Source organism: Phenylobacterium sp. LjRoot219, assembly GCF_964252995.1.
Lineage (GTDB): Bacteria > Pseudomonadota > Alphaproteobacteria > Caulobacterales > Caulobacteraceae > Phenylobacterium.
Genome location: NZ_CAXUQI020000001.1, coordinates 3091233 through 3148903, shown reverse-complemented (window position 1 = coordinate 3148903; position 57671 = coordinate 3091233). Strand labels below are relative to the sequence as shown.

Genomic DNA, 57671 nt, shown 5'->3' with positions numbered 1-57671 from the left:
GACCGCGACGTCGGCCTCGGGCCGCACCCGCTGCATGATCGCCTCGATCTCGTCGCCGGTGCCGACCGGCACCGTCGACTTGGTGACCACGACGGTGAAGCCCTCGATCAGGCCGGCGATCTCTTCGGCCGCGGCGTAGACGTACGACAGGTCGGCGTGGCCATCGCCGCGCCGCGACGGGGTGCCGACGGCGATGAACACCGCGTCGGCCTTCTTCACGGCTTCCGCCGCTTCCGTCGTGAAGAATAGCCGGCCGGCCTTGACGTTGTCGGCGACCAGCTTGTCGAGCCCCGGCTCATAAATCGGAATGCCGCCGGCCTGCAGCCGCGCGATCTTGCCGGCGTCCTTGTCGATGCAGGTCACCACGTGGCCGAAGTCGGCGAAACAGGCGCCGCTCACCAGGCCGACGTAGCCAGTGCCGATCATCGCGACGTGCATGGATCAAGGTCCTTCAAGAAAAGCTCGAAATTGTACTGCCGCGCCGGTCCCGGCGTCAGTCGCAAGCGGCGGTGGAAAGGGCTTTCGCTCAGATGCCGGCGGGGGCTGAAGCCCGCGCCATCTTCTGAGCGGATGGCCGGTCAGATTTCTTGATTGTAGGCGCCGACTTCCGGATGGGCGGCGAGGCGGGGCTTCACTTCCTCGCGGAACAGGGCGCGCATGTCGGCGTCGGACTGCGAGCTTTCCACCACCACGACGATCTCGGGCTTGTTGGACGAGGCGCGCACCAGCACCCAGGAGCCGTCCTCCAGCGCCACGCGCACGCCGTTGACGGTGATCAGGTCGATGATCTTGCGGCCGAGGATCGAGCCGCCTGCCTCGAACAGCTTGCGGTATTCGGCGATGACGTCGTCGACCACCCGGTACTTCACCTCGTCGGCGCAGTGCGGGCTCATGGTCAGCGAGGTGTAGGCGACCGGCAGGGCCTTCTTCAGGTCCGAGAGCTTCTTGCCCGGGTTGCGGTCGAGCATGGAGAGGATGGCGGCGGCCGCCACCAGCCCGTCGTCGTAGCCGCGGCCGAGTGGGGTGTTGAAGAAGAAGTGGCCGCTCTTCTCGAAGCCGGCGAGCGCGCCGAGCTCGGCGGTCTTGCGCTTGATGTAGGAGTGGCCGGTCTTCCAGTAGACGGTCTTGGCGCCGTTGGCCTTCAGCACCTCGTCGGTGGCGAACAGGCCGGTCGACTTCACGTCGACGATGAAGGTGGCGTCCTTGTGCAGGGCCGAGAGGTCGCGCGCCAGCATCAGGCCGATCTTGTCGGCGAAGATCTCCTCGCCCTCGTCGTCGACCACGCCGCAGCGGTCGCCGTCGCCGTCGAAGCCCAGCGCCACGTCGGCGCCGTGCTTCCGCACCTGCTCGGCCATGGCGTGCAGCATCACGCTGTCTTCCGGGTTCGGATTGTATTTCGGGAAGTTGTAGTCGAGCTCGCAATCCATCTCGATCAGCTCGACCACGCCCATCGCCTTCAGCGCCTTCACCGCGAAGGCCCCGGCGGTGCCGTTGCCGCAGGCGGCGATGACCTTCAGCGGCCGGGTCAGCCGGGCGCGCGAGGCGGCGTCGGCGATGTAGCGCTCGGCGACGCCGCCGATCATGGCGACCGAGCCGCCGGGGCGCTGCTTCCACTCGCCCTTCAGCACGATCTCCTTCAGCCGGCCCATCTCGTCGGGGCCGAAGGTCAGCGGCTTCTGCGCGCCCATCTTCACCCCGGTCCAGCCGTTCTCGTTGTGGCTGGCGGTGACCATGGCGACGCACGGCGCGTCGAGGTCGAACTGGGCGAAGTAGGCCATCGGCGAAACCGCCAGGCCGATGTCCAGCACTTCGCAGCCGGCGGCGACCAGGCCGATGGTCAGGGCCTGTTTGATCGACAGCGAATAGGAGCGGTAGTCGTGGCCGACGACGATCCGGCTTTGGCCGAGCTCATGGATTTGGGTGCCCAGGCCCAGGCCCAGGGCCTGAATGCCGAGCAGATTGATCTCCGGACCGAACAGCCAGCGCGCGTCGTACTCGCGGAAGCCGGTCGCCTTCACCAGGGGTAGGATCTCGTAGTCGAAGGTGTTCGGGACCAGGTCCGCGCGAGGTGCAGGCAGCATCGGAACTCCGGATAATGCGGGTACGTCGCTATTCTAGAGGAAGGGCGCGCTTGTGGAACGTTTGAGTTAGTTCAGCTTCCTTGGCGCAAGCTGAATGGCTCGCCTCTGTGTCAGCTGTGTTGCGGCTGTCCGAGGTGTGGCTGCTCGCCGCCGGGATTGCTCGAAAGCGGTGCAACGCCCGGGTCGCGACGCGGCGTGGAGCTCCGCCCCTCGCCGATCAGCCTTGCAGTGCTTCCGAGACGACCCCGCGAGCCTCGTCCTGCACCTGCCGCAGATGATCTTCGCCGAGGAAGGACTCGGCGTAGATCTTGTAGACGTCCTCGGTGCCGGAGGGCCTGGCCGCGAACCAGGCGTTCTGGGTCACGACCTTCAACCCGCCGATCGGCTCGTCGTTGCCCGGCGCGCGGGTCAGAACCTGAGTGATCGGCTCGCCGGCCAGGACGTCGGCGGCGACGTCCTTGGGACTGAGCGCGCCCAGGCGCGCCTTTTGCTCGCGGGTCGCCGGCGCGTCGAGACGCGCGTAAGCGGGGGCGCCGTGCTTGGCGGCGAGGGCGGCGTAGTGCTCGCTGGGGCTCTTGCCCGAGGTCCCCATGATCTCCGCCGCGAGAAGGGCCAGAAGAATGCCGTCCTTGTCGGTGGTCCACACCGAGCCGTCTTCCCGCAGGAAACTGGCCCCGGCGGATTCCTCGCCCCCGAAGCCGATACTGCCGTCCAGCAGGCCAGGGACGAAGTACTTGAAGCCGACCGGCGTCTCGAGCAGCCCCCGCCCGAGGTCGGCGGCCACCCGGTCGATCATCGAAGAGGAGACGAGGGTCTTGCCCACCGCGACCTTCGCGCCCCACTGCTCGCGACGACGGAACAGATAGTCCACCGCGACCGCGAGATAGTGATTGGGGTTCATCAGGCCGCTGTCGGCGGTGACGATGCCATGGCGGTCCGCGTCGGCGTCATTGCCGGTGGCGATGTCGTACGTCGCCGGTCCTCGCATGATCTCGATCAGGTTGGCCATCGCCGCCGGCGATGAGCAGTCCATCCGGATCTTGCCGTCGGTGTCCAACGGCATGAAGGCCCAGCGCGGATCCACCGTGGTGTTGACGACCGTCAGGTCGAGGCCGTGACGGTCGGCGATCTCGCCCCAGTAGCCGACGCTGGCGCCGCCGAGCGGATCCGCGCCGATCTTCACCTTGCCACGGCGCACCGCGTCCAGATCGAGGATGCTCGGGAGGTCGTCGACGTACTCGCCCAGGAAATCGTAACGCCCTGCCGCGGCGACCGCGCGCTCGAATGGGATGCGCCGGACGCCGCTCAGGCCGTTGGCGAGCAACTCGTTGGCGCGCTTCGCGATCGCGCTTGTGGCGTCGGAGCCCGCGGGCCCGCCCGAGGGTGGGTTGTACTTGAAGCCCCCGTCCCGCGGCGGGTTGTGAGATGGCGTGATGACGATGCCGTCCGTTCGGCCAGGCGCCTGGCGATTCAGCTTCAGAATGGCGTGCGAGACGGCGGGCGTCGGCGTGAAGGCGTCGCGCGAGTCGACCAGGGCGTCGACGCCGTTGCCGGCGAGCACCTCGAGGGTGGTGCGCCAGGCCGGCTCGGAGAGCGCATGGGTGTCCCGGCCGATCAGGATCGCGCCCGTGACGCCCTGGGTCGCGCGGTATTCGACGATCGCCTGGGTGATGGCGGCGATATGATCCTCGTTGAAGGCGCCGTCGAAGCTCGATCCACGATGCCCCGAGGTGCCGAAACTGACCCTCTGGGCCGGATCAGCCGGATCGGGCCGTCGCTCGCTGTAGCTGCGGATGAGGGCGTCCACGTCGACGAGATCTTCGGGACGGGCGCGCTGGCCAGCTCGGGGATGCATACAAAAGTCGTACCGTCCGCCAGCGGCCGCGGCAACCTCAGGCCGCGCTTGCGCAGTTGGTCAACGGCGGGAGGGCGTGCGGACGCACCAGAGCGGCGCGCGGCGCTGCTGGCTCACATCACGCCGGCGCGCAGGATGTCGTGCACGTGGAGGATGCCGACCGGCCGCTCGTTCTCGACGACGAACAGCACGGTGACGGCCGGGGCAGGGTCGCTCATGCGGGAGAGGGCTTCGGAGGCCAGCATGTGCGGCGGCACGGTCTTCTTCGGGCCCGGCGTCATAACCTCGCCGGCGGCGTGGTCGAGCAGGCCGTCGATGTGCCGGCGCAGGTCGCCGTCGGAGATCGCCCCGACCAGCCGCCCATCGGCGTCGGTGACGCCGACGATGCCCCAGCGCTTCTCGCTCATCACCAGCAGCGCCTGGCGCATCGGCGTGGCCTGATCGACCAGCGGCAGCTCGCTCTGGCCATGCATCAGGTCGCGCACCGTGCGCAGCATGGCGCCCAGCTTGCCGCCCGGGTGGAACAGGTGGAAGTCCTGCGGCTGGAAGCCCCGCTGCTCGAGCAGCGCCACCGCCAGCGCGTCGCCGAGCGCGATCTGCAGGGTGGTCGAGGTGGTCGGCGCGTTGACCGCCGCCGTCGCCTCGCGCGCCTCGGCGAGCTGCAGCACCACGTCGCCGGCGCGGCCGAGCGCGCTGCCGGGATCGGCGGTGATGGCGATCAGCGGTATGGCGAAGCGCTTGGCGTAGGCCAGCACGTCGGCCAGCTCGCGCGCCTCGCCGGACTTCGACAGCGCCAGGATCACGTCGTCGCCGGTGATCATGCCGAGGTCGCCGTGGCTGGCCTCGGCCGGGTGGACGAAGAAGGCCGAGGCGCCGGTCGAGGCGAAGGTGGCGGCGATCTTGCGCGCCACGTGGCCGGACTTGCCCATGCCGGTGCAGATGATCCGGCCCTTGGCGGCGGCCAGCAGATCGACCGCGCGGCCGAAGGTCTCGTCCAGCGCCGTGACCTGGCTGGCCAGGGCCTCGGCTTCTGCGGTCAGCACCCGGCGGCCGACGGCGATCGCGTCGAAGCTGCTCATTGGCCGGGCGCGATCGCTTGGGTCTGCGCCGCGCGCACCGCGTCGCGGGCGTCGTTCAGCCGCTTCTGCGAGGCCTCGGTCTCCAGGCGCATCGCCTCCTGCACTTCGGGGCGCTGTTGCACCGGCAGGTGGCCGAACGGCGCGGGCGAGCGCGCGCCCAGGCCCTGCGGCCAGACCAGCGCCAGCGCGATCGTGGCGAGGGTGAGCACGCCCAGGAGCGGCAGGAAGAGACGGTCGAGCATCGGCCGCTCTATAGCCGGTCGGCGAGGCGGCTCCTAGATGCTCCCCCTCAGGGGGAGCTCCGCCGAAGGCGGTGAGGGGGTTTCCGCTCAGATGGTTGGTGCTGGCGTCATCAGTGTTTGAGTGGAAACCCCCTCCGGCCCTTCGGGCCACCTCCCCCTGAGGGGAGGACCTTTGTGGGTTGACGCCGGCGGGCCTCAGGCCCTAGCGCCTCCTGCGAACAAGAAATCTCCCAGAAAGGTCACGCCCTTGCCGACGCTCATCCTGCTGCGCCATGGCCAAAGCCAGTGGAACCTCGACGACCGGTTCACCGGCTGGGTCGACGTCGACCTGACCGCCGAGGGCGAGGCCCAGGCGAAGAAGGGCGGCGAGCTGATCAAGCAGACCGGCATCGCCATCGACCGCTGCTACACCTCGGTGCTGACCCGGGCGATCCGCACCTCCTGGCTGGCGCTGGCCGCGGCCGACCAGGCCTATGTGCCGGAGGTCAAGGACTGGCGGCTGAACGAGCGCCACTACGGCGGCCTGACCGGCCTCAACAAGACCGAGACCGCCGCCAAGCACGGCGCCGACCAGGTGAAGGTGTGGCGCCGCTCCTACGACGTCCCGCCGCCGCCGCTGGCCGCCGGCGGCGAGTTCGACTTCTCCAAGGACCGCCGCTACGCCGGCGTGGCGCTGCCCGACACCGAGAGCCTGAAGTCGACGCTCGACCGGGTGCAGCCCTACTGGGAGAGCGACATCGTGCCGCACCTGAAGGCCGGCGAGACGCTGCTGGTGGCGGCGCACGGCAACTCGCTGCGGGCGATCGTCAAGCTGCTGTTCAACCTGTCCGACGCGGCGATCATCGACGTCGAGGTGCCGACCGGCAATCCGCTGCTGATCGAACTGAACAGCGACCTGCAGCCGACCGCGGCGCGCTACCTCGACGCGGCGCGCGCGACGGCGCTGCCGGCGTTGGCGTAAGTTCTCGGCTCGTCCCGGCGAAAGCCGGGACCCAGCCCCGCGCGCTGAAGGGATGGCTCGCCGCCGTGCTCATGGAACCCGCATCTGAGCCCGCCATCTGGGCCCCGGCCTTCGCCGGGGTGAGCGGGGGGAGGGCGTGGTGAGCGTCCAGGACGAAACCTTCATGCGCCGGGCGATCGCGCTCGCGGCCGCCAATGTCGGCCGGACGGGCGAGAACCCGTCGGTCGGCTGCGTGCTGGTGAAGGACGGCGTGGTCGTCGCCGAGGCGGCCACGGCCGAGGGCGGTCGTCCGCATGCGGAGGAACAGGCGCTGGCGCAGGCCGGCGCGGCCGCGGCGGGGGCGAGCGCCTATGTGACGCTCGAGCCCTGCGGCACGCGTTCGTCGGGCGTGGCCTCCTGTTCGGAGCGGCTGGCGCAGGCCGGCGTGGCGCGGGTGGTGATCGCCTGCGCCGACGCCTCGAAGTTCGCCGCCGGCCAGGGCGAGGCGCGGCTGCGCGGGGCGGGGATCGTCGTCGAGACCGGCCTGCTCGCGGCCGAGGCCGCAGCCCTCTATACCGGCTACCGACCAGCGTTCTGACGCGAAAGGCGGAATTAACGGGATCGCCTGTAGCCTGTCAGACGAAATGCCCGCCGCGCCCAGCCAAGGTCCGACCTACCGAAAGATCTCCCAGGCCGAGCTCAACCTGATCTGCGCCAAGCACGATCGGCTGTGGAGCTCCAAGCCCGGCGGGGCGCGTGCGGTGCTGGCCTGGACCGACCTGACCGGGCTCGACCTGCGCGGCCGCAATCTCTGCGACGCGGACTTCACCGGCGCCATCCTGTTCGACTGCCAGATGCGCGGCGCGCGGCTCGACCACGCCAACCTGTTCGGCGCTGACCTGCAATGCGCCGACCTCTACGAGGCCTCGCTGCGGCGCGCCGACCTGCGCGGCGCCTGCCTGCGCAACGCCAACCTGACCGGCGCGGACCTGTTCGAGGCCGACCTGCGGGAAGGCACCATGGCCACCGCCGACCGCAAGGAGGGCTTCCGTCGGGTCGACTCCGCGGTGCGGCCGGGCCAGGCCCAGGGCGCGATCCTCGCCGGCGCCAACCTGGAGCGGTCGCGCCTCGGCGGCATCCTGGCGGTGAAGGCCGACTTCAGCGACGCCATCCTGAAGGACGCCAAGCTGGTGCGGGCGAACCTGAAGCAGGCGAACATGAAGGGCGCCAACCTGTCGGGCGCCGATCTCTCCGGCTGCGAGCTGGCCGGCGCGGACTTGCAGGACGCGGTGCTGGTCGGCGTCAAGACCATCGGCTGGAACGTCTCGGACGCCAACCTCAAGGGCGTGCTGACCGACGAGCCGGCCGGCACACCGGCCGCGTCGATGCCCTATCAGCAGATGATCCAGGATCACGCCCGCTGGTGCGAAACCGGCGGGGCCGAGGGCAAGCCGTCGGCGTTCGACGCCGCCGACCTGCGCGCGCTGAAGAGCATCCGCGGCTTCAACCTGACTGCGCTCTCGGCCAAGGGAGCGGTGTTCTACGCACTCGACATGGAAGGCGTGCAGCTGCAGGGCGCCCACCTGGAGGGCGCCGATCTGCGCAACTGCAACCTGCGCCGCGCCGACCTGCGCGGGGCCAAGCTGATCGGCGCCAAGCTCGCCGGCGCCGACCTGCGCGAGGCGCAGATGGGCCCGCTGCTGCTCGGCGGCGACCGGGTGCTGCCGTGCGACATGACCGACGCCAACCTGAAGGGGGCGGACTTCTCGATGGCCGACCTGCGCCAGGCGGTGCTGGTCCGCGCCGACGTCAGCCGCGGCAACTTCTCCGGCGCGCTGCTGCGCCAGGTCAACGCCACCGGCGCCGTGCGCGCCGGCGCGCGGGGGCTGGAGGACGTGATTTAACCTGTCATCCCGGAAGCCGCGCAGGCGGCTGTCCGGGATCCAAGAACACGGGGAAGGCGACCAGCCGCGGCGCTGCCGTGGGGACTTCGCTGCGCCGTGTTCTTGGATCCCGGACATGCGCTGCGCATTCCGGGATGACAGCTGCGGAGGAATGAAAAGGGCGGCGCCTTGCGACGCCGCCCCCTGAGTCAGACTGAGCGGACCGCTTAGGCGGCCTGTTCGCCTTCGATCTGCGGCGCCGACGGGGCGGCGGCGATCTCGATGCGGCGCGGCTTCAGCGCTTCCGGTATCTCGCGCTTCAGCGAGATCGACAGCAGGCCGTCGGCGAGCTTGGCGTCGGTCACGACGACATAGTCGGCGAGCTGGAAGCGGCGCTCGAAATTGCGCTCGGCGAGGCCGCGGTGCAGGTAGCGGCGGCTGTCGTCGTTGGCGGGCTTGCGGCCCTGGACGGTGAGGAGGTTCTCCTTCACCTCGATGTTGAGCTCTTCCGGCCGGAACCCGGCCACCGCGATCTCGATGCGGTAGGCGTTCTCGTCGGTGCGCTCGATATTGTAGGGCGGATAGCCGCTGGCCGCTTCGGTGGTCGCTGCTTCGAGCAGCGAGGCCAGGCGGTCGAAGCCGACGACGGAACGATAGAGGGGAGCAAAATCTAGAGTGCGCATAGGCCTTCTTTCATAAGCAAGGTTGCGTATCTGAATGAGACTGTCGGCGACCCGAGATCGGCGTCGCGCGGCGTCCCGAAGGCCCGGACATCCAGCGCCTTCGGAAATTGAGGTAAGCGCGGGGAAAGCGCGTTCAAGAGGCGCCGATGTGCGGTGCAGTTGTGCGTGAGGGACGAGCGGGCGCGCAGCGCGGTCGCGTCGAGACTCAACTTGCGACTGACGGTTTACTTCACTCGCGCGTAAGGCGAAGCTTGCAATTGAGTCGGGAGTGCGGGGGCATGGCGACTTTAGACGAGATCACGGAACGAATCCGAGGCGCGGCCGTGTCCGGAACGGGGCTGGCGCATAGCCTGAAGTTCGACCTGAAAGGGGAGGGCTTCATCCATATTGACGGCGCGGCGGTCACCAACGCGGACCTGCCAGCGGACCTGGTCGTCACCATCAGCCGCAAGGATCTCGAGGCGCTGGGCAAGCGCGAGCTCGATCCGATGCGGGCGATCATGACCGGGCGCATGAAGCTGTCGGACATGGGACTGGCGATGAAACTCCAGCCGGTCATTCAAACTCTGTTTGCCAGAGCCGTGTAGGGAACCGTCATGGCCGAGCTTGCGCCCCTCGTTTCCACCCCTGACGCACCGGTTCCGGCCGGCGGCGAGGCCGAGTGGTTTCGGGGCGCCGGCGGCGCTCAATTGCGCGCCGCGCTGTTCGTTCCGCCCGGCCGGCCGCGCGGCTCGATCATCCTGTCGGGCGGCCGCGTCGAATGGCTCGAGAAATACTACGAGACCATCACCGACTTCCTCGACCGCGGCTTCGTCGTGCTGACCCACGACTGGCGCGGCCAGGGGCTGTCGGCGCGCGAACTGGGCGACCGGCACAAAAGCCACGTGCGCGGCTTCACCTACCTGCAGGACTTCCAGGCGCTGCTGCGCACCTTCGAGACGCGGCTGCCGAAGCCGTGGGTGGCCGTCGGCCATTCGATGGGCGGATGCCTGACTCTGCTGGCGATGGCGCAGGGCGAGCAGCGGTTCGCCGCCGCGGTGCTGTCGGCGCCGATGCTCGGGGTTCAGTTGGGCGGCCGGCCGCTGTGGCGCGCGACGCTGATGTCGCGGCTGCAGATGATGTTCGGGCGGGGCAGCCGCTACCTGCTCGGCCAGACCGGCGATCCGTTCACGAACAATTTCGAAACCAACATCCTGACCCACGACCGTGCGCGGTACGCCCGCAATCGCGGTCTGTTGGACGCCGAGCCGCTGCTGGCGCTCGGCGGGCCGACCTGGGGCTGGCTGGACTTTGCGTTACGGGCCACCGCGTACCTGGCCAGGCCCGATCGGCTGCAGGGGATCACCGTCCCGGTGATCATCCTCCAGGCCGAAGATGACCGACTGGTGGACAACGCCGCGCAAGACGCCGCCGCGCGCCACCTCCCCCAGGGCAAGCTGATCCGCGTGCCCGGGGCTTCCCACGAAATCCTGATGGAGACCGATCTGATGCGTAACATCTTCATGCGGGCGTTTGACGCGCTCACCGGCCGGGTGGCGCCCAAGCCCGCGGAAGCGCCGAAGCGCGCCGAAGCCGCGCCGCCGGCTACGCCGGTCGCGGCCGCGCCCGTCGTCGCGACCCCTGTACCGGCCGCCGCGCCGGTCGCCGTGACGCCCGCCGCCAAGCCCGCCCCGAAGCCTGTCGCGGAGCCGGCGAAGGCCGCCGCCAAGCCGGCGACCGCCAAGAAGCCCGCCGCGAAGAAGTCGGCGGCGGCCAAGCCCGTGGCGGCCAAGGCGCCGGCGGCGGCGAAGCCTGCGGCTACGAAAGCCGCGGTGAAGAAGCCCGCCGCGGCGAAGGCCAAGGCTGAAGCCAAGCCCGCGGCGAAGCCGGCTGCGGCCGCCAAGAAGCCGGCGGCGCCGAAGGCGGCCAAGCCGGCGAAGGCCCCGGCGGCGAAGAAGGCCGAGCCCAAGGCGGCGGCGGCGAAGCCCGCCCCGAAGACCGCGGCTAAGCCGGCGGTGAAGGCGGCGAAGGCTCCGGCGGCGAAGGCGGCGAAGCCTGCGGCGGTGAAAGCCGCTCCGGTCAAGGCCGCCGCGGTGAAGGCGGCTCCGGCCAAGGCCGCTGCGGCCAAGCCTGCGCCGGCGAAGGCTGCGGCCAGCAAGGTCCACACGCCGAAGACCTCCGCGCCGGCGAAGAAGCCGGCGGCGAAGAAGCCCGCCGCCAAATAAGGCGGGCCGTGGCGCTCGGCTACTTCGCCGAGCGTTTCAGGGCGACCAGCGCCTCCTCCAGGCAGGCGCGGTCGCCGGCGACGGCGACCTGGCCGCCGTGCGCGCCCACCGGGCCGCCGCGCCAGTTGGTGACGACGCCGCCCGCCCCCTCGATCACCGGGATGGCGGCGTCGATATCCCAGGCCTTGAGGCCGGCTTCCACCACCAGATCCATGGTTCCCGCCGCCACGCGCGCGAAGGCGTAGGCGTCACAGCCCGTGCGCGCGATGCGCGCGGCGGCGCGCACCTGGGTCCAGGCGCCGAGCTCGGCGCCGTCGAACAGGCCTTCCGGATCGGTGGTGGCGATCACCGCATTGGTCAGCAGCGGGCAGGGGCGCACTTTCAACGGCTGTTCGCCGTCGGGGCTGACCATTCGCGAGCCGCCCGCGTGGCCGAGATAGATTTCGCCGAGATAGGGTTGGGCGATGGAGCCCAGCACCGGGCGGCCCTGATAGCGCAGGCCGATCAGGGTGCACCAGGTCGGCAGGCCGGCGACGAAGGCCCGCGTGCCGTCCACCGGGTCGAGCACCCAGACGAATTCCGCGTCCGGGCGGTCCTCGCCCATCTCCTCGCCGATCACGCCGTGGTCGGGATGGTAGGCTTGAATCAGCCGCCGCATGATCTTCTCGGCGCCGACGTCGGCCTCGGTGACCGGGTCGAAGCCGGCGGCCCCGCCCTTGTCGCGCAGGCCGTGGTCCGAGCGAAACAGCTGGAGGATGTGCGCCGCGCTGGCGCGATTGAGCTCGACCAGAAAGGCCTCGAGCTCGACGAGACGGGCGGGAGAGAGCGTCGTCATGCGACCGCTTTAGCCTCTCTACCCGCCGCCGTCAGGCCTCTACGTCGCCGTTCAGCGACTTCGCCAGGTCCAGCAGCCGCCGGCGCGGGCGTTCGCTGAGCTTGTAGTAGGCATGGACCAGGTCGTGGGTCTCCTTGCGGGTGAAGACCTCGCGCTGGGCCTCGCCTTCGCGCGGGCGGGTCTCGCGCTGCGGGCCGCCGAAACCCTCGTAGAAGTAGCTGACCGGCACCTCCAGCACCTCGGCGAGCTGCCACAGGCGGGCCGCCGACATGCGGTTGGCGGCGCATTCGTACTTTTGGATCTGCTGGAAGCGCACGCCGCAGGCGCTGGCCAGCTGATGCTGGGTCAGGCCAAGCAGCCGCCGGCGCCGTCGCAGGCGTCTGCCGAGATGCTCGTCGATCGTGTCACTCATGCCCCAAGTCCCCCGACCCGCGTCACTGGGCGTGTCCCGATGCGAGACGCCGCGGCCCCGGCGCCGCAAATCGCGCGCCAAAAAGCTGCGCCGGGCGGGGCGGAGATTTGCGCAGCGCATTCTCGCCGCCTATCAGGGGGCATGGCCCACGAGACCCCGTCGCGCGCGCAGGAGCTGCTTTGGCGGTTGGAGGCCCTGGCCTTCGACCTGTTCGCCGGGGTGATGCGCCTGCTGCCGGTCGACTGGGTGTCGGACTTCGGCGCCTGGCTGTTCGGCGGCGTCGGTCCGAAGACCAGCGCCAACCGCACCGTCGAGCGCAACCTCAGGATCGCCTTCCCCGACGCCGCCGATGCCGAGATCGCGCGGCTGCGCGACGCTCAGTGGCGCGAGGCCGGTCGGTTCTTCGCCGAGTTCCCGATCGTCGACCGGATCGTGCGCGACCCGTCGCGGCTGGAGGTGGTGAACCGCGAGCGGCTGCTGGCGGTGGCGCAGAGCGATCGGCCGGTGGTGCTGATCTCCGGCCATTTCTCGAACTTCGAGATCATGGCCGCGGCGATCGTGCAGGCCGGCGTGCGCTGCCAGGTGACCTATCGGGCGGCCAACAACCCGCATTTCGACCTGCGCGTCCGCCAGAGCCGCGCGCGCTATGGCGTGGGGCTGTTCGCGCCGAAGGGCGCGGAGGGCGCGCGGGAGATGATGCGGGCGTTCGGCCGCGGCGAATCCGTGGCCCTGCTGAACGACCAGAAGTTCAACGGCGGGGTGGCCGCGCCGTTCTTCGGCGTGACCGCGCACACCGCGCCGGGCCCGGCGACCTTCGCGCTGAAGTTCGGCATTCCGCTGCTGCCGATGAGCGTGCAGCGGGTGAAGAAGGCGCGCTTCCGGGTGATCGTGCACGAGCCGATCGTGGTGGAGAACACCGGCGACCGTCCTGCCGACGTCGAAGCCGGCGTGCGGCGCATCAACGCCTTCATGGAGGAGCGCGTCCGCGAACGGCCGACGGAGTGGTTCTGGGTCCACAAACGCTGGCCAAAAGAGCTCTATCGCAAGGCTTGAGCGGCCGAGGCCTTGCGGCGGCTTCGCTGCAGCCTAACTACCCTAACCATGTTCGATTGGATCGTCGGCGTCGTCGTGACCTTCGGGCTGCTCGGCGTGCTGCTGCTGATGTTCGCCGAGAATGTGGTTCCGCCGATCCCGTCGGAGCTGATCATGCCGCTCGCCGGCTTCGCCGCCGCCCAGGGGCATTTCAGCTTTCCCGCCGTCGTCGTGGCCGGAACGCTGGGCGCGCTGGCCGGCGCCACGCTCTGGTACTGGGTCGGCCGCGCCATTGCGCCGGAGCGGCTGGAACGCTGGGTCGAGCGCTACGGGCGATGGCTGACCATCGACCGCGACGACCTTGAGCGCTCGCGGCGCTTCTTCCTGCGGCACGGCGGCTGGGCGGTGTTCGTCGGCCGCCTGACGCCGGGCGTGCGGACCATGGTCTCGGTCCCCGCCGGCCTGACCCACATGCCGGCCGCGCCCTTCCTCGCCTGGTCGGCGGCGGGCACGGCGCTGTGGACGCTGTTGCTGGCGAGCCTCGGCTACGTGCTGGAGGCGCGCTACCAGCTGGTCGAGGCGTGGCTCGATCCGGTGTCCACGGCGCTGCTGGTCGGGGCGGTGGCCTTCTACCTGGCGCGGGTCGTGTGGTTCCGCCGCGCCCGCTGAGCCCTACTGGCCCTCGGTCTCTTTCCAGCGCTGCAAGGCCTCGGCCGGGCCGGCGTAGGCTTCCTGGCGCGTGGCGCTCCAGTAGCGCAGCGCCTCCAGCGGGATCTTCCGGCCGCTGACGGCGCACATCACGAAGCGGCCCGGTTTGAGCACGGCGAAGTCGCCGTCGCCGTAGTGCAGCCTCGCCAGATCGTTGCCGGAGAATTCAGGATCGTGCGCATTCATGGCCGCATATGTAGCGCGCCGACCCCGGCCGGAACAGAGGCCGCCCTGACGAAGTCGCGCGTTTAGAATAGGTCGCCCTGGGTCGGGGCGTCCGGCTTGGCCTGCGGCCTGGCGGGCTTGGCCGCGGCCGGCTTCGGCGGCGCCGGCTGGGGCGGCGCAGCCCCGGCGCCGTCGATCACCGCCTGGCGGGTGACCCGGTCGCCGAACTTGATCTCGACGCTCTCGCCGTGGGCCAGGTCGGCGCCGGCGCGCACCAGCGAGCCGTCCTGGCGCGTGACCCGCGCGAACCCGCGCTGCAGCGGCCGCTCGGGGTCGACCGAGACGTAGAGCTTGGACAGCGCCTCCAGCCGTTCGGACAGGCGCTCGAGCTTGCGCTCGGCGGCGGGCTTCAGACGGACCGCGACCGCGTCCAGCCGCTGGCGCTGCACGGTCTGCGGGCGCTGCAGCAGCAGCGGCGACAGCCGGCTCGCCACCCGCACCAGGTCGCGCTCGTGCAGAGCGGCGTTGCGCGCCAGGGCGTGGCCGAGCTTTCCGGAGACGATGTCGAAGCGCTGCTCGGCCAGCCGCACCAGGTCGGGCACCCGCCTCAGGGCGCGTTCGGCGTGGGCGATCCGCGCGCGGCGGTCCTCGACCACCCGGCCGCCGCAGCGGTGCATGCGCGCGCCCAGGTCGGCGACCGCGGCCTTCAGTTCGGCCAGCACGGGCGTCGCCATCTCCGCCGCGGCGGTCGGTGTCGGCGCGCGGCGGTCGGAGACGAAGTCGATCAGGGTGGTGTCAGTCTCGTGGCCGACGGCGCTGATCAGCGGGATGGTGCAGGCCGCGACGGTCCGCGCCAGCCCCTCGTCGTTGAACGGCCAGAGGTCCTCCACCGAGCCGCCGCCGCGGGCGACGATCAGCACGTCGGGGCGGGCGACCGGGCCGGCCGGGTCCAGCGCGCAGAAGCCGCGGATGGCGGCGCTGACCTGGGCGGCGGCGGCGTCGCCCTGCACCACCACCGGCCAGACCACCACCTGGCAGGGCCAGCGGTCGCGGATGCGGTGCAGGATGTCGCGGATCACCGCGCCGGTCGGGCTGGTGATCACCCCGACCACCCGCGGCATGGCCGGCAGCGGCAGCTTGCGCGCCGGCTCGAACAGCCCCTCGCCGGAGAGCTTGGCCTTCAGCTTCTCGAGCTGCGCCAGCAGGGCGCCGACGCCGGCCGCCTCCATGGTCTCGATGACGATCTGGTAGCGCGAGCCGGCCGGGTAGGAAGTGATCTTGCCGGTGACGATCACCTCCAGGCCCTGCTGCGGCTTAACGCCGAGGCCGCGGACGCTGCCCTTCCAGACCACCCCGTCGATCGCCGCGCGCTCGTCCTTCAGAGTCAGATAGACGTGGCCGTTGGAGTGGTGGGTGACCTTGGAGAGCTCGCCACGCAGCCGGACGAAGCCGTAGGCGTCCTCCAGAGTCCGCTTCAGCGCGAACGCCAGCTCCGAGACGGAATAGGGCTTCGCGTTGCCGCTCGATTCGGTCTCTGGGGCGAGGTCGGTCATGGGCGGAAGGTAGCGGCTCGGGGCGGGAAACCCAATGGCGAGGACGTTGAATGGATGTTCCGCTTATGTTCTGGTTTGTCATCCCGGTTTCGCGAAGCGAAGACCGGGATCTAAGAACACGGCGGTGCAATGACCTATTGGGTCTACATTCATGGCCAGTGGCGACCACGGGACTCTTTACGTGGGCGTCACCCGCGACCTTCAGCGGCGCGTCGAGCAGCACCGCGCCAAGGCGGTCGCCGGCTTCACGAAGCGGTATGGCGTCGGCCGCCTCGTTCATGCCCAGGGCTTCGGAGATGTCCGCGACGCCATCACCTTCGAGAAGCGCTTGAAGCGCTGGCGGCGCGACTGGAAGGCGCGGCTGATCGAGGAGACGAATCCGCGCTGGGAGGACCTCTACCTCCACATGACCGCGGCTCCTCCGGCCACGCCGTGTTCTTGGATCCCGGACAGCCACTCCGCGGCTTCCGGGATGACAGACTGGCGGGCGGCGGTGTTGGAAAGCTGGACGTTGAAGTTCTGAAACGAGAAAGGGCGCGCCCCGCGGGCGCTTGCAGCCCGAGGAACGCGCCCTCATCCCCAACGGATCGGTACGTCCGCTGTTCTCCTCGCGGAACTCTAGATGTAGCGGCGCAGGCTGCGGGCGAGCTCGGAGGCGCCGCCCTTCTTCTTGGCTTGCGCCGGCTGGTAGGCGACTTGGTTGTGTTCGTGGCAGTAGGGGCCGTCGCTCTGGCGGCGGCCGCAGAAGGTGAAGCTGTCCAGCGACGGGTCGCCGATCGGCCACTTGCACATGTGCGCGCCGAGCGTCAGCACCGTGGCCATGCCCGGCGCTTCGTCGATGTAGCGCACCGGCGAGGTCGGCTGCGGCGCGAGCGTCACCGGCTCGGCGATGCGGCGCGGGGCCGACGGCGCGGCGGCGGCCGGACGCGCCGGACGCGGCGCCTTGAACACCGTGCGTGCGGGCTTCGACGGCGCCGCGCGGCCGGACAAGCCGAGCCGGTGCACCTTGCCGATCACCGCATTGCGGGTCACACCTCCAAGTTGCTTCGCGATCTGGCTGGCCGATAGGCCGTCCTGCCAGAGCTTCTTGAGCAACTCGACCCGTTCGTCCGTCCAGCCCATTAACGCCTCCCGCTCCAACAGGTCGCGCGCCCCCGCGCCAAACCCTTGAGTCTCAAGATCTTGTGTCAGTCGGGGCTCCGTCGCCTCACTGACCACCATCAGTAGTAAACAACTCCTTAAGGGCCACAATAGGCGCCCTTCAGGTTCTCCACAGGAACTAGATGTTGCGTCAGCCCGCCGCAGCTTCGGCGCACACTTGCGGCGGATCGGGCGGCGGCGCACATGGGGGCCATGAAGGACATGGCCGCCGCCGAAAGCGTCCTCCCGCCGACCCCGCGGGAGTACCCGGGCTTCAACATCGAGGGGTTCCGGACACTCTACCTTCGCGAGATTCGTCGCTTCCTGAAGGTGGGCACCCAGACCCTGGCCGCGCCGGTGGTCACGGCGCTGCTGTACATGATGGTGTTCGTCGTCGCCGCGCAGGGCGGACGGCCGATCCACGGCCTGGCGTACGGGGCGTTCGTCGCCCCCGGGCTGATCATGATGCAGGTGCTGAACAACGCCTTCGCCAACTCCTCGTCGTCACTGCTGCAGTCGAAGATGAACGGGCTGATGGGGGATTTCCTGACCCCGCCGCTGAGCCCGCTGGAGCAGGCCGCAGCGTTCGCGCTCGGGGCGGCGACGCGCGGGCTGATGGTCGGCGCGGTGACCTGGCTGGCGGTGCTGCCGTTCGCCCGCCTCGGCCTCGCCCACCCCTGGGCGATCGTCTATTTCGGCGTCGGCGCGGCGCTGATCCTCGGCTTCCTCGGCATCATGGCCGGGCTATGGTCGGAGAAGTTCGACCACATGGCGGCGGTGACCAATTTCGTGGTCATGCCGATGACCTTCCTGTCCGGGACCTTCTATCTGGTGGAGCGGCTGCCGGAGCCGTTCCGCACCTTCAGCCACTTCAACCCGTTCTTCTATCTGATCGACGGCTTCCGCTACGGCTTCATCGGCCACGCCGAAGGCTCGCTGGCGGTGGGCGCGGCGATGACCGCGGTGCTGACGGTGGCGCTGGGCGCGGTCAGCTACTGGATGTTCAGGACCGGCTACAAGATCAAGACCTGAGCCTTAACCCGGACCGCTCGTCCCCGCGAAAGCGGGGATCCAGGCTTTTTGAGTTCGAGCGCTCGGCGTTCCCCCGCCAGCAACAGAAAACACCTGGGTCCCCGCTTTCGCGGGGAAGAGCGGAGGGGCGGGGTGGTTCGTGGGCGGATCAAATCCGCGGGCCGCCGCGCGAACGCTCGCCGAACGACCCGCGGCGGCGGCGCGCCAAACCATTGACATTGCGGCGTTCGAGCCCGAAAAGGCCAGGCCTTCCAGTCCCCGTCGCGTCGCGGCGGGGACACTTCCATTTCGGAGGGCCTCCCCCGTGACCGAAAAGACCGCGAGCCAAGCCGCCGCGAGCGTTCCCAGCGACCACATCATGGGCGTCTATTCGCGCGCCCCGCTGGCGTTCGAACGAGGCGAGGGCTCGCGCCTGTACACGGCGGAGGGCGAGGCTTACCTCGACTGCATGGCGGGGATCGCGGTGAACGCGCTCGGCCATGCGAACCCGATCCTGGTGGACGCGCTGAAGGCCCAGGCCGAGAAGCTCTGGCACGTCTCCAACATCTTCCAGATCCCCGGGCAGGAAGCGCTCGCCGACCGGCTGACCAGCGTCAGCTTCGCCGACGTGGTGTTCTTCACCAACTCGGGCACCGAGGCGATCGAGTGCGCGATCAAGACCGCGCGCAAGCACCACTGGGCCAACGGCCAGCCGGAGCGGATCGACATCATCGGCTTCGAGGGCTCGTTCCACGGCCGGACGATCGCGGCGGTCAACGCCTCGGGCAACGCCAGCTACCTGGAAGGCTTCGGCCCGCCGCTGCCGGGCTTCGTGCACCTGCCGTTCGGCGACATCGAGGCGATCCGCCAGGCGGTCGGTCCGACCACCGCGGCGATCATCCTCGAGCCGGTGCAGGGCGAGGGCGGGGCGCGGGCCTGGCCGGACGCCATGCTGCGGGCGATCCGCCAGCTCTGCGACGAGACCGGCGTGCTGCTGATCTACGACGAGATCCAGTGCGGCCTCGGCCGCACCGGCAAGCTGTTCGCCTACGAGTGGGCGGAAGACGCGTACCCGGACATCATGGCGCTGGCCAAGGCGCTGGGCGGCGGCTTCCCTGTGGGCGCGCTGCTGGCCACCGCCGACGCGGCCAAGGGCATGACGGTCGGCTCGCACGGCTCGACCTACGGCGGCAACCCGCTGGCGATGGCGGTCGGCCTGGCCGCGGTCGACGAACTGATCAAGCCGTCGCTGATGGACCAGGTGAACGACATCGCCGGCTACCTGACCCAGCAGCTCGTCGGGCTGAAGGACCGCTTTCCGGACGTGGTGGTCGACATCCGCGGCAAGGGCCTGCTGATCGGCGTCAAGCTGGCGACGCCGAACCGCGACTTCATGCAGCACGCCCGCGACGAGCAGCTGCTGATCGCCGGCGGCGGCGACAACTGCGTGCGCCTGCTGCCGCCGCTGGTGCTGAGCCGCGACGAGGCGCGCGAGGCGATCGAGAAGTTCGAGCGCGCCTGCGAGCGCGCGCGGGCCAAAGCGAAGGCGGCCGCCTGATCACCGATCCACCCGTTCCGGCGAGGGCCGGGACCTAGATGTAAAGCTCCGCTCCCAGCTGACGCTGGGGCCTCGGCCGTCGCCGGGGCGGGCGGGGCGGGGACCCGTTGCGATGACTCAGACCCCGAGACACTTCATCGACCTCTGGAAACTCGAGGCGGCCGACCTGCGCGCCATCCTCGAGGACGCCAAGGCCCGCAAGACCGCCCGCCGCGGCTGGCCGAAGGGCCGGGTCGATCCCGACGCGCCCGCCGCCGGCCACACGCTGGCGATGATCTTCGAGAAGAACTCGACCCGCACCCGGTTTTCGTTCGACGCGGCGATGCGCCAGCTGGGCGGCGACGTGATCATCTCCAACGCCCAGGAAATGCAGCTGGGCCGCGGCGAGCCGATCGAGGACACCGCCCGGGTGCTGTCGCGGATGGTCGACGCGGTGATGATCCGCGCCAACGTCCACGAGGACGTCGAGCGGCTGGCGCTGGCCTCGACCGTGCCGGTGATCAACGGCCTCTCGGACAAGGGCCACCCCTGCCAGATCATGGCCGACATCCTGACCATCGAGGAGCACCGCGGGCGCATCGAGGGCAAGACGCTGGCCTGGGTCGGCGACGGCAACAACGTCTGCGCCAGCTTCATCCACGCCGCGCCGATGCTTGGCTTCAAGCTGAACATCGCCAGCCCGGCGATCTACCACCCGGACCTGGTCGACCTGGCGCGCGCCGCCGAGCAGCAGGGCCAGGTGATGACCACCGAGGATCCGCGCGAAGCGGTCCGCGGCGCCGACGTGGTGATCACCGACACCTGGGTGTCGATGGGCGACACCGACCACGACGAGCGGCTCGACGCGCTGGAGCCCTATCAGGTGGACCGGAAGCTGATGCAACTGGCGGCGTCAGACGCGGCCTTCCTGCACTGTCTGCCGGCGCACCGCGGCGAGGAGGTCACCGACGAGGTGATCGACGGCCCGGCCAGCCTGATCTGGGACGAGGCGGAAAACCGCCTGCACGCCCAGAAGTCGATCCTGGCCTGGTGCTTCGGGAAGATCTGACACAAGCCCATGTCATCCCGGAAAGCCGCGAAAGCGGCTTGTCCGGGACCCATGAACACGGCGGCGCCAAAAGGGCTGCGGCGTTTCGGCTGATCCTGTCGGCCGCCGTGTTCATGGGTCCCGGTCTTTCGCTGGCGCGAAAACCGGGATGACAGCTGCTAAAGCGCCACGCTCGAAATTCCCGCGTACGGACCTATATCCCGATCATGTCCAATCCTCCCATTCCTGACGACGTGGTCGGCGCCTTCCAGATCGAAGGCGAGCCGGTGCGCGGCCGGGTCGCGCGGCTGGGGCCGGCGATCGACGAAATCCTGCGCGCTCACGCCTACCCGGAGCCGGTGGCCAATCTGCTCGGCGAGGCCTGCGCGCTCGCCGCCCTGGTCGGCTCCAACCTGAAGTTCGACGGCCGGCTGATCGTCCAGGCGCAGGGCGACGGCCCGGTGCGCTACGTGGTCGCCGACTACGACACTTCCGGCGGCCTGCGCGGCTACTGCCGCTATGACGAGGCCGAGGTGGCCGCGGCCTCCGAGGGCTTCCAGCGCCCCGGCGCGCGCACCCTGCTAGGCGGCGGGGTGTTCATAATGACCGTCGACCAGGGCCCCGACATGGACCGCTACCAGGGCGTGACGGCCATCGAGGGCGAGACCCTGGCGCTCTGCGCCGAGCAGTATTTCGCCCAATCCGAGCAGACGCCGACGCGCGTGCTGCTGGCGGTCGGCCAGGCCGACGGCCCGCATGGGCCGGTCTGGCGGGCCGGCGGGGTGCTGATCCAGAACATCGCCGAGGACACCGCGCGCGGCTCGACCGAGGAAGCCTGGTCGCGCACCCAGATCCTGTTCGAGACCATCGGCGAGGACGAACTGGTCGATCCGGAGCTGTCGTCGAACACCCTGCTGTGGCGGCTGTTCCACGAGGACGGCGTGCGGGTGTTCGGCGGGCAGCCGCTGCGGGCCTTCTGCCGCTGCAGCCGGGAGAGCATCGAGACCGTGCTGCGGTCGTTCGACCAGCACGAACGGGCCGAGATGATCGAACCCGACGGCAAGATCCACGTGACCTGCGAGTACTGCTCGCGCGTCTACGCGGTGGCCCCGGCGGACCTCGACCAGGACGCCTGAGCTAGGGACGCCGGGCCGGCGGTCAGGCCGGCTCCAGGTGGCTGCGCACCACATCGTCGATGGCGGTGCGGTGGCGCGCCAGCATCAGCCACAGCTTGCACTCCTCCTCGTGCAGCGCCCGCGCCGCGGGGTCCGGCGAGGTGGCGGCCGCCGTCAGGCAGGCCTCCGCTTGGGTGAGGTAGGACGGCGCGCTGACTAGCGTCGCCGGAGGTGGAGCCTGGACCTTGCGCATGCCGGCGACCCGGTCCGCGCCAGCCCTCAAACCCGCGCCCTCGGATGGGTCCAGGGCAGGACGATCGCCTTCTGCGCCAGCGCCGTCGATCGGCCCAGGTAGCCCAAGTAAAGCTCCAGCGCCGAGGCGCTGAAGGCGAAGGGCGCGGCCATCGGATCGTTCGTGGCGGGACGGCCGAAGCTGCGCGCGGCCTCGAGGTTGAGGTCGAGCAGGCGTCCGGCGAAATCGGCGGTTTCGGCGTGGAAGGCGCGGGCGGCGACTTCGCCGGCCTGCAGGTTGCGCCGCCAGGCGGTCTCTACGGCGTCGTTCTGATCGGTGCTCGCAGCGTGGCTCATCTCGTCCCCTCCCTCGGCGTTCGAGAGCGGACAGATTAGGCGAACGCGGCCGTGGGTCTGTCCAACCACCGACAGAACTGTGTTTTTTGCTCAGGCAGCAGATCCGCCGCGGAACTGGAGGGCCGCGCCGTGCGGCCTGACGGATCGCGTCTGCGGCGCGAGCATCTCAGCCTCGGTGATGCTCATCGCCTCGTAGCATTCGCAGGCGCGGTTCATGATGCCGGCCCGATCGGTGAGCGTCAGCCGCGAGCGGCCAAGGTCGATCAGCCGGTCGGCCCGCAGGCGCTGGAGGATCGGATTGATCGAGGTGCGCTGCACGCCGAGCATCTTGGCGAAGACGTCCTGCGGCAGCCGGATCTCCGGCTCCTCGAGCACGTCGGAGCAGGTCAGCAGCCAGCGGCAGAGCCGCTGCTCCACCGCATGGCGCGCGTTGCAGGCGCCGTTGCGGATCGCGTAGCCCATCTTCCAGGCGCAGTAGCGGTCGAGCGCGGAATGGATCAGCTCGGACTGCCGCGCGGCCTCCGACAGCTGCGCCACGTCGATCACCAGGGCGCCCACCGACATGTGGCAGACGTCGCGGGTGACTGCGGTGCGCATGCCCAGCGCCGACATCGCGCCGACCGCGCCCTCGCGGCCGACCAGGGCGCATTCGATCTCGGCGCCGTCCTCGAAGACCATCAGCTTCGAGACCACGCCCTCATGCAGGAAATAGACTTTGCGGATGCGGTCGCCGGGCTCGCAGAGAATCTGCCCGGCGCGGAGCGTCACCTCACGCAGGTGCGGACGGATCAAGGCGACATCCGCTCCGAATGACGCAAGGAACCGGTTGGACCGGCGCACTCCCTACTCCTCCCAGCTGTTTAAAGACTCAAAGCATCCGGGGATCGAATTGATCCGAAGCTCCGTGTGGGGAGCGTCAGGCTCGCGGAAACTTGAATTCAGGCACGGCGGCCGTCGCGCGGATAAGTTTAGTTTTCTCTGTCCTGCACCCTTTTGGTCGAGATGCGGCCGAAAACGCCGCCTCGACCACTTGTTGCGGCGGCCCGGCATCTCGCCGAGGCGGGATGTCGCAGGACCCTCGCCAGAATTTGCCGCAATCGCGCCACACGAATCTACGAGCGCTACTGTTGGCGCGGGGGCGTCGACAAGAATGTTTGGGGGAGTGAACCGTGAGCGAGGTGACCTACGTCTCCTACGTCCCGAAGAGCAAGCGCGCGAAGCTGCGCAACGTGCTGCAGTCCGAAGACACCGGCAGCGTCCGTTGGTCGGAGAAGAAGAAGCTGTTCGGCAGTGAATTCTACTTCTCGGGGCCGACCGAATTGGTGCGTCGAACGCACGCCTACATCACCCAGTGGCTGGCCGCTGACGACTATCGTCTGAGGTAGGCCAGGGCGGGTCGCCGCCATCGCAGCCGGCGCGGAACCGCCCCGCCGGCTGCGCACTTGCGCTTCGTAAGGACGCAGCCTCGGCTGGCGGCGTCCAGACGCGAGGTGGAGAGATGACCCAAGGCGACCCGCAAGACCTTCTCGCGCGGTTCTGGCGCGACCTGGCGGACCTGAGGACCGGCATGCTCGGCCTGGCCACGGAACACGAGGGCCACGCCCAGCCGATGACCGCCCACTTCGAGGGCGAGCATGGCCCGCTGTGGTTCTACGCCCACAAGCACAGCCGCATCGCCATGGCCGCCGATCAGAGCCATGCCGCGGTGTTCCACTACATCGGCCGCAAGCACGACCTCTACGCCTGCGTCCATGGCGAGGTGGCGATGACCAGCAACGACGACGCGATCAACCGCTTCTGGAGCGACGAGGTCGCGCGCTGGTACCCGCAAGGTCGCTACGACCCGGAACTGACGCTGCTCTGCTTCACCCCGTCCAGCGCGCAGATCTGGCTGCCCAGCGGCGGCGGCCAGCCGACGCTGTTCGGCATGGGCCGCGACCGCGAAGCGCCGCACGAGATCCGCGCCGAAGTCCGTCTCTGAGGCTTGGCCAACGGGCGCTTGGACCGCGACGGGCGCGACCCTAGATGGAAGGGGAAGGCAGTCGCTGCGCCCCATGTGAGCCCGTCATGAGCCCCTCGCGCTTCCGTCCGGCCGCGCCGGTCCGACCGGCGATGCCGCCGCCGCTCTGGCGACGGCTCAGCGGCGAGTTGGCGACCAACTGGGTGGCCGGCTGGCCGCAGGCCGCGTTCCGCCAGCGCTACATGTTCGCCCGCGTGATCACGGTGCGGAACCACATCATCAACGACCCCGACGCGATCGGCCGCGTGCTGCTGGAGAATGCCGCCAACTACGAGAAGCCGGCGCTGATCAAGCGCATCCTGGCCCCGGCGGTGGGCTGGAACCTGCTGGTCGCCGACGGCGAGGTCTGGCGCGAGCAGCGCCGGCTGATGGCGCCGGTGTTCACGCCGGCGGCGGTGGCGTCGTTCACCGGGATCTTCGAGCAGGTCGCCCGCGAGCAGGCCGACCGCTGGGCGGGGGAGGCGCCAAATCGCGTCGACGTCGCCGCGGCCGCGACCCACGCGACATTCGAGGTGATGAGCCGCTCGCTGTTCTCCGGCGACCCGGCGATGACCTCCGAGGGGGCCTCCGCGCACATCGGCGCGACCCTGGCCTCGGCCGGCAAGTACAGCGTCGCCAAGCTGATCGGCATGCCCTGGCTCGACCGCTCGCGCATCCGCCAGGACGGGTTGGCCGGGGCGGCCTTCCTGCGCGGACGGCTGACCGAGCTGATCCGCCGGCGGCAAACCGATCCGTCGGCGCCCCAGGACTTCATGACCCGGCTGCTCGACGCCTTCTCCGAGAGCCATCCGCCGGACGAGGCGGCGGAGCTGGCGCTGGGCAACGGGATCCTGTTCTTCGTCGCCGGCCACGAGACCACCGCCAATGCGCTGACCTGGGCGCTCTATCTGATGGGCGGCGATCCGGAGGTGCAGGAGCGCGCCGCTGCCGAGGCGATCGCCGCGCGCGAGGCGGGCGGCTCGGCGACGCAGGTGATCGCCCGGTTGCCCTATCTGCGGATGGTGCTGGACGAGACCATGCGGCTGTATCCGCCGGCGACACGGTTCGACCGCTCGCCGATCGTCGACGACGTGCTCTGTGGTCGGACGGTGCGCGCGGGCGACATGGTCACCATCTGGCCGTGGCTGCTGCACCGCCACGAGACGCTGTGGGACGAGCCCGACGTGTTCGACCCGGAGAACTTCTCAGCCGAGGCCAAGGCGCAGCATCACCGATTCCAGTACATCCCCTTCGGCGCCGGCCCGCGCACCTGCATCGGCGCGGCGTTCGCGATCAAGGAGGCGCTGCTGATCCTGGCCGAGTGGCTGGCGCGCTACCGCTTCCGGCTGGACCCGGGCCACGAGGTGGTCCCGACCGCGGCGGTGACGCTTAGGCCAAAGGGCGGGATGCCGATGTTCATCGAGGCCCGCGCGGCGGCCGGGCGGCGGGCGGCTTAGCTCAGCAACAGCTGTCATCCCGGAAGCCGCGCAGCGGCTGTCCGGGACCCAAGCACACGGCGTGTGAGCGCACACGCAACGGCGCGGCCCCGGTCCGCCAGAAGCTTCTGTGTTCTTGGATTCCGGACACGCGCTGGCGCGCGTTCCGGGATGACAGCCTTGTTGTTGGCCCTACGCCTTATCCAGCGCCCGGTCGACGTCGCGCGCGAGGTCGCGGGCGCTTTCCAAGCCGACGCTCATCCGCACCCAGCCCTGGGTCAGGCCGATCTCCTCGCGGGCCTCCTCGGTCATCGAGCGGTGCGTGGTGGTCGAGGGGTGGGTGGCCATCGACTTGGCGTCGCCGAGGTTGTTGGAGATGTCGAAGATCTCCAGCGCGTCGAGGAACCGCCAGGCGGCCTCGCGGCTGCCGAGGTCGAAGGCGATGACGTTGCCGGCGCCGGTCATCTGCTCGGCGATCAGCGCGGCCTGCGGGTGGTCGGGCCGGCCGCAGTACATGACCTGCTTGGTCTTCGCATGGGCGGCGATCACGTCGGCGATCTTGCCGGCGTTCTCGGTCTGGCGGCTGACCCGCAGCTCCAGCGTCTCCAGGCCCTTCAGCAGCACCCAGGCGTTGAACGGCGACAGCGCCGGGCCGGTGTGGCGCAGGAAGTCCTTGTAGACCTCGTTGAGGATCTCGTTCGAGCCGAGGATCGCCCCGCCCAGCACCCGGCCCTGGCCGTCGATGTGCTTGGTCGCCGAGTAGACGACCACGTCGGCGCCGAGCTGCAGCGGCTTCTGGTAGAGCGGGGTGGCGAAGACGTTGTCGACGATCACCTTGGCGCCGGCTTCCTTGGCGATCGCGGCCACGGCGGCGATCGGGGTGATCTCCAGCAGCGGGTTGGCCGGGCTCTCGATCAGGAAGGCCTTGGTGTTCGGCCGCACCGCGTTGCGCCAGGCGGCGGGATCGACGGCGTCGACATAGGTGGTCTCCACGCCGTAGCGCGGCAGCAGTTCGGAGATGATCCACTTGCAGGAGCCGAACAGCGCGCGGCCCGCGATCAAGTGGTCGCCGGCGCGCAAGCATCCGAACAGCGCGGCGTGCACCGCGGCCATGCCCGAAGCGGTGGCGCGGCAGCCCTCGGCGCCTTCCAGCAGCGCCAGGCGCTCCTCGAAGATCTGCGTCGTCGGGTTGCCGAAGCGCTGGTAGATGAAGCCCGGCTCCTCGCCGGAGAAGCGGCGGTCGGCGGCGCCGGCGCTCTCGTAGGCGAAGCTCTGGTTGAGGAACAGCGCCTCGGAGATCTCGCCGTAGGGGGTGCGCGCCATGCCGCCGCGCACCAGGCGGGTCTCGACGTCCCAGGTGTTCGGATCTTCGGCCATGACGGGCTCCTGCGGCTGCAAGGTTTGGAAGCCGCATCAACGGCAGCGGCGCGGGGAGGTCAAGCCTTCCTCCCGCCCCGTTAAGGGGAGGGAGGGCTTGCACGACTCGCCGTTCGCCTTAAGGCTTCGCCGCCCATGAGCCAGCCTCCCGGCATTCTGCCCTGCCAGTCCATCGACGAGCTGATCGCGCGGGGCGCCATCACCTCTGACAGCCCGTTCGACGCCGATCAGGTGCAGCCGGCGAGCCTCGACCTGCGCCTTGGCGCGCGGGTCTGGCGGGTGCGCGCGTCGTTCCTGCCCGGCCGCGGCCACACGGTCGCCGAGCGCATCGGCCAGGTGGCGATGCACGAGCTCGACCTGACCAAGGGCGCGGTGCTGGAGCGCGGCTGCGTCTACATCGCCGAGCTGCAGGAGCGGCTGGCGTTGCCGCCCGGCGTCTCGGCGCGGGCCAATCCGAAGAGCTCCACCGGCCGGGTCGACGTCTTCGTCCGCCTGCTGTCCGACGGCACCCCGGCGTTTGACGACGTCGCCGAGGGCTACACCGGCCCGACCTATATCGAGATCGCGCCGCAGACCTTCTCGGTGCTGGTGCGGCGCGGCACCCGGCTGAACCAGTTGCGGCTGAAGCGCGGCGCGCCGTCCCGGCTGCGGGTCGAGAGCGTCGGCGTCGAGCTGGCCGACGGCGTCATCGCCGGCTTCCGCGCCCGCCGGCACGCCCCGGTCGTCGACCTTGACAAGGAGGACGGCCACGACCCGAAGCAGTTCTGGGAGCCGCTCTATCCGCAGAACGGCCAGCTGCTGCTGGATCCCGGCGAGTTCTACATCCTGGCCTCGAAGGAGGCGGTGGAGATCCCGGTGATGGAAGCCGCCGAGATGACGCCGATCGATCCCTCGGTCGGGGAGTTCCGCGTGCACTACGCCGGCTTCTTCGATCCCGGCTTCGGCACCGACGAGGCCCACGGCAAGGGCTCGCGCGGCGTGCTGGAGGTGCGCAGCCACGAGACGCCGTTCATCCTCGAGGACGGCCAGACCGTGGCGCGGCTGGTCTACGAGCCGTTGACCGAGCGGCCGGTACGGCTCTACGGCGACCTCGGGTCGCATTACCAGCGCCAGGGTCTGAAGCTATCAAAACACTTTAAGGTTTGGGGCGAGTAGCGACGCCGCCTAAGGGCGACTTGGGGCGCCCAGAGCGTCGCCTGGTCACGGGGGTGGCTGGGAGCCGCCGGAGCGGTCGGGGGGCCGCTCCGGCGCTCTGAGCCCAGCCTTCGGCAAAAACAACATGTCATCCCGGACGGCCTGCAAGGCCGATCCGGGACCCAGGGGCCATGCGCGCCGCCCCTGGGTCCCGGCTCTCCGCTGCGCTCCGGCCGGGATGACGGGATGCGCTCCCCGGCGACCTCGGGTCGCATTACCTGCGCCGCGCCTGGAAGTTATCCAAGTCCTTCAAGGTTTTGGGCGCGCTGCGCCCGCTTGGGGGCGTGCTTGCGTCGCTTTCGCTGGGCCGCATTGGCCGTCGCAGTTCTCGCGGGATGGTTCGCGGCCACGGCGGCCAGCGCCGCCCCGGCGCTCTGGCTCGTGAAGCACGGGCGCAGCGAGATCTACCTGTTCGGCACTCTGCATGCGCTGCCGCGCGGCGCGGCCTGGCGCACGCCGGCCTATGACGCGGCCTATGCGCGGGCGCAGACCGTCTGGTTCGAGGCGCCGGTGGACGAGGTCGATCCGGCGGCGTTCAGCGGCTTCGTCGCGCGCCACGGGGTCGATCCCGCCCGGCCGCTCAGCCGCAAGCTGCCGCCGCGCACCCTGGCCGAGCTTGAGCGCCAGGCGGACCTTCGCCAGGTTGACCACCTGCGGCCGTGGGCGGCGGCGCTGATGCTGTCGATGCTGCCGCCGCCCGGGCCGCGGACCCCTGACGGCCCGACCGTCGCGGCGGGCGCAGACCTGATGCTGATCCGCGCCGCCCGCCAGGACGGCAAGGCGGTGCGGACCTTCGAAACCCTCGAGGATCAGGCGTGGATCTTCGCCGGCCTCTCCGAGCGCGCCGAGCTGCGCTACCTCACCGACGTGATCCGCGAGCGCACCCCGCGCCGCGGCCCGAGCTGGCTGCGCAAGCCGTCCCCGGAGGGCCTGGTGGCGGCCTGGCTGGAGGGCGACCTGTCGCGGACGGGGGCCGGCTTCGTCGGCCCGATGAAGAACGGCAATCCGGCCCTCTACGAGGCGCTGCTGCGACGCCGCAACCTCGCCTGGGCCGAGGCGCTCGCCCAGGAGATGGCCAGCGGCTCCGGCGTCGAACTGGTCAACGTCGGCGCCCTGCACATGGTCGGCGACGACGGCCTGCCGGCGCTGATGAAGGCGCGCGGCTTCGAGGTGCTACGGGTGCAGTAGCAAGCGCCTAAAGACGACGTCATCCCGAATCGTAGCGGAGAGCCGGGACCCAGGGCGGCGCGCACGGCCCCTGGGTCCCGGATCGGCCTTGCGGGCCGTCCGGGATGACGGACTTTGAAGTTACGCTACCAGCGCCGCGTCGCCCTCGGCCATCTCCCAGATCGGCTTCACACTCGCCAGCGGCTGCTCGGAGATGATCCACTTGCACATCCGCCGCAGCGGCTCGATGCCGTCCTGCGGGCCGACCAGGCCGGGGCCGTTGAAGGCGTAGCCCAGCGAGACGAACCGCTGGCCGCCGTGCAGCGCCGCCTTGTGGCGGATCTCCGGCATCAACGCGTCGGGGAAGACGCCGACCGTCTGGGTGTAGGCGTCGACCGCGCCCAGCACCTCGTCGAGGGTGTCGACCGGGATCAGGTTGACGGTGCGGTCGGCCAGGTACTCCCAGAAGCTGACCGGCTCGGGCGTGTGCGAGACGATCACCGCGCCTTCGCCCTGTTCGCCGCCGACCACCGTGTACCAGTCGTCGTTGAGCCGCAGCGCGTCGACGTTGGACTTCAGCTGCGGGTCGTAGCGCTTCGGCTTGGTCGACAGGTCGGCCGGCAGCTTCAGCATGGCGTCGTAGGTCGCCTGGCCGAGCTTCTTCAGGGTCTCGATCCCGGCGTCGTCCGTGCCGCACATCACATAGACCACGCGGCAGCTGGCGCAGGCGGTCTGGTTGCCGGCCCCGACGTCGGCGGCGATGCGCTGGCCGGCCTCGGTGATCAGCGCCGCGGTAGTCAGGCCCTCGGCGCCAACGATGCTGGCGCTGCGCTTCGGGTCCAGCGACATCAGCTCCAGGCCCGGCTGGATGTATTTGGTGACGTGCTTGACCGAGGCTAGGCCGCCCCAGGCGACGATCTTCTCGACGTTGTGCGGCTGGTAGAGCTGCTTCTCGATCGCCTCGTCGCCGCCGCGCCAGTAGGCCACCGACAGATGCTTGGTGATCGGATGGTCGGGGGCGAAGTCGACCATGGTCCGGGCGATGGCCCCGGTGGTGAACGGGTCGTTCGACGGTACCTTGATGATGGTGTCGCCGCGGGTCACCGCGCCACGCAGCATGGTCAGGGCGCCGAGCACCGGGCCGTTGCCGGCGACGATGTGCAGGGCGCGGGCTCCGTAGGCGCGGATGCCGACGCGGCTGCCGTTGATCTCCTGCTCGACCCAGCCTTCGAGGTAGGGGACGCCGATGTTGAACTCGACGGTCCGGCGGATCCGTTCGCGGTCGAACATCGCCGGCATGTGGTCGTAGAAGGCCCGCACGATCGGCGGCGTCGCCGGAGCGGTGGCGTAGCTGAGCTCGCAGGCCTCCTGCATGTAGCCGTTCTTGTTGATGTCCAGCAGCTTCCCGAGCTCCTCGAGGTAGTCGAGGATCTGCTCGAAGGAGAGCTGGTAGAGGTCGTCCATCTTGCTCGGGCTGCCGAGCGGCAGCTGGTCGACGATCGTCTTCGGGTCCGGGGCGAGGAAGGTGATGTCGCCGCCGCGGCCGCCGAACTCCACCAGGTCGGTTTCGATGACCTTGCCGCGGATGACGGCGTAAGAAATGGGTCTGCCCATAAGTGTCGTCCTTGTCGGGCGAGATGCTCCCCCTCAGGGGGAGCTCCCGCGAAGCGGTGGATCTTTTCTCCGCTCATCCCGGCGAAGGCCGGGATCCAGATGGCGGGCGCGGGAGGCGCCGGGTGGCCTTCGCTGCGCGCGCCGCGGCTGAACCTGGGTCCCGGCCTTCGCCGGGATGAGCGGATTGCGGTGTGGTCACCCCTCCAGGGCGTTGAGGTAGTCGAGCGCCTCGTTCTGCGCGCCGGGGGTGGCGGCGCAGGTGATCTTGTCGTCGCCGCCGGTGATCTCGCTGAAGCGCTGGATCTTCTTGTCGAACGCCAAGGTCTTTCGCCCGCACGGGCAGCCGTCGTAGTGGGCGGTGACCTGGTCGCCGGTGACGATGCCGCCCCAGGTGCCGTCGTGGGTGACGTCGAAGAAGGCGGCGCGGCCGGTCTGCACGCCCTCGCGCGGCAGCGGCCGGCCGGTCTCGCCGTCGAGGATGAAGGGCGCGACCCAGGGCGCCAGGTGGTAGCGGTTGGCCTCGCAAAGCACCGAGAAGGCGTTCATCTCGGTCATGCCGTAGGCCGACTGCATCCAGTCGATGCCGAAGAAGTCCTTGATGGTCTGCTCGGCGTCGTCCGGCAGGACCACGCCCTTGGCGCCGCCGCCGCCCATCAGCACGCTGCCCGGGGCGAAGGAGCCGCGGATGCCTTCCTCCACGCCCTGCTTGGCGATGTTGTAGAACATCGCGGTGGTGCCCATGGCGAAGATGCGTTCGCCGCGCAGCTCCTGCACCGCGCCGCGGACGAACGCCGATTGGATCGCCGGCAGGTCGCGCTGCAGCTTCTCCCACTCGCCGCGGCGGGCCAGCAGGTTGTCCGGCACGTCGACCTTGCTGGCGTCGCCCTTGGCGATCGCCGCGCGGATCCGCGCCGCCAGCCACATCAGGTCGCTGGAGACCTTGAAGGGCAGGGCGGTGTGCAGATAGCTCTCGTCGCCCTTGCAGAAGACGTCGAGCAGGTACTGGGCGAAGCGGCCGGCCGAGGAGTGGCCGTCGCGGTACATCGGCGTCACCGCATGGATCTTGCCGTTGATGTCGCCGTCGGTCGGCTCGGCGCCGAACTTCTGGCCGAGCTGCACGCGCAGGCCGGTGACGGCGAACACGTAGTCCTTCTTCGACTTCGGGAAGAGCGACAGGGTGCCGCTGCTCCCTGAGGAGGTCGCCACGTCGAGCGGCGTCTGCTCCTGCAGCCGGGTCAGCCAGCTGTCGATGGAGTCGCAACCGACCACGTCGACGCCGGAGATGTCGTAGGGCGTCAGCCGGTCGAGCCACTTGTTGAGCTGGTCGAAGCGCTGCTTGGCGAGCAGCGAGATCGGATATGACTTGTAGGTGTCGTGGGTGAACAGAAGCGGCGCGCCGTCGTCGAGCGCGGCCAGGCGGTCGATCCCCTGGGCGTCGGCGAGCTTGGCCAGGACCGGGATCTGCTGGCGGCGCTCCGCCAGCCGCAGGTTCATCGCCGCCAGCAGGACCGGCTCGGCTTCCTTCGGCGAGACCGAATGGATCTTCGTCGTCGACATGCCGAAGTGGCCGTAGGGGTCGGCCATCCAGGCGCGCGCCTCGCGCTCCAGCGCCGCATCGGTGCTGACGTTCGGCGTAAGGTCGTTCATCGGCGTTTCCTTCCAGCCCTGTCCGCCGCGCCTCCGTCTGGCGGGAGGCGTCGGCTACAATCCAACCATCCAGTTGGTTGTTTTCGAACTTGATGCTAGCAGCCCATTTGCTAGATACAACCATCTGGTTGGAAATTTTGCGGGCGGCTTTCGAACGCCCGGGACAAGGGTGAGATGGCGGGTCCCCGCACGACGCGCGCCGCGCAGACCGAGAAGGCCGCCGAAGCCGTCGAGCCGGCCGCGGCCGAGCCGGCGGCCCCCCGCCGCCGCAAGTACCTGCCGGCCGAAGAGCGCCGGCGCCAGATCATCCTGGCGGCGCAGGAGGTGTTTTCCCGCACCAACCTGCAGGGCGCGCGCACCCGCGACATCGCCAAGGCCGCCGACGTCAACCAGGCGACGCTGTTCGAGCATTTCGACAGCAAGGAGGCGCTGTTCCACGCCGCGGTGGTCGAGCCGCTGATCGCGGCGATGCAGGGGATGTACGAACGCGCCCAGGCCTACCAGGCGGCGGCGACCACCGAGGAGCTGCTGGGCCTCGCCCAGGCCTCGGCGCAGAACCACATCGCCAGCACGGTCGATATTTTCCCGCTGCTGACCGCCTCATTGTTCTCCGATGCCGACCTGGGCAAGCGGCTCTACTGCGATGAGATCGTCCCCCTCTTGAAACAGCGGGGCGAGGTGCTGAACGGTCTCCTGAAGGACGACATCGATCCGGAGTTCGCCGGCCTGGCGCTGTTCGGCATCCTGTTCGCCGTCGCCATGGACCAGACCTTCCGCGGTCGGACCGACGATCCGGCGCAGCTCGCGCGGCAACTGGTGCAGTTCGCCGCCCTGGGCTTCCTGAAAGACCGCGACGCCGGCTGAGCCGGAGCGCGCCCGAACTAGACCGACCAAAACCGAACAAGAGAGACGAAAGAGGAAACCCCGAATGGCCCAGCAGCTCGACCACTACCGCCTTCTCGGCCGCTCGGGGCTGCGGGTCTCGCCGCTGTCGCTCGGCACCATGACCTTCCGCACCAAATCCGACTGGGGCTCGAGCGATGAGGAGGCGCGGCAGATCTTCGACGCCTACGTCGAGCGCGGCGGCAACTTCGTCGACACCGCCAACTTCTACGGCCAGGGCGGGTCGGAGACGCTGACCGGCCAGCTGATCAAGGCCAAGCGCGAGCAGATCGTGCTGTCGACCAAATACTCGCTGACCATGCGCTGGGGCGACCCGAACGGCAGCGGCAACCAGCGCAAGAACATGGTCCGTTCGGTCGAGGCCAGCCTGAAGCGGCTGGACACCGACTACATCGACCTTCTCTACCTGCACGTCTGGGACGACCGCACCCCGGTCGACGAGATCCTGCGCGCCTTCGACGACCTCGTGCGCGCCGGCAAGGTGCTCTACGTCGGCGTCTCCGACAGCCCGGCCTGGCAGATCTCGCGGATGCAGGCGATCGCCGAGCTGCGCGGCTGGAGCCAGTTCGCCGCCCTGCAGATCCCCTACAACCTGACCGAACGGACGGTGGAGCGTGACCTGATGCCGATGGCCCAGGAGATGGGCATCGGCGTGCTGCCGTGGTCGCCGCTGGCCGGCGGGGTGCTGTCGGGCAAGTACAGCCGCGAGGACCTGAAGGCCAAGCCGCCCGAGGCGATCGGCGGCATGAACAGCCGCAAGGACATCAACCTCGCCACCGGCCGGCTCAGCGAGAAGACCCTGGAGATCGCCGAAGTGGTGAAGACGATCGCCGCCGAGCTCGGCCGCACGCCCAGCCAGGTGGCGCTGGCCTGGACACTGCTGCACCCGGCGGTGACCTCGCCGCTGATCGGCGCGCGTACCCCGGCCCAGCTGGAGGACAACCTCGGGGCCCTGGAGATCGCGTTCGGCGCCGACCAGGTCGCCCGGCTGAACGCGGTCAGCGCCATCGACATGGGCTTCCCGCACAGCATGCTGAATTCCGGCGTCACCGACCAGATGTTCGGCGGGGTGAAGGTCGACAAGCGCGGGTGAGGGGCCGGGCGTCCGAACGCCCCCTCTGTCAGCTTCGCTGACAGCTCCCCCGCAGGCGGGGGAGTCCTCCCCTGCGCAGCGGGGGAGGTGGATCGCGCCGCAGGCGCGAGACGGAGGGGGCGTTCTGACGCCGTCACCGGAGTCGCGGGCGACGTCGCCGCACCCTCTTCCCTGCGGCGCGCGGCGCGGCTATGGTCCGCCGCCTGCCGCCAAGGCGGCTGCGCGCGGGTGTAGTTCAGAGGTAGAACGTCAGCTTCCCAAGCTGAATGTCGGGGGTTCGATTCCCCCCACCCGCTCCATATTTCCCAAGCCATTTTTCAGTTCGGGCCGACAGGCCTGGCCGGGATGACGCCCTCTGGGCGCCGCGCCAGCAGCTTGCTGAGCTCGCGTAGCCAGAGGACCGAGCTCGCCGCGGCGACGCAGACCAGCCAGTCGTTCGGGCCGAGGCTGACGGTCGAGAACGCCGCCTGCAGCACCGGCAGGTGGACCACGGCGATCTGCAGGGCCAGCGAGAGGGCCAGCGCCGCCCACAGCCAGCGATTGGCGAACAGCCCGGCGAAGGCGCTGCGCTCGTCGGAGCGGGCGTTGAGGGCGTTGAACAGCTGGAACATCGTCAGGGTGGTGAACGCCATGGTCTGGCCGTAGGCGACCGTTCCGTGGCCTTCGATCAGCCCGCCGGGCAGGGCGGCGTCGAACACCAGCAGGGTGCCGATGGCCATCACCAGGCCGACGAACAGGATGCCGGCCCACATGCGCGCCGTGAGCACGCCTTCGCCGCGCGGCCGCGGCGGATCGCGCATGGTCCCGGCGTCGGGGGGATCGACGCCCAACGCCAGCGCCGGCGCGCCGTCGGTGACCAGGTTGATCCAGAGGATCTGCGTCGCGAGCAGCGGCAGGACCAGGCCGGCGTCGCCGCCGACGCCGATGACGCCGGCCAGCACGACGCCGAGGAACATCGTCAGCACTTCGCCGATGTTCGACGACAGCAGGTAGCGCAGGAACTTGCGGATGTTGGCGAAGATCGCCCGGCCTTCCTCCACGGCGGCGACGATGGTGGCGAAGTTGTCGTCCGCCAGGATCATGTCAGCGGCCTGTTTGGAGACGTCGGTGCCGGTGATCCCCATGGCCACGCCGATGTCGGCGGTCTTCAACGCCGGGGCGTCATTGACCCCGTCGCCGGTCATCGCCACGACCGAGCCGTCGCTCTGCAGCGCCCGGACCAGCCGCAGCTTGTGGTCCGGATTGACGCGGGCATAGACCGAGACCTCGCGCACGGTCTGCGCGAGCGTCGCCTCGGACATCTGCGCCAGCTCCGCCCCGGTGACGACGCGGGCGTTATCGGTGATCTGCAGTTCGGCGGCGATGACGCCGGCGGTGCGCGGGTGGTCGCCGGTGATCATGATCACGCGGATGCCGGCGGCTCGCGCGGCCGCGATCGCGGTGCGGGCTTCGACCCGCGGCGGATCGATCATGCCGATGAGGCCGAGAAACACCAGGTCCTGCTCGACCTCCTCGTCGAGGTCGCTGGCCGGCCCCGCGCCTTCGGGCAGCGCGCGGAAGGCGACGCCGAGCGTGCGCAGCGCCTCGCCGGCGAGCACTTCGTTGGCGGCGAGGATGGTCGCGCGCCGAGCTGCGTCCAGCGGCCGGATCTCTTCGCCGGCCTGCACCTGCGAGCAGCGGGCCAGCAGAACGTCGGGCGCGCCCTTGGTGAGCACCAGCAACTGGCCGCCACGCTCCGCATCGGTGTGGACCGTGCTCATCAGCTTGCGTTCTGAGGAGAAGGGCACTTCGCCGACCCGCGCGAACCGCGCCTCCAGCGCTTCCGCCTCCAGCCCGGCCTTGCGCGCCGCGACGATCAGCGCCCCCTCGGTCGGATCGCCCTGCACCGACCAGCGCCCGTCGCGCTCCTGCAGGACCGCATTATTGGCACGGTCGGCGGCGGCCAGGGTGCGCACGAGTTCGCGCCGCAAGCCGCCGTCGATCTCGCCGCCGCCGCGCCGGGTGACCGCGCCCTCCGGCGAATAACCGGCGCCTTCCAGGTCGACGCCGCCGCTGGCGGTGACGATGTGGCGGACCGTCATCTCGTTGCGGGTCAAGGTGCCGGTCTTGTCCGAGGCGATGATGTTGGCTGACCCCAGGGTCTCCACCGCCGCGAGGTGGCGGATGATGGCCTTGCGGGCGGCCATGCGCTGGACGCCGAGCGACAGCACCGCCGTGACCACCGCCGGCAGCCCTTCCGGCACCGCCGCGACCGCCAGCGCCACGCCGAGGATCAGCACGTCGAAGATCGCCGCTAGGCCGCGAACCTCGGTGAAGATCAGGATGGCGCCGATCATCACCGCGGCGATGGCCACGACGATCAGGCCGAGCCGGCGACCGGTGCGGTCGAGCTCCTGCTGCAGCGGCGTGGTCTCGGCCGGGCCGGCCTTCAGGGCGCCGGCGATGCGCCCCATCTCGGTCTGCATGCCGGTGGCGGTGACGATCGCGCGGCCGCGCCCGTAGGTCGCCGCGGTGCCGCTGAAGATCATGTTGAGGCGGTCGCCGAGCACCGCCTCGCCCGGCAAGGGGGCGAGCTCCTTGATGACGGGCAGGCTCTCGCCGGTGAGCGCGGCTTCCGCGGTCTGCAGGGAGGCGGAGCGGATCAGCCGCGCGTCGGCCGGGATCGTGTCGCCCTCTTCGACGAGGATGACGTCCCCGGGCACGATCTCGGACGCGGGGATCCGCTGACGGGTCGCGTCGCGCACGACGCTGGCGTGGGCCGCCGACATCTGCTGCAGGGCCGCGACCGCCTGCTCGGCGCGCGCCTGCTGCAGGTAGCCCATCAGGGCGTTGAGGATGACGATCGCCAGGATCGCGCTCGCCTCATAAGGCCACGGCGAGTCGCGTTCGAGCGCCCACAGCGCCGCCGACACCAGGGCCGCCGCGATCAGCAGCAGGACGAGCACGTCGGTGAACTGCGCCAGCAGCTTGCGCCAGGCCGGCTCCGGCGGCTCGGCGGTCAGTTCGTTGGGTCCGTACCGCGCCCGCCGCGACGCCGCCTCGGCCGCGGTCAGGCCGGCCTCGGGATCGACGGCCAGGGCCGCGGCGACCTCTGCGGTCGTGCACCGGTAGGGCTCTGCGCCCTCGCAGGCCGGCCCGTCAGGCTGTCGGGCCGACGGCGCGGCGGTGGCGCCCCGAGGTTCCCGCCCCGCTGTGTCCGTGCCCATCGCCGCTAACTCCGCTGGCCACACGCCCGGTGTGCGCCGGCCGACCAGGCTGGCCTGTCGTGGCTGCAGCATACGGTCGGCCCGGCGGGCCGGACATCGGGTGGAACACCCAACCTGCGACAGGGTCCTGCGCGTGGTTGCTTGCGAGCATGCCGGTTCGGCGGAGCACGCCGCCCGGATGATCTGGTACCTGCCGATGCAATGGCTCGACGCGGCGCCGCTTCTGTTGGTCGCGGTGGTCCTGACCCTGGTGTTCGTGTCCGCCGAAGAGCTTGGAGTCCGCTTTCGCCGTTTTGTGTCGGCGCGTCGTGGGACCGGCGACCGCGATGTGGACGAGGGGGTCGGCAACCTGGTCGGTGCGGCCCTGGGGCTGCTCGCGCTGATCTTCGGCTTCACCTATGCGATGGCCCAGGACCGCTACGACCAGCGGCGCCTGCTGGTCATGTCCGAGGCCCGCGCGGTCGCCACCAGCTACCTGCGCTTCCAGGCGTTCGACGAGCCCGAGCGCGGCCTCCTCAGCCAACTCATGCTTGAGTACACAGCCCTGCGCAGCCGCGGGATCGACCCGCAGCGCGACCGGGCCGGCCTGCACGCCCTGGTCGCCCGCACCGAGCAGCTTCAGTCTGAGATCTGGGATGCTGCGCTTCGGGGGCTAGGGCGGCGACCCGATCTGACCGAACCCGTCATGGAGAGTACGAATGAGATGTTCGAGATCACCGCGACGCGGGTGGCGATGGTCGACGCCCGCATCCCGGTCTCGATCCAGGCTGGCCTGATAACCTTCGCCGTGATGTCGGCGTTCTTTACCGGATATGGACTTGCCTTGGACCGCCGACACCGGATGGCGGTCGTCGGGTTATTTCTGCTTTTCACCTTCGTGTACGTTCTGGTGCTTGACCTCGACCGCTCTTACAGCGGTCCGATCCGCGTCAGCCAGGCGCCCATGGTGCAGGCTGCGGCGCACATCGAGCGGCTGGAGGCGGCCAAGCGGGCCGCCGCGGCCGTCCGGCCCGCGCCCTAGAACGGGCTCGGCTGGCCGGCTTCCCCCGTCCGCCGCTCAGGGTTTGCACCAATTGTCGCGGCCCGGCCCGAGTGGTCCTTTCCCGCGCGTTCGCCACCCGTGGCGGCCCACGCCGGGAGAGGTCTAATGCCTGCGAAAAAGCCCAACATCCTCATCCTCTGGGGTGACGACATCGGGTTCTGGAACATCAGCCACAACAGCCGTGGCGCGATGGGTTACCGCACCCCGAATATCGATCGGATCGCCGAAGAAGGCGCGATGTGCACCGACTACTACGCCCAGCAGAGCTGCACCGCGGGGCGGGCGAGCTTCATCTGCGGGCAGAATCCAGTGCGGACGGGCCTGACCAAGGTCGGCATGCCGGGCGCCACCGTCGGGCTGCAGAAGGAGGACCCGACCATCGCCGAGGCGCTCAAGCCGCTCGGCTACGCCACCGGCCAGTTCGGCAAGAACCACCTGGGCGACCGGGACGAATACCTGCCGACCGTGCACGGCTTCGACGAGTTCTTCGGCAACCTCTACCACCTGAACGCTGAGGAAGAGCCGGAGCTGCCGGACTACCCGAAGGACCCGGCGTTCAAGAAGCAGTTCGGCCCGCGCGGCGTGCTGCACTGCAAGGCCGACGGCAAGGGCGGCCAGACGATCAAGGACACCGGCCCGCTGACCAAGAAGCGGATGGAGACCATCGACGAGGAGATCACCGCGCGCGCGCTCGAGTGGATGGAGGCGCAGGCCAAGTCAGATACGCCGTTCTTCCTCTGGTACAACGCCACCGCCATGCACTTCCGGACCCATGTGGCCGAGAAGAACATCGGCAAGAGCGGCCAGGACCCCTACAGCGACCGCATGGTCGTCCATGACGAGCAGATCGGCATGATGCTCGACAAGCTCGACGAGCTGGGCATCGCCGACAACACCATCGTCATGTACTCGACCGACAACGGCCCAGAGAACGACACCTGGCCGGACGGCGCCAATACCCCGTTCCGCGGCCAGAAGGACACCAACTGGGAAGGCGGCTGGCGGGTGGCGGCGCACTTCCGCTGGCCCGGCAAGATCAAGCCCGGCACGGTGCTGAACGGGATCATGTCGCACATCGACATGTTCCCGACCCTGCTGGCGGCGGCCGGCGACATGGACGTCAAGGATCGGCTGCTGAAGGGCGCGAAGCTCGGCGACAAGAGCTTCAAGGTCCACCTCGACGGCGTCAACCAGCTCCCCTACCTGACCGGCCAGGCCAAGGAGAGCCCGCGGAACAGCGTCTTCTATGTCAGCGATGACGGAGACGTCATGGCGGTGCGGGTCGGCGACTACAAGTTCAACCTGGCCGTCCAGCGCGCCACCAAGATGGACCAGTGGGCCGAGCCGTTCGTGAAGCTGCGCGTGCCGCACATCGTCAACCTGCGGCGAGATCCGTTCGAGCGCGCCGACTTCAACTCCAACACCTACTGGGACTGGATGGTCGATCACATACCGCAGATGTACCTGATGCAGGCTGTCGTGGCCTCGGAGATCGATAGCTACGCCAAGTTCCCGCCGCGGCAGAAGCCGGCGTCGTTCAATCTCGATGCGGTGATGGCGCAGGTCTCGGCGGCTGCGCATCACTAGCGCAAGCCTAGGTTAAGGCCGGAACCCTGGTCGAGCTGGCCCATGCGTGAGACCATCGCGCGCATGGGCCATCTCTTTGCGGTTGAGCGGCCATGACCGACACCGAGGCGCAGGACGCCGCCCTCGCCACGCGGGTCAGCGCCTTCTACGAAAGCCATCCCTATCCGCCGGCGGTGGATGATCTCGATGGCTACGGCCGGAAGTGGGACGACGCGCGTCGCCGCGCCGAGGCCCACCTGGTCTGGCCGGCGGAGCCCTACCGCGACGATCGCAGCATCCTGGTGGCCGGATGCGGCACGACCCAGGCCGCCAAGTTGGCGCTGCGCTGGCCGCGGGCCCAGGTGACCGGCATCGACGTCAGCGCCGCCAGCGTGGCCTTCGCCGAGGGCCTGAAGCGCAAGCACGGGCTGGCGAATCTGCAGCTGCGGCGCCTGTCCGTCGAACGGGCGCCCGAGCTGGGGCAGGCGTTCGAGCACGTCGTCTGCACGGGGGTGCTGCACCACCTGCCCGATCCCGACGCCGGCCTGCGGGCGCTGCATGACGTGCTTGAGCCCGGCGGCGCCCTGCAACTGATGGTGTATGCGCCCTACGGCCGCGCGGGGATCTATCTGATCCAGGATTATTGCCGGCGGCTCGGGATCCAGCCGACCGCGGCCGAGGTCCTCGACCTGATCGTCGCCCTGCGCGCGCTGCCGCCGGACCACCCGCTGACGCCGCTGCTGCGCAAGTCGCCGGACCTGCTGACGCGGGAGGGGCTGGCCGACGCCCTGCTCAATCCGCTGGACCGCGCCTATTCCGTTCCCCAGTTGCTCGACTACCTGGCCCGCGGCGGCTTGCGGCTCGGGCGCTGGCTGCGCCAGGCGCCGTACCTGGCGCAGTGCGGTGGGCCGGCGGCGACCCCGCACGGTCCGCGGCTGGCGAAACTGTCCGCCGACGAACAGTATGCCGCGCTGGAGCTGTTCCGCGGGACCATGGTCCGCCACACCGTCGTGGCCTGCCGCAGCGACGCGCCGCCGGCCGCCGCTATCGACTTCAGCGGCGACGCCTGGCGCGACTATGTGCCGGTCCGCCTCCCGGACACGCTCGTCGTGCGCGAAAAGCTGCCGGCCGGGGCGGCGGCGGTGCTGATCAACCGGACCCACACCTACACCGACATCTACCTGCCGATTTATGCGCGCCAGGCGCGCCTGCTGGCCGCGATCGACGGAACCCGCACGATCGCGCAGATCGCGCAGATCGCCCAGGCGACCGGCGAGCGCAGCGCCGCCCGCGACTTCTTCCAGGCGCTGTGGCGCTACGATCAGGTGGTGTTCGACACCTCGGGAAGCGCTCCGCGTCCTTGAGGCGGCGAGCGAGGGCGGCGGCGGATCTCACGCGCCGGTTGAGCTTGGGTGTGGCCGCCTTGTGCCCGGACGGTCACGCCGCGGCGGGACGACTTCCTGCGGCCTGTAAAACAACTTGACCGCAACGGAAAACGTGCGTCCATTTCGAAACAATAAGAGAGCCGGCCTCGCTGCAGGTACGGCCCGGCATAAAACTGCTAGTTGCGGGGAGCGAAACGTTGATCGGGGGTTGCAGTCCGTGCTTTGCGCCAAGGCGTCACTTGGCGACGGCCGCTCACTGCTGAACTAGCTAAAACCACACACAAATACGGTCGCCAGTCTGCTGCAAAGCAACGGCTGACAGCTGAGCATCGGCGCGGTTTTGCCCGCCGAGTCTTTGGCTTGTCAGGTCGATAAGGCTGGCGCGCCGAACATCATCAAAAACTCGGGGAGGCAAACACTTGAAGTCCACCATGCTTATTGCGCTCGCAGGAGCGAGCTTCCTGGCGCTGACGTCCGGCGCCTCGGCCCAGGAAACCAGCGCGCCGCCCGTCAGCGCGTCCGAGCCCTATATGCTCGGCGACATCGTCGTCACCGCTCGCCGTCGGAACGAAGTCCTGCAGGACGTGCCGGTGACGATCAATGCGGTCACCTCGCAACAACTCGACAAGCTGAACATCCGCAAGTTCGAGGACATCGCCTCGGTCATGCCGGGCCTCAGCATGTCGACCAACGCCAACGGCATCGGCGCGGTCGCCTCGGTGCGCGGCGTGAACTATGACGTCAACGCCAGCGGCAACAACGGCACCGTCGAATTCTACCTGAACGACGCGCCGATCTCGGCGGGCAACCTGTTCCAGGGGATGTTCGACATCGGCCAGGTCGAGCTGCTGCGCGGGCCGCAAGGCACGCTGCGCGGCCGCGCCTCGCCGTCCGGCTCGATGACCGTGACGACCGCCCAGCCGCACCTCAGCCAGTACGGCGGCTACGTCAACGGCACCGTGACCAACCGCAGCGGCTACAACATGCAGGGCGCGGTCAACCTGCCGATCGTCGAGGACATGCTGGCGGTGCGCATCGCCGGCCTCTGGGACGAGAACACGGGCGCGCGCGTCAACAGCGTGCACAACAACCAGGACTCGGCCTCGCGGACCCGCGCGCTGCGCCTCAGCACCCGGTTCGAGCCGACCGCCGACCTGTCGTTCGGGATCATCTGGCAGCAGCTGTTCCAGAACATCCGCTCGTACGACCAGGTCGAGTCGCTGCAGGCGCTGGACCCGTCGGCCCCGGCCAGCCCGGTGTTCATCGACAGCTTCGATCGCGAGGCGGTGACGGACACGGCGCGGCAGGTTCGCCAGCGCTTCGACAACCTCAACCTGCAGGCCCAGTATTCGTTCGCCGGCCAGCGGCTGAACTACGTCGGCGCGATGAACCGCCAGGTGCTGAACTCGCAGGGTCCGGACGACGTCGGCGACTTCTTCTCGCCGAACTTCCCGACCTTCACCAAGGGCTATGGGCGGAAAACCCACACCTATTCGAAGAACTGGGCGCACGAAATCAGGCTTTCGTCTGAAAAGCCGCTGTTCGATGGCCTGCTCGACTACATCGTCGGCGGCTTCTACCAGAAGCAGGATGTGCCGACCAACCTGACCAACCCGACCGTGGTGCTGTTCGGCTCCCCGGCGCCGTGCCTGGTGTCGCCCACCGCCCCCTGCAACCTGGCCGGCACGATCGTCAACACGCCGATCCTGCGGACCGGCGGCAGCAAGGAACAGTCGATCTACGGCAACCTGACGGTGCACGTCACCGACATGACCGAGCTGTCGGGCGGCCTGCGCTACATCGACTACCGGGACGACGGTCAGCTGCTCGTCGGCGGCAACGCCATTCCCGGCGCCAACACCGACAACCACGACGACACCATCATCTACACGGTCTCGGCCAAGCATCGGTTCAACGAAAGCTTCATGGCCTACGGGACGATCGGCAGCTCCTGGCGTCCGGGGATCAACGTCGTCGGCGACTTCAGCCTGGCGCGCAGCGATCTCGAGAACTCGTTCCTGAACATTGCTCCCGAAAAGTCGACGTCCTACGAAATCGGCTTCAAGTCGGACTGGCTGGAGAAGCGCCTGCGGGTGAACGTTTCGGCCTTCCACCAGAACTTCAAGAACTACCCGTACCGTTCGGCGTCCGGCGTCTTCTATGTCGAGACCGCGGCCAACACCACGACCACGCCGCCGACGTTGTTCCAGCGGGTCACCAACTTCAACTTCGTCGCCGGCGTGCCGGTGAAGGTGAACGGCGTCGAAGCCGAGGTGATCTACCAACCGCTCGACAACTGGAACATCAGCGGCAACGCCAGCTACGCCAAGAGCAAGATCAAGAACGGCGAAGTTCCGTGTAACGACTACTTCCCGAACGACGGCGTGCCGGACACCGTGTCGGGCGTGCCGACCGTGGCCCAGATCCGGGCGGCGACCGGCGGCGACAACATCTCCGCCTGTAACGTCGACTTCCGGGCCTCGATCACGCCGCTGTGGAGCGGCAATCTGACCTCGGAATACTACCACCCGCTGGCGGAAAACATGGACGGCTACGTCCGCGGCCTGCTGACGGTCTACGGCAAGTCGAAGAACGACCCGTCGAACGCCATCGACGACGTCAAGGCCTACGCCCTGCTCAACCTCTTCGCCGGCGTGCGCGACCACTCCGGCGCCTGGGATGTCTCGCTCTACGCGAAGAACATCCTCGACGAGAAGCGCGTGCTGAGCCGTTCGCCGAACCCGCAGACGACGCCGTTCAACATCGGCGCGACTTCGGTCACCGGGGTCACCAGCTACCGGCTGATCACCATGACCGCGCCGCGCGAGTTCGGTCTGAACGTGCGCTACGCCTTCGGCTCGCGCTAAGCCGAGCATCTGAGGAGAGACCATCTGCCGGGCGGCGTTCGCGCCGCCCGGCATTTTTTTGCCTCAGCTCAGAGGATGAAGTCCCCGGAGGTCAGCGTGACCACCGAGTTGATCCGCACGACCATCTCCGCCGCGCCGCCGCCGCCGTCGTCGAACTGCACGTCGGTGACGCCGCCGCCGGCCACGTAGCGGATCGACGGGGTCCCGCCGCCGCTGAACGCGCTCGTGCCGCGGAAGACGAACGTGCCGGGCAGGGCCGAGACGTCGATGCGGTCGCCGCCCGACACGCCGGCGCCGTCGAAGCCCATGATCAGGTCCGGCAGGGTGGTGCTGGACTCGCTGAAGGCCAGCCAGCGGAAGATGTCGGCCCCGCCGCCGCCGCTCAGCGAATCCGTCCCGGCGCCGCCGATCAGGGTGTCGATGCCCGCCCCGCCGACCAGGGAGTCGGCGCCGGCCCCGCCGTTCAGCAGATCGAGCCAGTCGCCGCCGTTGGCCGTGTCCGCGCCCTCGCCGCCGTTGAGTTGGTCGGTCCCGGCCAAGCCGAAGATGCTGTCGTCGCCGGCGCCGCCGGTCAGGGTGTCCGCGCCGTCGGCGCCGCTCAGCGTCTCGCCGTTCTCCGGTCGGAAGGAGGTGGCCAGTGAGCTGAACGCCTGCGGCGGGTTGGCGGCGCCGCCCGACGGGGTGAACAGCACGTCGACCCAGTAGTTCGACGCCAGATAGGTCTGGTTGGGGAACTGGGTCGCGGCGCCGTAGATGTAGACGCCGTTGCCGCCGCTCGCCGCACTCGACGGCGCGGTCAGCTGGCCGGTCGCCTCGGTGACCGACGAACCGAAGTAGTTGTTCGTCGACAGGTAGTTGTTCGCCGACTTGTAGGAGACGATGTAGGTCGTCCCGGGGGTCAGGTTGACCGGGGTGGCCAGGTTGGCGACCTGCCAGCCGGACTGGCCGGCGGTCGAGGTGAAGGTCGCGGTGCCGAGCAGCTGGCCGGTCGACGACCACAGATGCCCTTCGCGCGTGTCGGTGTCGTTGGCGTCGCCCGCGGCGCGGAAGTAGCGCAGCGCGGTGATGGTCCCCGCCGAGGCGGCGCTGAACTTCATGCCGACTTCGACGGCCGTGTTGTCGTTGAACAGCGTCCCGGTGGCGGTGGTCGCGCCGAACAGGCTGACGCCGGTCGGCGGCGGCGTGGTGCCGTCGTCGTTGGTGATCACGCCGGTGGCGGTGGCGGTCCCCATCGTCGCGCCGCTGGGATTGGCGAGGGTCAGGGTGAAGCCCTCGTTCTGCTCGGTCGTGGTGTCGCCGACGACGCTCAGAGTGATGAGTTTGCTGGTCTCGCCGGCGGCGAAGCTGACGGTCCCGGACGGCAGCAGCCCGCCCTGGAAGTCGGCGGCGTTGGCCGGGTTGGCGCTGGAGCCGGTGACCGCCCAGCTGACGCTGGACGCGCCCGTGGTGCTGCCGGTGCGGGTGACCGTGTAGTCGAAGGTGGTGACGCCGGTGTTGCCTTCCGCATGGCTGACACTCGGCGTGGTAAGGCCGATCTGCGCTCCGGCGGGCGGCGTGCCGCCCGGATCGAACACCACGTCCACCCAGTAGTTCGACGCCAGATAGGTCTGGTTGGGGAAGACCGCGCCCGCGCCGTAGGCGTAGACGCCGTTGCCGCCGCTCGCCCCGCTGGACGGCCCGGTCAGCACGCCGAACGGCTCGGTGACGGTGGAGCCGAAGTAGTTGGTCTGGGCGGTGTAGTTGTCGGCCGACTTGTAGGAGACGATGTAGGTGGTCCCGGCGGTCAGGTTGACCGGCGTGGTCAGGTTGGCGACCTGCCAGCCGGACTGGCCGGCGGTCGAGCTGAAGCTGGCGGTTCCCAGCAGCTGACCGGTCGACGACCACAGATGCCCTGCGCGGACGTCGGTGTCGCCGGCGTCGCCGGCGCCGCGCCAGTAGCGCAAGGCGGTGACCGCCCCGGCCGTCGTGGCGCTGAACTTCATGCCGAGTTCGACCGCCTGGCCGTCGTTGCCGAGAATCCCGGTCGCCGAAGTCGTGCCGAACAGGCTGACGCCGGTCGGCGGCGGCGTCGCGCCGTCGTCGTTGGTGATCACGCCGGTGGCGGTGGCGGTCCCCAGCGTCGCGCCGCTGGGATTGGCGAGGGTCAGGGTGAAGCCCTCGTTCTGCTCGGTGGTGGTGTCGCCGACGACGCTGAGGGTGATGACCTTGCTGGTCTCGCCGGCGGCGAAATTGACGGTTCCGGACGGCAGCAGCCCGCCCTGGAAGTCCGCCGCGTTGGCCGGGTTGGCGCTCGAGCCGGTGACCGCCCAGCTGACGCTGGAGGCGCCCGTGGTGCTGCCGGTGCGGGTCACCGTGTAGTCGAAGGTGGTGACGCCGCTGTCGCCTTCCGCACGGCTGACGCTGGGCGTCGAGAGGTCGATCTGCGGGCTGGCCGGCGGCGCGCCGCCGGGCGCGAACACCACGTCCACCCAGTAGTTCGAGGCGGCGTAGGTCTGGTTCGGGAAGACCGCCCCCGCGCCATAGGCGTAGACGCCGTTGCCGCCGCTGGCGCCGGTCGACGGCGCGCTCAGCACGCCGGAGGACTCGGTGACGGTGGAGCCGAAGTAGTTGGTCGAGACGTGGAAGTTGTCCGCCGTCTTGTAGGAGACGATGTAGGTGGTCCCGGCGGTCAGGTTGACCGGGGTGGTCAGGTTGGCGACCTGCCAGCCGAACTGGCCGTTGGGCGAGGTGAAGGTCGCCGTCCCGAGCAGTTGGCCGGTCGAAGACCAGAGGTGGCCTTCGCGCACGTCGGTGTCGTTGGCGTCGCCGGAGGCGCGCCAGTAGCGCAAGGCGGTGACTGCGCCGGCCGTCGAAGCGCTGAACTTCATCCCCAGCTCGACCGCCTGGCCGTCGCTGGCCATGATCCCGGGCGCCGCGGCGGCGCCGAACAGGCTGACGCTGGTCGGCGGCGGCGTGCCGTCGTCATTGGTGATCACGCCGGTGGCGGTGGCGGTCCCCAGCGTCGCGCCCGTGGGATTGGCGAGGGTCAGGGTGAAGCCCTCATTCTGCTCGGTCGTGGTGTCGCCGACGACGCTGAGGGTGATCACCTTGCTGGTCTCGCCGGCCGCGAAGGTGACGGTCCCGGAGGGCAGCAGCCCGCCCTGGAAGTCGGCGGCGTTGGCCGGGTTGGCGCCCGAGCCGGTCACCGCCCAGTTGACGCTGGAGGTCCCGGTGGAGCCGCCGGTGCGGGTGACCGTGTAGTCGAAGGTGGTGACCCCGCTGTTGCCTTCCGCATGGCTCACGCTCGGCGTCGAGAGGCCGAGCTGCGGGCCGGCCGGCGGGCCGCCCGGATCGAACACCACATCCACCCAGTAGTTCGACGCCAGCCAGGTCTGGTCGGGGAAGACGCCGCCGCCGTAGGCGTAGACGCCATTGCCGCCGCTGGCGCCGGTCGACGGCGCGGTCAGCACGCCGAACGGCTCGGTGACGGTGGAGGTGAAGTAGTTGTTCGAGGCGGTGTAGTTGTTCGCCGTGGCGTAGGAGACGATGTAGGTGGTCCCGGCGGTCAGGTTGACCGGCGTGGCCAGGTTGGCGACCTGCCAGCCGGACTGGCCGGCGGTCGAGGTGAAGGTCGCGGTGCCCAGCAGCTGACCGGTCGACGACCACAGATGTCCGGCGCGGACGTCGGTGTCGGCGGCGTCCCCGGCGCCGCGCCAGTAGCGCAGCACGGTGACCGCGCCGGCCGTCGTGGCGCTGAACTTCATGCCGATTTCGACCGTCTGGCCTTCGCTGGCCAGGGTCCCGATCGGCGTGGTGTTGCCGAACAGGCTGAGGGTGTCTGGCATCACCGGCGCGGTGACGGTGACCACGTCGGAGGCGAGCTGGCTGTTCGGCCGGATGTTCAGGCTGTCGTCGATCGCCCGGACCCGGATCGTGTAGGTCCCCTGGGCGGTCGGCGTCCAACTGTAGGTCCAGTTGGCCGTGCCCTGCGCGACCCGCCAGGTCTGGCCGTTGTCGGTCGAGACCTCGACGACGGCGACGCGGCCGTCGGCGTTCGACGGGTTGTTGTCGATGTCGGCGGCGGTGCCGCTGATCGTCACGGTCGACAGCGCGGTGACCGTGTCCGGCACATTGTTCAGCGTGGCGGTCGCGCCGATCAGGTCGTTCGAGGCGCTCGCCCGGACGAGGTTCTGCGACTGCAGGATGGCGTCGGCGACCTGCGGCTGGATGCCCATGTCGGCGAACATGTTGAGGGTGAACTGCTGCAGCGCGCGGTTCTCGATGTTCGCGCCGTAGGGGCCGGAGTCGTGCATGTCGCTGAGGCCCCAGCTCCAGAACACCGTCCCGGCGCCGAACACCAGCGCGCCACTGTCGTCGCGGTAGAGCGACAGGCTGTGGGTCGCGGTGCCGGGCTCGGTGCGGTTGCCCTGGTCGACCAGGATCGCGCTCCAGGGGATGGTGGTCTCGGACAGCTTGATCAGGCCGGCGGGCCGGTTGGCGTCGTCGGGCGAGGTGTCCCACTCATAGCCGAGGATGCCCGCCCCGATGTTCTGCACGCCGCCGGCGCCGACGCCGGTGTCGCGCCAGACCCGGAGGCCGGCGTAGCTCGAGGGAATGTCGAGCGCCCCGCCGAACTCGCCGGTGCCGTCGGGACCGAACAGCTGGCCGGTGAGCGAGTTCTCAGCCCGGGCGCCTTGGGCGTCCGGGTTGCCGACGAAGCGGACGTCGCGCCAGGTGCCGGTCCACTCGGTGGACGGGTCGACGTTCGGATAGTCCTCCGGTCCGGCGTCGAGCGAATAGTTGAACTTGGTCTCCTTGTAGGAGATCAGCGTCCGGAAAGACTGGCCGTTGACGATGCTCTCTTCCCAGCGGGTCTTCCAATAGACCTCGTTGCCGCTCCAGAAGAGCAGGTTGACGCCGGAATCGCGGGCGGCCTCGACATTGGCGCGCTGGTCGCCGGACCAGTACTCGTCGTGGCCGACGGAGATGAAGGCCTTGTACTTCTCGAGGTAGTCCGGGCCCATGCGGTCGGTGTCGACGCCGGACATGTACGAGATGTCGTAGCCGTTCTTCTCGAGGAAATAGAGCGCGGCGTAGTCGGCGCCGAACAGGTAGTCCTGCGGCCCGGCGTAGGTGCCGCCGCCGTCGCGGACGGTGAACGGCCGGTTGTAGCTGACGCCGAAGGCGCGGTCGTAGCTGCAGGCGCACCCGACGCAGTTGCCGTTGCACTCCTCCATGACGTCCGGGGCGATGCCGTCAGGCTGGTCGAAGCCGCCGTAGAGGCTGCCGCCGATCTGTCCGTTGCGCCCGGCCCAGCCGTTGTAGGCGTGCCAGGTGGTGTCGGAGGTCTGCAGCACGATGTCGGCCGTCCGCTGGTCGTCGCGGACGATGAACGGGATCTGGTTGGTCGCGCCGTTGTCGGTGCGCACCAGCTTGGCGAGGTAGACGCCGGAGACCGCGTCGGCCGGCGTCTGCCAGCTGGCGCTGACCGCCCAGTTGCCGGCGTCGACGACGCCGCGGGCGTCGGTGATCGGGTCCGGCTGCGCCTGGCCGGTCAGGTTGTTGATCGTGGTGACCAGCGTCGCGCCGTCGCCGCCGTAGTAGCCCAGCCGATAGATCTCGATGCGGTAGGGCGCCGTCGCGTTCTGCGCGACGTTCAGGTTGATCTTGAACGAGACCGAGGCGCCGTTGTCGACGCTGAAGTCGGTGGCGAACCCCTCGATCTGGTTGCTGGCTGGGGCGTCCCACACGCTCTTCGGCGTGCCGGGCTTCTGGTTCTCTAAGAGGATCGTATTGCTGGCCACGCTCGCCTCTCCCTGCGTGCGCTGCGCCGCGGGGTCCGGGAGACGCCGCTGTCGGTGCGGTCGAAGCGCGACTGCAGCGACGCTGGCCTATCTGTGCCGTGACCACTTTATCATGGGGTCTCGCCCTAGGCGTGTGCTTGCGCACGTAAGCGTGACTTCATAAGCGAATGTTACAACCGGGCGTAGTGCTTTGCCCAGGCGTGGGCGCAGGGAAGCGCTGTGTCCCATGAGGCATAAGCTGCGCCGGCCGCAGGCGACCTCGGCTCAGAGGAGGAAGTCCCCGGAGTTGAGCGTGACCGCGGTGTTGAGCCGCACGATCATCTCCGCCGCGCCGCCATTGCCGCTGTCGAACTGCACGTCGGTGACGCCGCCGCCGGCCACGTAGCGGATCGAGGCTGCCCCGCCGCCGCTAAATGCGCCCGTGCCGTTGAAGACGAAGGTCCCGGCCGACAGCGCCGCGACGTCGATGACGTCGCCGCCCGTGGCCCCGGCCCCCTCGAAGCTCATGATCACGTCCGGTGCGGTCGTGCTGGACTCGCTGAAGGCCAGCCAGCGGAAGATGTCGGCCCCGCCGCCGCCGTTCAGCGAATCCGTCCCGGCGCCGCCGATCAGGGTGTCCGGGCCGCCGGTGCCGGTCAGGGAGTCATTGCCGGTCCCGCCGTTCATCAGGTCCGCGCCGTCGCCGCCGTTGAGCGTGTCGGCGCCGTCGCCGCCGTTCAGCTGGTCGGTCCCGGCCAGGCCGGAGATGCTGTCGTTTCCGGTTCCGCCGGTCAGGGTGTTGGCGCTGTTGGTGCCGGTCAGCGTCTGCCCGCCGGCAGGGCTGACGCCGTTGATGGTGACGGTGCTGGTCGCCGAGGCGGTCAGCGCGCCGTCGGAGACGGTGTAGGTGAAGCTGTCGGTCGCGGTCTGGCCGGTGTTCAGGGCGTTGAAGGCGCCGTTCGGGTCGTAGCTGAAGGTCCCCGAGGCGTTCAGCGTCAGCCGTGCGCCGGAGGCCAGCAGCACCGAGGTCCCGACGCTGGCGGCGACGCCGTTCACCGCCGTCACGGTCAGCGCCGTGCCGTTCGGATCGCTGTCGTTGGTGACCACATTGCCGTTCAGCACTGTCGCCTCGCCGGTGGCGAAGCTGTCGTTGTTGGCGACCGGCGGCTGGTTCCCAGGGGGCTCGGCGACGTCGGTGACGGTGATCGTCAGGGCCTGCTGCACCGCCGCGGCGATGCCGTCGGAGGCGGAGACGGTGACGTTATAGACGTTGTTGGTCCCGGAATCCGTCGGCGCCTCGAAGTCCGGCGCGGTGACGAAGCGCAACTCGCCGGTGGTGGCGTTGAGGGTGAACCGCGCCTGGTCGACGCCGCCGGCGAGCGCATAGGTCACCGGGTTGCCGTTCGGATCGCTCGCCGCGACCGTGCCGACCAGGGCGTTGTTCTCCGGCCGCGAGAAGGTGGCCGGCGAGGTGAAGGCCGGCGGTTGGTTCGCAGGGGGTTCGGCGACGTCGGTGACGGTGATGGTCAGGGCCTGCTGCACCGCAGGCGCGATGCCGTCGGAGGCGCTGACGGTGACGTTGTAGACGTTGTTGGTCCCGGAATCCGTCGGCGCCTCGAAGTTTGGCGCGGTGAGGAAGCGCAGCTCGCCGGTGGCGGCGTTGATCGTGAACCGCGCCTGGTCGACGCCGCCGGCGAGCGCATAGGTCACCGGGTTGTTGTTCGGATCGTTGGCCGCGACCGTGCCGACCAGGGTGTCGTTCTCCGGCCGCGAGAAGGTGGCCGGCGAGGTGAAGGCCGGCGGCTGGTTGGCGCCGCCGCCCGATGGGGTGAACAGCACGTCGACCCAGTAGTTCGACGCCAGGTAGGTCTGATTGGGGAACTGGGTCGCCGCGCCGTAGATGTAGACCCCGTTGCCGCCACTGGCCGCGCTCGACGGCGCGGTCAGCTGGCCGGTCGCCTCGGTGACCGACGAACCGAAGTAGTTGTTCGTCGACAGGTAGTTGTTCGCCGACTTGTAGGAGACGATGTAGGTCGTCCCGGCGGTCAGATTGACCGGGGTGGCCAGGTTGGCGACCTGCCAGCCGGACTGGCCGGCGGTCGAGGTGAAGGTCGCTGTGCCGAGCAGTTGGCCGGTCGACGACCACAGATGCCCTTCGCGCGTATCGGTGTCGTTGGCGTCGCCCGCGGCGCGGAAGTAGCGCAGCGCGGTGATGGTCCCCGCCGAGGCGGCGCTGAACTTCATGCCGATTTCGACGGCGGTGTTGTCGTTGAACAGCGTCCCGGTGGCGGTGGTCGCGCCGAACAGGCTGACGCCGGTCGGCGGCGGCGTGGTGCCGTCGTCGTTGGTGATCACGCCGGTGGCGGTGGCGGTCCCCAGCGTCGCCCCGCTGGGATTGGCGAGGGTGAGGGTGAAGCCCTCGTTCTGCTCGGTCGTGGTGTCGCCGACGACGCTGAGGGTGATCACCTTACTGGTCTCGCCGGCGGCGAAATTGACGGTTCCGGACGGCAGCAGCCCGCCCTGGAAGTCGGCGGCGTTGGCCGGGTTGGCGCTGGAGCCGGTGACCGCCCAGCTGACGCTGGACGCGCCCGTGGTGCTGCCGGTGCGCGTCACCGTGTAGTCGAAGGTGGTGACGCCGGTGTTGCCTTCCGCATGGCTGACGCTGGGCGTGGTAAGGCCGATCTGCGCTCCGGCGGGCGGCGTGCCGCCCGGATCGAACACCACGTCCACCCAGTAGTTCGACGCCAGATAGGTCTGGTTGGGGAAGACCGCGCCCGCGCCATAGGCGTAGACGCCGTTGCCGCCGCTGGCCCCGCTGGACGGCGCGGTCAGCACGCCGAACGGCTCGGTGACGGTGGAGCCGAAGTAGTTGGTCTGGGCGGTGTAGTTGTCGGCCGACTTGTAGGAGACGATGTAGGTCGTCCCGGCGGTCAGGTTGACCGGCGTGGTCAGGTTGGCGACCTGCCAGCCGGACTGGCCGGCGGTCGAGCTGAAGCTGGCGGTTCCCAGCAGCTGACCGGTCGACGACCACAGATGCCCTGCGCGGACGTCGGTGTCGCCGGCGTCGCCGGCGCCGCGCCAGTAGCGCAAGGCGGTGACCGCCCCGGCCGTCGTGGCGCTGAACTTCATGCCGAGCTCGACCGCCTGGCCGTCGTTGCCGAGGATCCCGGTCGCCGAGGTCGTGCCGAACAGGCTCACGGTGTCCGGGGTCTGCGCCCCGCCGACGGTGACCACGTCCGAGGCCAGCTGACTGTTGGGGAGGACGTTCAGGCTGTCGTCGATCGCCCGGACCCGGACCGTGTAGGTCCCCTGGACGGTGGGGGTCCAGTTGTAGCTCCAGTTGGCCGTGCCCTGCGCGACGCGCCAGGTCTGGCCGTTGTCGGTCGAAACCTCGACGACGGCGACGCGGCCGTCGGCGTTCGACGGGTTGTTGTCGATGTCGGCGGCGGTGCCGCTGATCGTCACCGTCGACAGCGCGCCGACCGTGTCGGGCAGATTGTTCAGCGTCGCGGTCGCGCCGATGTGGTCGTTGGTGGCGCTCGCCCGCACCAGCCCCTGCGACGCCAGGATCGCGTCGGCGACCTGCGGCTGGATGCCCATGTCGGCGAACATGTTGATCGTGAACTGCTGCAGCGCCCGCGTCTCGATGTTCGCCCCGTAGGGCGAGTTGTCGTGCTGGTTGCTGAGGCCCCAGCTCCAGAACACCGTGCCGGCGCCGAACACCAGCGCGCCGCTGTCGTCGCGATAGAGCGACAGGTTGTGCGTCGCGGTGCCCGGCTCGGTGCGGTTGCCCTGGTCGACCAGGATCTCGCTCCACGGGATGGTGGTCTCGGAGAGCTTGATCAGGCTGGGCGGACGGCTGGCGTCCTCCGGCACGACGTCCCACTCGTAGCCGATGATGCCGGGGGCGAGGTTCTGCGCGCCATTCGCGCCGACGCCGGTGTCGCGCCAGACCCGCAAGCCGGCGAAGGCCGCCGGGATGTCGAGCGCGCCGCCGAACTCGCCGGTGCCGTCCGGTCCGAACAGCTGGCCGGTCAGCGAGTTCTCCGGCCGCGCGCCGACCGCGTTCGGATTGCCGACGAAGCGGGTGTCGCGCCAGGTGCCGGTCCATTGGGTGGACGGATCGACGTTGGGATAGTCCGACGGCCCGGCGTCGAGCGAATAGTTGAACTTGGTTTCCTTGTAGCTCACCAGGGTGCGGAACGGCGTCCCGTCGACGATGCTGCTTTCCCAGCGGGTCTTCCAATAGACCTCGTTACCGCTCCAGAAGAGCAGGTTGACGCCGGAGTCGCGCGCGGCCTCGACGTTGGCCCGTTGGCCCCCGGACCAGTACTCGTCGTGGCCGACGGAGATGTAGGCCAGGTGGTCGGTCAGGGCGCCGACGCCCAGGCGGTCGGTGTCGATGCCCGAGATGTAGGAGACGTCGTAGCCGTTCTTCTCGAGGAAATAGATCGCCGCATAGTCGGCGCCGAACAGATAGTCCTGGGCGCCGGCGTAGGTGCCGCCGCCGTCGCGGACGATGAAGGGCCGATTGTAACTGACGGCGAAGGCCCGATCCTGGTCGAACGGCGACTGGTCGGGGGCGATGTTGGCCGGTTGGTCGAAACCGCCGTAGAGGCTGCCCCCGACCTGACCGTTGCGGCCGGCCCAGCCGTTGTAGGCCTGCCAGGTGGTGTCGGAGGTCTGCAAGACGATGTCGCTGGTGCTGCCGTCGTCGCGGACGATGAACGGGATTTGGTTGGTCGCGCCGTTGTCGTTGCGCACCAGCTTCGCCAGGTAGACGCCCGAGACGGCGTCGGCCGGCGTCTGCCAGCTGGCGCTGACCGTCCAGTTGCCGGCGTCGACGAGACCGCGGGAGTCGGTGATCGGATTCGGCTGCGCGCGGCCGGTCAGGTTGTTGAGCGTGGTGACCAGCGTCGCGCCGTCGCCGCCGTAGTAGCCCAGCCGATAGATCTCGATGTGGTAGGGCGCGGTCGCGCTGCTGCCGACGTTGAGATTAATCTTGAACGAGACGGAGCTGCCGTTGTCGACGCTGAACTGGGTCGCGAAGCCCTCGATCTGATTGCTGGCGGGGGCGTCCCAGATGCTCTTCGGCGTGCCGGGCTTCTGATTTTCCAGGAGGATGGTGTTGCTGGCCACGCGCGCTCTCCCTGCGTGCGCTGCGCCGCGGGGTCTTGGTGACGCCGCTGTGGGTGCGGTCGAAGCGCGACAGGGGGACGCTGGGCGATCCGTGCCGTGATCTCTCTATCATGAGGTCTCGCGCGGGGCGTGCATCCTTGCACTTAAGCGTTACTTCATAGGCGAGCGACCCAACCTGTGGGTGATCCCGACCAAGCGTGGGTTGTGAGCCGCGCATGTGTCCCGTGAGGCATAAGCGGCGCAGCGCTTGCGGCCCTCGGTGCGGACAGTTGGCGGAGTTCTGAGCCTACCGGCGGCGCTCAGTACCAGGGGAGGTGACGCGCGAGCAGCGGTCCCACCCGGTTGGCCACGGGCAGCGGCAGCCGCCGCCAGCTCTGCGACGCGAGTTGCATCCAGGGCCCGTCCGGCGCGGCGTGGCCGTCGTCGGCGCACGGCCACTGCAGCCAGGGCAGCGGAACTTCATCGCCGCCCCACTGCAGCTTGAAACGGTGGCTGTTCGATCCGGGCGTGCAGCGCCCGAAGTTGAAGCGGCGCGCGCCCCGTTCGATGACCTGCGCCATCAGCGTCCAGTAGAGCAGCATGTTCGGCGAAAGGGAGTTGTACTCCCGAAGGGTGGCGGCCCAGGTGATCTCGAACTCGTCGCGCCAGAGAAAGCCGCAGGCTCCGCCGACAGGTTTTCCCTGGTGGTAAACCACCTCGAAGATGACGTGCTGGGGGAAGGTCTCGGCGATCATCTCAAAGAAGCGGCGCGGGAGCACCGGGGTCCCGAGGTCGCGCATGCTGCGGGCGAAGACCAGGTAGAAGGCGTCGATCTGGTCCGCGCCGAAGCGCGTTTTTATCTCCGCCTTCAACGGGCGCCGGATCTGGCTGCGCAGCTTTGCGCGGAAGCCCTCCCGCCATAGCTCCTCTGCGCTCGTCGGCAGGGCGAGGTGCACGGTGATTTTCCGCGAGACGGCCGGGAGGGGGAGGGGGATCGGCTTGCGCGACCGCAGTTCGAGCAGCTTCACCCCGTAATCTTCGGCGAGTTCGATCGCGTGGCGGGCGAGCGCCGCCCGCGCGGCCTCGCGGCCCAGCGGGCCGCCGTCGTTCAGATAAGGGACGGAGATAAGGTGTTGCCCGGTGAGCCGGCTCCGGACCCGGACCAGCGGGAGCACGCCCTGCCACGCCCCCGCCTCGTCATGCGCGACCAGGTAGAAGAATTCGTGGCCGAACACCTCCTGCATGATCCGTCCCCAGCCGGAGAGGTGGCAGAAGGTGCTTTCCTCAGTCGCGGCGACGAAGTCGTCCCAGGCGGCTGCGGGCGCGGCCAGCCGCGAGACCCTTGGCGTACTCGGCGTTTTAAGCGCGGACTCGAACATTCGCTTGTCCCCATCGAGAGAGGGGCGGCGTCATAAGGTTGGCGCCAGCTCTCAGAGGTCGACAGTCACTCGGCGGTGATTGTGTGTAATCCTGGGTTGTGCCTCTCGTCTGAGGCGGGCTGGGAAAACTTCTGAACACCTGAAAATTTCCCCGATTAAACCTCAGGACTTTGTCATTCGAGCGACTTTTGATTCTCTGCGTGCGGAAATCTTCGCGAAGGATCGGGATCTCGGACGCAACGGTCTCGGGGTGTTCTTAGCGAGCTCATAGGGAGCTGGGCGCCTGGCGTTCGGCTCGCGCGCAAGGTCGTCGGTCGCCGCGCCGGGCCGTCAACTCCCCACGCGGACTTGCGTTCGCCAAGTGTCGATGACGGCGCACCTTCTGTCGGGCGCCTGCAGCCGCGCGGCCTATGATCTGGCTCGGCCAATGCGCGTCAGCACGCGCGTCCCCCAGGTATGGCCACGAGGACCTTCGCCATGTCGTTCGAGCTGAACCGGAAACTCGCCGCCAAGCGCGGACCGCTGCCGACCTCGGCCAACATCGACCCGGTCACCGCCAGCATCATCCGCGGGGCGATGGAGACCGTCTGTTTCGAATCCGCGACCCACCTGGGGCGGGCGGCGTCGTCGCCGATCATCAACTCGTCGAACGAGCGCAACGCCAGCGTCATCGACGCGCACGGCCGGCTGGCCGCGGTGGCGATCGGCACGCCGCACCTGACCTTCGTCTCGCAGCTTCCGGTCCGCTACGGCCTGTCGATGTACGACGAGTTCGACTGGGGCCCGGGCGACGTCTTCGTCGGCA

Annotated in this window: 45 protein-coding genes, 1 tRNA gene and 2 pseudogenes (2 of these 48 cut by a window edge); 26 read left to right on the top strand and 22 right to left on the bottom strand. The window is 69.4% G+C overall.

The window, feature by feature from the left end; translation table 11 throughout:
- The 5 genes from ACSQ14_RS15380 to ACSQ14_RS15360 form a co-directional block, all read right to left on the bottom strand.
- Positions 1–438 carry the start of a UDP-glucose dehydrogenase family protein gene (locus tag ACSQ14_RS15380; protein ID WP_436014275.1) on the bottom strand. Its footprint begins 867 nt before the window's first position, so only the first 438 of its 1305 coding nucleotides appear in the window; its start codon is at positions 436–438; the stop codon falls past the left edge of the window.
- A gap of 140 nt (positions 439–578) precedes the next feature.
- A complete protein-coding gene (locus ACSQ14_RS15375; protein WP_436014273.1) occupies positions 579–2081 on the bottom strand; it encodes a phosphomannomutase/phosphoglucomutase in 1503 nt (500 codons plus the stop codon).
- Positions 2082–2298: 217 nt separating this feature from the next.
- Positions 2299–3936, bottom strand: a complete 1638-nt coding sequence (gene pgm, locus ACSQ14_RS15370) for a phosphoglucomutase (alpha-D-glucose-1,6-bisphosphate-dependent) (protein ID WP_436014271.1) — start codon at positions 3934–3936, stop codon at positions 2299–2301.
- 113 nt (positions 3937–4049) lie between these two features.
- A complete protein-coding gene (locus tag ACSQ14_RS15365) occupies positions 4050–5015 on the bottom strand; it encodes a KpsF/GutQ family sugar-phosphate isomerase (protein WP_436014269.1) in 966 nt (321 codons plus the stop codon).
- On the bottom strand, positions 5012–5257 hold the full coding sequence (locus ACSQ14_RS15360) for a hypothetical protein (protein WP_436014267.1): 246 nt from the start codon (positions 5255–5257) through the stop codon (positions 5012–5014). The genes ACSQ14_RS15365 and ACSQ14_RS15360 overlap by 4 nt, the downstream gene beginning before the upstream one ends.
- A 247-nt stretch (positions 5258–5504) precedes the next feature.
- On the opposite strand from ACSQ14_RS15360, the gene gpmA reads away from it, so the two are divergent.
- The 3 genes from gpmA (at position 5505) to ACSQ14_RS15345 (ending at position 8101) form a co-directional block, all read left to right on the top strand.
- Positions 5505–6218, top strand: a complete 714-nt coding sequence (gene gpmA / locus ACSQ14_RS15355) for a 2,3-diphosphoglycerate-dependent phosphoglycerate mutase (RefSeq protein WP_436014265.1) — start codon at positions 5505–5507, stop codon at positions 6216–6218.
- A gap of 139 nt (positions 6219–6357) precedes the next feature.
- Positions 6358–6795: a deaminase gene (locus tag ACSQ14_RS15350; protein WP_436014263.1), complete on the top strand. Its 438-nt coding sequence runs from the start codon at positions 6358–6360 to the stop codon at positions 6793–6795.
- Between the two features lie 46 nt (positions 6796–6841).
- Positions 6842–8101, top strand: coding sequence for a pentapeptide repeat-containing protein (locus ACSQ14_RS15345; protein ID WP_436014261.1), 1260 nt, complete (start codon positions 6842–6844; stop codon positions 8099–8101).
- Between the two features lie 206 nt (positions 8102–8307).
- On the opposite strand, the gene ACSQ14_RS15340 is transcribed toward ACSQ14_RS15345, so the two are convergent.
- The gene (locus ACSQ14_RS15340; protein WP_436014259.1) at positions 8308–8763 is read right to left on the bottom strand and encodes an Hsp20 family protein; all 456 of its coding nucleotides are present in this window, start codon (positions 8761–8763) and stop codon (positions 8308–8310) included.
- 278 nt (positions 8764–9041) lie between these two features.
- Between ACSQ14_RS15340 and ACSQ14_RS15335 the strand changes: the two genes are divergently transcribed.
- Positions 9042–9350, top strand: a complete 309-nt coding sequence (locus tag ACSQ14_RS15335) for an SCP2 sterol-binding domain-containing protein (protein ID WP_436014257.1) — start codon at positions 9042–9044, stop codon at positions 9348–9350.
- A gap of 9 nt (positions 9351–9359) precedes the next feature.
- Positions 9360–10967, top strand: coding sequence for an alpha/beta fold hydrolase (locus ACSQ14_RS15330; protein WP_436014255.1), 1608 nt, complete (start codon positions 9360–9362; stop codon positions 10965–10967).
- A gap of 19 nt (positions 10968–10986) precedes the next feature.
- Here the strand turns inward: ACSQ14_RS15330 and hisN are convergent, their stop codons facing one another.
- The gene (hisN, locus tag ACSQ14_RS15325) at positions 10987–11802 is read right to left on the bottom strand and encodes a histidinol-phosphatase (RefSeq protein ID WP_436014253.1); all 816 of its coding nucleotides are present in this window, start codon (positions 11800–11802) and stop codon (positions 10987–10989) included.
- A gap of 31 nt (positions 11803–11833) precedes the next feature.
- A complete protein-coding gene (locus ACSQ14_RS15320; protein WP_436014251.1) occupies positions 11834–12214 on the bottom strand; it encodes a helix-turn-helix domain-containing protein in 381 nt (126 codons plus the stop codon).
- A 141-nt stretch (positions 12215–12355) separates the two neighbouring features.
- On the opposite strand from ACSQ14_RS15320, the gene ACSQ14_RS15315 reads away from it, so the two are divergent.
- On the top strand, positions 12356–13267 hold the full coding sequence (locus ACSQ14_RS15315) for a lysophospholipid acyltransferase family protein (RefSeq protein WP_436014249.1): 912 nt from the start codon (positions 12356–12358) through the stop codon (positions 13265–13267).
- A gap of 48 nt (positions 13268–13315) precedes the next feature.
- Positions 13316–13915: a DedA family protein gene (locus ACSQ14_RS15310; protein WP_436014247.1), complete on the top strand. Its 600-nt coding sequence runs from the start codon at positions 13316–13318 to the stop codon at positions 13913–13915.
- A gap of 3 nt (positions 13916–13918) precedes the next feature.
- Here ACSQ14_RS15310 and ACSQ14_RS15305 read toward each other — a convergent pair whose 3' ends face one another.
- Both ACSQ14_RS15305 and xseA read right to left on the bottom strand, forming a co-directional pair.
- Entirely contained in the window at positions 13919–14140 is a 222-nt protein-coding gene (locus ACSQ14_RS15305; RefSeq protein ID WP_436014245.1) for a DUF2093 domain-containing protein, read from the bottom strand.
- 62 nt (positions 14141–14202) lie between these two features.
- Positions 14203–15672 carry an exodeoxyribonuclease VII large subunit gene (gene xseA / locus ACSQ14_RS15300; protein ID WP_436014243.1) on the bottom strand — a complete coding sequence of 490 codons (1470 nt, stop codon included), beginning with the start codon at positions 15670–15672 and terminating at the stop codon, positions 14203–14205.
- Positions 15673–15823: 151 nt separating this feature from the next.
- On the opposite strand from xseA, the gene ACSQ14_RS15295 reads away from it, so the two are divergent.
- Positions 15824–16195: a GIY-YIG nuclease family protein gene (locus ACSQ14_RS15295; protein WP_436014241.1), complete on the top strand. Its 372-nt coding sequence runs from the start codon at positions 15824–15826 to the stop codon at positions 16193–16195.
- A gap of 95 nt (positions 16196–16290) precedes the next feature.
- Here ACSQ14_RS15295 and gcrA read toward each other — a convergent pair whose 3' ends face one another.
- Positions 16291–16794, bottom strand: coding sequence for a cell cycle sigma 70 cofactor GcrA (gcrA, locus tag ACSQ14_RS15290; RefSeq protein WP_436014239.1), 504 nt, complete (start codon positions 16792–16794; stop codon positions 16291–16293).
- Between the two features lie 231 nt (positions 16795–17025).
- Here gcrA and ACSQ14_RS15285 point away from each other — a divergent pair, with 231 nt between their 5' ends.
- The 4 genes from ACSQ14_RS15285 to ACSQ14_RS15270 all read left to right on the top strand — a co-directional run bounded on the left by ACSQ14_RS15285 (position 17026) and on the right by ACSQ14_RS15270 (position 21544).
- Positions 17026–17844 carry an ABC transporter permease gene (locus tag ACSQ14_RS15285; protein ID WP_436015440.1) on the top strand — a complete coding sequence of 273 codons (819 nt, stop codon included), beginning with the start codon at positions 17026–17028 and terminating at the stop codon, positions 17842–17844.
- A 358-nt stretch (positions 17845–18202) separates the two neighbouring features.
- Positions 18203–19381 carry an aspartate aminotransferase family protein gene (locus tag ACSQ14_RS15280; RefSeq protein ID WP_436015438.1) on the top strand — a complete coding sequence of 393 codons (1179 nt, stop codon included), beginning with the start codon at positions 18203–18205 and terminating at the stop codon, positions 19379–19381.
- 112 nt (positions 19382–19493) lie between these two features.
- Positions 19494–20429: an ornithine carbamoyltransferase gene (argF, locus tag ACSQ14_RS15275; protein ID WP_436014237.1), complete on the top strand. Its 936-nt coding sequence runs from the start codon at positions 19494–19496 to the stop codon at positions 20427–20429.
- A gap of 206 nt (positions 20430–20635) precedes the next feature.
- Positions 20636–21544: an Hsp33 family molecular chaperone gene (locus ACSQ14_RS15270; RefSeq protein ID WP_436014235.1), complete on the top strand. Its 909-nt coding sequence runs from the start codon at positions 20636–20638 to the stop codon at positions 21542–21544.
- A 22-nt stretch (positions 21545–21566) separates the two neighbouring features.
- Here the strand turns inward: ACSQ14_RS15270 and ACSQ14_RS15265 are convergent, their stop codons facing one another.
- The 3 genes from ACSQ14_RS15265 to ACSQ14_RS15255 form a co-directional block, all read right to left on the bottom strand.
- Complete coding sequence (locus ACSQ14_RS15265) at positions 21567–21806, bottom strand: hypothetical protein (protein ID WP_436014233.1); 240 nt, start codon at positions 21804–21806, stop codon at positions 21567–21569.
- Positions 21803–22111 carry a hypothetical protein gene (locus tag ACSQ14_RS15260; protein ID WP_436014231.1) on the bottom strand — a complete coding sequence of 103 codons (309 nt, stop codon included), beginning with the start codon at positions 22109–22111 and terminating at the stop codon, positions 21803–21805. Before ACSQ14_RS15260 ends, ACSQ14_RS15265 begins: the two co-directional genes overlap by 4 nt.
- Before the next feature lie 90 nt (positions 22112–22201).
- Positions 22202–22903 (bottom strand): Crp/Fnr family transcriptional regulator, encoded by a 702-nt coding sequence (locus ACSQ14_RS15255; protein WP_436014229.1) that lies wholly within the window; start codon positions 22901–22903, stop codon positions 22202–22204.
- A gap of 377 nt (positions 22904–23280) precedes the next feature.
- Here ACSQ14_RS15255 and ACSQ14_RS15250 point away from each other — a divergent pair, with 377 nt between their 5' ends.
- The 3 genes from ACSQ14_RS15250 (at position 23281) to ACSQ14_RS15240 (ending at position 25567) form a co-directional block, all read left to right on the top strand.
- Positions 23281–23496, top strand: a complete 216-nt coding sequence (locus ACSQ14_RS15250) for a hypothetical protein (protein ID WP_436014227.1) — start codon at positions 23281–23283, stop codon at positions 23494–23496.
- A 113-nt stretch (positions 23497–23609) separates the two neighbouring features.
- Positions 23610–24092: a pyridoxamine 5'-phosphate oxidase family protein gene (locus tag ACSQ14_RS15245; protein ID WP_436014225.1), complete on the top strand. Its 483-nt coding sequence runs from the start codon at positions 23610–23612 to the stop codon at positions 24090–24092.
- Between the two features lie 86 nt (positions 24093–24178).
- A complete protein-coding gene (locus tag ACSQ14_RS15240) occupies positions 24179–25567 on the top strand; it encodes a cytochrome P450 (protein ID WP_436014223.1) in 1389 nt (462 codons plus the stop codon).
- A gap of 171 nt (positions 25568–25738) precedes the next feature.
- On the opposite strand, the gene metZ is transcribed toward ACSQ14_RS15240, so the two are convergent.
- Positions 25739–26923: an O-succinylhomoserine sulfhydrylase gene (gene metZ / locus ACSQ14_RS15235; protein WP_436014221.1), complete on the bottom strand. Its 1185-nt coding sequence runs from the start codon at positions 26921–26923 to the stop codon at positions 25739–25741.
- A gap of 135 nt (positions 26924–27058) precedes the next feature.
- On the opposite strand from metZ, the gene ACSQ14_RS15230 reads away from it, so the two are divergent.
- Entirely contained in the window at positions 27059–28078 is a 1020-nt protein-coding gene (locus ACSQ14_RS15230) for a 2'-deoxycytidine 5'-triphosphate deaminase (RefSeq protein ID WP_436014219.1), read from the top strand.
- 111 nt (positions 28079–28189) lie between these two features.
- Here the strand turns inward: ACSQ14_RS15230 and ACSQ14_RS15225 are convergent.
- Positions 28190–28298: pseudogene (locus ACSQ14_RS15225) on the bottom strand (hypothetical protein); the annotation flags it as partial.
- A gap of 107 nt (positions 28299–28405) precedes the next feature.
- Here ACSQ14_RS15225 and ACSQ14_RS15220 point away from each other — a divergent pair.
- A complete protein-coding gene (locus ACSQ14_RS15220) occupies positions 28406–29305 on the top strand; it encodes a TraB/GumN family protein (RefSeq protein ID WP_436014217.1) in 900 nt (299 codons plus the stop codon).
- A 25-nt stretch (positions 29306–29330) separates the two neighbouring features.
- A pseudogene (locus tag ACSQ14_RS15215) lies at positions 29331–29423 on the top strand (hypothetical protein); the annotation flags it as partial.
- Between the two features lie 2 nt (positions 29424–29425).
- Here ACSQ14_RS15215 and ACSQ14_RS15210 read toward each other — a convergent pair.
- Entirely contained in the window at positions 29426–30898 is a 1473-nt protein-coding gene (locus tag ACSQ14_RS15210) for an acyl-CoA reductase (protein ID WP_436014216.1), read from the bottom strand.
- Positions 30899–31093: 195 nt separating this feature from the next.
- Positions 31094–32545, bottom strand: coding sequence for a hypothetical protein (locus tag ACSQ14_RS15205; protein WP_436014214.1), 1452 nt, complete (start codon positions 32543–32545; stop codon positions 31094–31096).
- A gap of 174 nt (positions 32546–32719) precedes the next feature.
- On the opposite strand from ACSQ14_RS15205, the gene ACSQ14_RS15200 reads away from it, so the two are divergent.
- From ACSQ14_RS15200 to ACSQ14_RS15190, 3 genes are all read left to right on the top strand, one after another.
- A complete protein-coding gene (locus tag ACSQ14_RS15200; RefSeq protein ID WP_436014212.1) occupies positions 32720–33409 on the top strand; it encodes a TetR/AcrR family transcriptional regulator in 690 nt (229 codons plus the stop codon).
- Between the two features lie 64 nt (positions 33410–33473).
- On the top strand, positions 33474–34541 hold the full coding sequence (locus ACSQ14_RS15195) for an aldo/keto reductase (protein WP_436014210.1): 1068 nt from the start codon (positions 33474–33476) through the stop codon (positions 34539–34541).
- A 224-nt stretch (positions 34542–34765) separates the two neighbouring features.
- A tRNA-Gly gene (locus ACSQ14_RS15190) sits at positions 34766–34840 on the top strand.
- Between the two features lie 18 nt (positions 34841–34858).
- Here the strand turns inward: ACSQ14_RS15190 and ACSQ14_RS15185 are convergent.
- On the bottom strand, positions 34859–37747 hold the full coding sequence (locus ACSQ14_RS15185) for a cation-translocating P-type ATPase (protein WP_436014208.1): 2889 nt from the start codon (positions 37745–37747) through the stop codon (positions 34859–34861).
- 178 nt (positions 37748–37925) lie between these two features.
- Here ACSQ14_RS15185 and ACSQ14_RS15180 point away from each other — a divergent pair, with 178 nt between their 5' ends.
- The 4 genes from ACSQ14_RS15180 to ACSQ14_RS15165 all read left to right on the top strand — a co-directional run bounded on the left by ACSQ14_RS15180 (position 37926) and on the right by ACSQ14_RS15165 (position 44607).
- Complete coding sequence (locus ACSQ14_RS15180) at positions 37926–38768, top strand: hypothetical protein (protein ID WP_436014206.1); 843 nt, start codon at positions 37926–37928, stop codon at positions 38766–38768.
- Between the two features lie 126 nt (positions 38769–38894).
- Positions 38895–40376 carry an arylsulfatase gene (locus tag ACSQ14_RS15175; protein WP_436014204.1) on the top strand — a complete coding sequence of 494 codons (1482 nt, stop codon included), beginning with the start codon at positions 38895–38897 and terminating at the stop codon, positions 40374–40376.
- Between the two features lie 92 nt (positions 40377–40468).
- Positions 40469–41719 (top strand): class I SAM-dependent methyltransferase, encoded by a 1251-nt coding sequence (locus ACSQ14_RS15170; protein WP_436014202.1) that lies wholly within the window; start codon positions 40469–40471, stop codon positions 41717–41719.
- A 440-nt stretch (positions 41720–42159) separates the two neighbouring features.
- Positions 42160–44607 carry a TonB-dependent receptor gene (locus ACSQ14_RS15165; protein WP_436014200.1) on the top strand — a complete coding sequence of 816 codons (2448 nt, stop codon included), beginning with the start codon at positions 42160–42162 and terminating at the stop codon, positions 44605–44607.
- Positions 44608–44675: 68 nt separating this feature from the next.
- Here the strand turns inward: ACSQ14_RS15165 and ACSQ14_RS15160 are convergent, their stop codons facing one another.
- From ACSQ14_RS15160 to ACSQ14_RS15150, 3 genes are all read right to left on the bottom strand, one after another.
- Positions 44676–50390 (bottom strand): DUF4082 domain-containing protein, encoded by a 5715-nt coding sequence (locus tag ACSQ14_RS15160; RefSeq protein ID WP_436014198.1) that lies wholly within the window; start codon positions 50388–50390, stop codon positions 44676–44678.
- Positions 50391–50654: 264 nt separating this feature from the next.
- Positions 50655–55508 (bottom strand): N,N-dimethylformamidase beta subunit family domain-containing protein, encoded by a 4854-nt coding sequence (locus tag ACSQ14_RS15155; RefSeq protein ID WP_436014196.1) that lies wholly within the window; start codon positions 55506–55508, stop codon positions 50655–50657.
- 299 nt (positions 55509–55807) lie between these two features.
- Positions 55808–56866: a FemAB family XrtA/PEP-CTERM system-associated protein gene (locus ACSQ14_RS15150; protein WP_436014194.1), complete on the bottom strand. Its 1059-nt coding sequence runs from the start codon at positions 56864–56866 to the stop codon at positions 55808–55810.
- Positions 56867–57343: 477 nt separating this feature from the next.
- Here ACSQ14_RS15150 and ACSQ14_RS15145 point away from each other — a divergent pair, with 477 nt between their 5' ends.
- Positions 57344–57671, top strand: partial view of a hydantoinase B/oxoprolinase family protein gene (locus ACSQ14_RS15145; protein WP_436014192.1) — the start only. It continues 1484 nt past the right edge of the window; the window shows 328 of its 1812 coding nt (coding positions 1–328); its start codon is at positions 57344–57346; the stop codon falls past the right edge of the window.

Bases quoted from the DNA above. Each gene is read 5' to 3' on its own strand.
- argF (WP_436014237.1), top strand. From the start codon at position 19,494: ATGACTCAGACCCCGAGACACTTCATCGACCTCTGGAAACTCGAGGCG.
- ACSQ14_RS15260 (WP_436014231.1), bottom strand. From the start codon at position 22,111: ATGAGCCACGCTGCGAGCACCGATCAGAACGACGCCGTAGAGACCGCC.
- ACSQ14_RS15195 (WP_436014210.1), top strand. From the start codon at position 33,474: ATGGCCCAGCAGCTCGACCACTACCGCCTTCTCGGCCGCTCGGGGCTG.
- ACSQ14_RS15375 (WP_436014273.1), bottom strand. From the start codon at position 2,081: ATGCTGCCTGCACCTCGCGCGGACCTGGTCCCGAACACCTTCGACTAC.
- ACSQ14_RS15230 (WP_436014219.1), top strand. From the start codon at position 27,059: ATGAGCCAGCCTCCCGGCATTCTGCCCTGCCAGTCCATCGACGAGCTG.
- ACSQ14_RS15320 (WP_436014251.1), bottom strand. From the start codon at position 12,214: ATGAGTGACACGATCGACGAGCATCTCGGCAGACGCCTGCGACGGCGC.
- ACSQ14_RS15295 (WP_436014241.1), top strand. From the start codon at position 15,824: ATGGCCAGTGGCGACCACGGGACTCTTTACGTGGGCGTCACCCGCGAC.
- ACSQ14_RS15285 (WP_436015440.1), top strand. From the start codon at position 17,026: ATGAAGGACATGGCCGCCGCCGAAAGCGTCCTCCCGCCGACCCCGCGG.
- ACSQ14_RS15170 (WP_436014202.1), top strand. From the start codon at position 40,469: ATGACCGACACCGAGGCGCAGGACGCCGCCCTCGCCACGCGGGTCAGC.
- ACSQ14_RS15345 (WP_436014261.1), top strand. From the start codon at position 6,842: ATGCCCGCCGCGCCCAGCCAAGGTCCGACCTACCGAAAGATCTCCCAG.
- ACSQ14_RS15175 (WP_436014204.1), top strand. From the start codon at position 38,895: ATGCCTGCGAAAAAGCCCAACATCCTCATCCTCTGGGGTGACGACATC.
- ACSQ14_RS15245 (WP_436014225.1), top strand. From the start codon at position 23,610: ATGACCCAAGGCGACCCGCAAGACCTTCTCGCGCGGTTCTGGCGCGAC.
- ACSQ14_RS15200 (WP_436014212.1), top strand. From the start codon at position 32,720: ATGGCGGGTCCCCGCACGACGCGCGCCGCGCAGACCGAGAAGGCCGCC.
- xseA (WP_436014243.1), bottom strand. From the start codon at position 15,672: ATGACCGACCTCGCCCCAGAGACCGAATCGAGCGGCAACGCGAAGCCC.
- ACSQ14_RS15185 (WP_436014208.1), bottom strand. From the start codon at position 37,747: ATGGGCACGGACACAGCGGGGCGGGAACCTCGGGGCGCCACCGCCGCG.
- ACSQ14_RS15305 (WP_436014245.1), bottom strand. From the start codon at position 14,140: ATGAATGCGCACGATCCTGAATTCTCCGGCAACGATCTGGCGAGGCTG.
- ACSQ14_RS15180 (WP_436014206.1), top strand. From the start codon at position 37,926: ATGATCTGGTACCTGCCGATGCAATGGCTCGACGCGGCGCCGCTTCTG.
- gcrA (WP_436014239.1), bottom strand. From the start codon at position 16,794: ATGGGCTGGACGGACGAACGGGTCGAGTTGCTCAAGAAGCTCTGGCAG.
- ACSQ14_RS15270 (WP_436014235.1), top strand. From the start codon at position 20,636: ATGTCCAATCCTCCCATTCCTGACGACGTGGTCGGCGCCTTCCAGATC.
- ACSQ14_RS15280 (WP_436015438.1), top strand. From the start codon at position 18,203: ATGGGCGTCTATTCGCGCGCCCCGCTGGCGTTCGAACGAGGCGAGGGC.
- ACSQ14_RS15340 (WP_436014259.1), bottom strand. From the start codon at position 8,763: ATGCGCACTCTAGATTTTGCTCCCCTCTATCGTTCCGTCGTCGGCTTC.
- ACSQ14_RS15240 (WP_436014223.1), top strand. From the start codon at position 24,179: ATGAGCCCCTCGCGCTTCCGTCCGGCCGCGCCGGTCCGACCGGCGATG.
- ACSQ14_RS15150 (WP_436014194.1), bottom strand. From the start codon at position 56,866: ATGTTCGAGTCCGCGCTTAAAACGCCGAGTACGCCAAGGGTCTCGCGG.
- ACSQ14_RS15330 (WP_436014255.1), top strand. From the start codon at position 9,360: ATGGCCGAGCTTGCGCCCCTCGTTTCCACCCCTGACGCACCGGTTCCG.
- ACSQ14_RS15205 (WP_436014214.1), bottom strand. From the start codon at position 32,545: ATGAACGACCTTACGCCGAACGTCAGCACCGATGCGGCGCTGGAGCGC.
- metZ (WP_436014221.1), bottom strand. From the start codon at position 26,923: ATGGCCGAAGATCCGAACACCTGGGACGTCGAGACCCGCCTGGTGCGC.
- pgm (WP_436014271.1), bottom strand. From the start codon at position 3,936: ATGCATCCCCGAGCTGGCCAGCGCGCCCGTCCCGAAGATCTCGTCGAC.
- ACSQ14_RS15310 (WP_436014247.1), top strand. From the start codon at position 13,316: ATGTTCGATTGGATCGTCGGCGTCGTCGTGACCTTCGGGCTGCTCGGC.
- ACSQ14_RS15360 (WP_436014267.1), bottom strand. From the start codon at position 5,257: ATGCTCGACCGTCTCTTCCTGCCGCTCCTGGGCGTGCTCACCCTCGCC.
- ACSQ14_RS15335 (WP_436014257.1), top strand. From the start codon at position 9,042: ATGGCGACTTTAGACGAGATCACGGAACGAATCCGAGGCGCGGCCGTG.
- ACSQ14_RS15210 (WP_436014216.1), bottom strand. From the start codon at position 30,898: ATGGGCAGACCCATTTCTTACGCCGTCATCCGCGGCAAGGTCATCGAA.
- ACSQ14_RS15315 (WP_436014249.1), top strand. From the start codon at position 12,356: ATGGCCCACGAGACCCCGTCGCGCGCGCAGGAGCTGCTTTGGCGGTTG.
- hisN (WP_436014253.1), bottom strand. From the start codon at position 11,802: ATGACGACGCTCTCTCCCGCCCGTCTCGTCGAGCTCGAGGCCTTTCTG.
- ACSQ14_RS15365 (WP_436014269.1), bottom strand. From the start codon at position 5,015: ATGAGCAGCTTCGACGCGATCGCCGTCGGCCGCCGGGTGCTGACCGCA.